Genomic DNA, 56,280 nt, shown 5'->3' with positions numbered 1-56,280 from the left:
GGGGCTTAGATGATAATAAATCAGAATTGTCATCACCTCACTAAGAGTGAGTTGACTGGGATGATTCTTCTTGTAAGCACCACAGTGGTGAAGAGCTTTAGCAATGATTGAGCGTTGTGCTTTGCAAAAGTCATCGACATCGCAGTAAATTTCGGTCAGCATGTGAGTTCGGGGCTGGTTAGTTTTGTTTGGTTAGCACCCAAAACTACCAATTTCGGCTCATATGCCCTTTAAACGCCGGTTTTAAGAATTTCACAATCCCATAGTTCGCGTTAAAATTAGTTGGTAGCTGACGACCATTGAGCAGAGCCTGATCGGGATCAATGGTTGACCGGGCCAGAGAGATCTGATTATTAATTAAACTAGCCCGCCCGGTGATGCGGATCGATAGCCCCTGAATAATACGCCAGGAAGCGTTCATGTTGACGCTCAGTCTGTTTTTGCTAAGATCATGCAGGTATTGATAGAGCGTTATGTGTGCACTGAGTGTACCCCACGGTTGCGTAACGCCAAAAACGCCCGTTAGCTGATGGTAGGGAAGTAACTCCTGCATCTTATCGTAGATGGTCGGTTCGATGTACCGTAGTGACCGTACGCCAACCTGATAAACAGCACGAAACTGATGGCGGGTAACCTGCGAAACCGGAAAAAAACTGTACTCCAGCGCGGGAGCAACACTCTGCGAAACATCCGTATTTCGATAAATGGAATGGTATGCCCGATAGAAACCTCCCACCGACCAATGCTGCGATATACTCTTGACGTACAACGACGATAGGCCGTAATCGACTGTTCGTACCCGAATGTTTTCACCATCGACGGTGTAGTTGCTCCGGTTATCGTTATAATACGTACGGAAACTGAATTTTGAGCGGGTAGTAATTCGATTGATCCGCAGATAGGTGGAGAAGGACAGGTACTTTTTATTACTTTCCCCCCGTGCTGAGCCGTCGCCACCAATGCGAAATACCCACAGCTTCCAGGGATCTTTTGGTTGCGTTGCCCGCTGAGCAACGGTTTGTCTGGCTGGCAGGCCAATGTTCACCTGGTGCATAAAATCGGTGTCGAGCAGATACCGAACCAACCCCTGCTTACAGGTTCTGACAAGCTGGGTTCGGATCTGGTCGTCAGGGTCCGATTGATTCGTAACAAATCGTAACGTATCGTTTAATCCGTCAAACCGGTTATGGCCGTAAAAAGACAGGGTATACTGCTGCCCACCCGTTCCGGTACGCAGGTTGGTAACCAGAATTTCAATGTCGGACACGTAATGATCCCGCACAAAATCGAAGAAGGCGAGTTGTGTGCGCAGATAATCGGTGTAGCAATTCGTGCGAACGCAGTTTATGAAAAGTTTGGGAGGGGTTCTGACTGGGCTGTTGATAGAGGCTATTGCGGCTGATTCTGTATCCTCTTCAATATCTTCATTCGCCGTTTGGGCCAGTACTGTTATGGGTGCTATCAATAAGAAAAAGAGCACAAACGTGTTTTTCATAACGAATCAGCCAGCAGGAATTTATTATAATTAATATATAAATAATATAACTGTATGCTGGCTGAATAGGTTTATAGCTTTACCGGCTGCCCGGTTCGGGTAGATTCGTAAATAGCCTGAAACAGGGCGACAACCTTACGGCCGTCTTCGCCCGTTACCATGGGGGGGCGCTTCTGGCGGATAGCATCCCGGAATTCAGCGATTTGCAGGCCAAAATAATACACCGTGGCGTCGATGGTGTTGAAGAAAGCGGTATCCTCTTCGATGAACTTAGCCAGTTGTTTTTCTTCACCGGGAATAGTCCAGAGGTCATTGACGGGGGGATCGGTAATGCTCGACCGGCCGGCAATGAACAGGGCACCACCATCCGTCTGCACCCCCACCGATGCGCCGTTCTGCCCATGCACGTGTACTTTACCGAAAATGCCGGGCTTCTGCGAGTTACTGACGATGATGTTTCCCAACCCGCCGTTTTTGAATTTGACAATGGCCAGGGCCGTATCGTCTACTTCAATATAGGGGTGGTTCAGGTTACCCCAGACCCCATAAACTTCGTCAATATCACCCATGTACCAGCATAGCAAATCCAACTGGTGTGGGGACTGGTTGACCAGAACGCCCCCACCCTCGTCGGCCCAGGTACCACGCCAGGCATCGCTTTTGTAGTATTCTTCATCGCGCCAGCCGAGCATTTGAATGGTGCCGAGTACAGGATTGCCAATTTTTCCGGCATCGATGGCTTCCCGAATGCGCATGGATGGGGCATAGAATCGACGCTGACTGATCACCCCCAGGTACCGGTTGCTGCGCTGGGCGGCATCAATCATGGCGTCGCAATCTTCCAGCGTGGAGGCCAATGGTTTTTCAACCAGCACGTGTGAACCAGCCTCCAAAGCGGCAATGGTTGGTTCCCGGTGGGCGGGGTGCGTGGTACAGACAAGGCAAAGGTCTACCTTTTCCCGTTCCACCATTTCGCGCACATCGCTATAGGCTTTGATACCATACTGCCGGGCGAAATCATCGGCTTTGTGGAAAGTGCGGCCATACACAGCCACTAACTGGGTGTTGGGTGTTTGCAAAGCGGCTTTGGCGTGCAAGTGGGCCACTTTGCCGGGGCCGATAACGGCAATTCGGAGGAGAGAGGGCATTAGTTTAGGATTGTTTCGTCAAAGAACTGGTTAAATCCGCGTAGACGGAGAGCCGTTTTTAAGGCTCCGTCCCGCGTCCATAGTTCGCCATTCAATTCAAGTGTCAGGGCAATGTAAGCGGTGTCGTTTTCGTCTACGTCTTTACAAAGATGATATGCAGTGAAGTAATTTTCCAGGCTGATGAGTTCTTCATTGAAGAAATGTACTTTGTGAATGACCTGATTTAGATAGCTCAATACCTCTTCTTCCGATGCTTTCGACTTTTCTACGATACGTTGTCTATGTTTGAATAATTCGACAATCAGGTAATTAGGCGTATAAAAAGTAAGGGGGCTTGTCAGCAGATTTCTCCGGGTATAAGAGGTGCTGGTATATATAGCCGAGAAAAGGATGTTGTGGTCAATAATGACTTTCTGCACAGCTATTCCTTAATAAAACGGTGCTTATTCTGCTGCCACCAATTGGCATTGATTTCGTTGCCAAGTGCCAGAATGGACTCGTCAAAATCAACCTTCTGCGCTAATTGCTCCAACTGCAAACGCTCCAGTAATTCCAGCATAAACTCCTGGCTGACTCCTTTTTTGTCGATACTGATGACGTAGCGGTCGGGTTGATTCTGGATGTCGATAGCGTTCATACGGCTGAAATTTTCACTCAATTTACACATAAAAAGCGTTGCTCACTTTGCCGGGGCCGATAACGGCAATTCGGAGGAGAGAGGGCATGATTAGTTTAATCGTATTCCAACTAAACGGACAGGAACGGGGTCATCTACTTAAAACGTGCTGATAAATGAAACAAATTTTGCTCTTTTTGCTGATAACTGCCCTCGTAGGGTGTCAAAAAAAGGACATTAATCCCTCGTTACCATCGAACGATGCGCTATACAAAACGTGGCGGCTGTCGCAGCTTGTGCGCGACAATCAGGCCATGGACTATTCACGAAACGAATTTCTGGTCACGTTCCCGCGTGACGGTAATCTACTCGGGAACCAGCCGCCAAATAGTATAGCTTCCTGCTGCTCACCCGTTGCCTTTGAGGGAACCAATACGACAATCCGGTTTATATGGGCTTCCCCGTCGGCTCCAATCTGCGCCCTGGTGCTTTGTGCACTGTCCCCGCTTTCCGGCGATGTGATATGGCGGATTGCTGCCCTGACCGATACATCGCTGGTGCTGACGGCCGGAAAAACAATACTAGTCTTTGACGCTCAACCTTAACTGATGCACTATGAAAAGCCATCTGATTTCTGCTATTCTCATTCTTTTGGTTAATGCCTGTCAAAGTGATAATTCGATAAGTCCGTCAGATGCCTTACTGTATCACCGCTGGCAACTGGTACAGGTACAACAACCCAATAATGCGCCACAACTCGTTTCAACCACGGTTTTTATTGCCTTCGGGGCTGATGGAACAATACAGTATGACGAATCAGGAAAAGACGGGGCCTGTTGCGTGCCTAAACGATTCGCCCGGCAGGTGCAAACGCTGGTGATGGATTATAGTACCGGTCAGCCTGCGTATTGCCAGTATGTCGATATACGCTGCACTAGTGCCTATTCGTTGGGGCCGGAATGGGTTGTTGAACAGGTGGATGACCAGCAACTTCAGCTGAAAATAGGCGAAAAACGCTTGATTCATAAGCGGGTCGACTAAATAGGCACTACCGAAAACTGACTAACTGGAAACGAACCGATTTCATGAAAAATAGCTTCATTTCTGCGCTTTTGCTGCTCCTTTTTGTGACTGCCTGCCAAAAAGATACAGCCATCGGCCCGTCTGATTTGTTATACCAGCGCTGGCACCTCGACCGGGTGAAACGCATTGGCGACAGTGCCTGGATCTCTTATGATACGGATGGTTATTACGACACCGAATATCGGCCGGATGGTACGCTGATACACCGAAAAGATGGGGTTATCAAACCGACATCCTGTTGTGAAGCTGGGCGTTATGAGCGAAGTGGTGTTACGATTGACTATGTTGATTTTCCATCCTGCCCCTCTGTTCGTTGCTCATCTGCCAGTACCAGCGTGGTTACTATTCTGGCTCCCGACCTGCTCGAATTAACCGATGGGCAGAGAATCGCGCAGTACAGGCCGGTGAAGTAGTAAAATGGCTAAAAGGCAAGCCCGGCCCGTACGTCGAACCCTTCCGCAACCTGCAACCTGGATTTTAGTCCCACGCCCAGCCGGACGCGGTCGCTGAGTGCGTAGAGTAACTGATAACGCTGGAAAACGCGGCCATCCGGAATAGTATCCGGCTGATAGGCGTTCCAGCCGAGGTGAGCCGCAAAAACATAGCGACCCAGCCATAGCTCATAACCGCCCAGCAACGCTACCTGCCAGCTATCGGGCGAGTGATTGACGCGTCGGCGTTGTTCCCGAATGTACCCGTCATGCACAAGTTCCGTTCCGCCAGACAGGGTGTGAAATCGGTTCAGCCGCCAGCCTGCGGTGGCCGTTATGCCCAGCAGCCAGGTCGCTTTCTCCGGAAATAAGTCCGTTTGAGGGAATGTTCTGATGGATGCAAACGGCATCAGGCGTACTACAAACCGCTTCGTTAGCTGTGGTTTGGACCAGCGACGGGGATCTGGAAAGGGAAAGGAGTTTGCGGTATAGATCATTCCGGCGGCTACCGTCGGGAAATTCATGCCTCGGTTTGGCTGGCGGCTACCGCCATTGGAAATATGGTTATAGTTGGCCGATAGGCTAATCCTAAGGTGGTTGCTTACACGAACGTGTGCCGCTGCCGATACCCCAAGCCAGCCGTTCAGCGTAGCCCCGAAAAAGGTATTTCGCGGATTGGTTTGCGGATCGAAAACGCGGGTCAGGTAGGCCAGCCCGGCCGTCGTTCTGATGGAAAACGACAGGGGCTTGCCGTACCGGATGAGGGGCTCGAAAAACGCGCCCGCGCCAACTGTCCGTCCCAGTTCAGCCGGATTGTTGAACGCCATGTAGTGGGCATAGGCCCCAATCCGGGCAAAACAATTGCAGCGGTCAAATGCACTGCGTCGCAGGTTGGTGCGGCTGTACTCAACTATAATACCAACGGGCGACGACTGAGAAATAGCTTTTAAATCGTCAGCATGAGGAATTATGAACCCGGTGTGAACCTGAACGCCGACTTCTTTCCGAACGGAGTCGGCTGGTGTGCTGCTTACCGCGGCTACCAGTCCGGTTATTGCCCAGGCGCTGCCCATCAGTTCTTACGGCTTCAATACCACTTTTATGAGTCCCTTTTCTTTGTTGTAGAGCCGTTTGAACCAGTCGGCTCCTTCCTCCAGCGGTACCTCGGCACTCAGGATGGCCTCGACGTTTATCCGGCCCGACGAAATCAGGCTCAGGGCGGCTTCGTACTCGCCGTTGATCGCGCAGGAACCCTGCAACCGCAACTGCCGGGTTACAATGGCCTGCAACGGTACCTCGACAGTAGGGGCCAGATTACCGACAAGCGTGACAGTAGCTCCTTTCCGAACGCAGTCGATGGCGGTTTTAACGGTGGGTCCGGCACCGACTACTTCAAACGATACATCGGCCCCGCGACCGTTCGTGAGGGCTTGTACCTGTTCGGTCATACTGCCCATTTTAGCGTTGAGGGTATGCGTGGCACCGAGGGTTTTTGCCAGGGCCAGTCGGTCATCATCCAGGTCGATGGCGATGATGGTACCGCAACCCGCCAGCTTCAGCACCTGAATCACGAACAGGCCAATCATACCCGCTCCCACCACAACGGCCGAATCGTTGACCTGAATGGTGGTCAGGCTAACAGCATGCAGCGCTACCGCAACCGGCTCAACCAAAGCAGCCTGGGTAAAACTGACGTTATCCGGAATGGCGTACAGGATGTGTTGCGGTACGGTGACAAACTCGGCAAAGGCGCCGTTTCGTTTGAAACCATCCTTGCCCGTCCCGGTCGAAACGCCCACTACTTCCCGGCCGTCGCTGAGGTTATATTGACCCCGGCGGCTATACCAGTCGTCCAGCTTATACACGGTGGAGTCGAAGGTAACGCGGTCGCCGGTGGCCCAGTGCCGGACATTACTGCCTACTTCGGCAATGATGCCGCTGGCTTCGTGGCCCATGACGATGGGCGGTACCCGTCGGCCACTGCTGCCGTCCATACCATGTATGTCGGAACCGCAAATGCCGACGGCCTGCACCCGTACCAGCACATCGTCGGGGCCGATACCTGGTTTGGGTAAATCCTGAATTTCCAGGTGATTGTAGTCAGTAAGAACGAGTGCTTTCATGCGTTTGTGGTTTACGGTTGTTCGGAGCAGTCCCATAGCTGACGTGCTAGTGGACTTAGACCACTCCGGGCAACTATGAACTGAAAACCATAAATTATACAATTTTTACTATCTACTATAAATTCTCACAAACGTTTCTGTCGGTATTTGATCGTACTCACTCCGCTGTAGATAGGGGTTGACTTCGTACGTTACCAGCTCATCCATTAAATCGGGTAACTCGCCAAAAAGTTTGCTGGCAGCATTGGCCGTGTATTTCTTCTTTACCCAAACAAGGCGTTGATCCGGCTCTTTCCCCCACGCCGGATTATCGCCCAGCACGAGTTGGATTTTGGCCCAGTCGTTAAAAAAATATTCCTGCAACAGAGGAATAATCCGGTCGCGGAAGGCTTCACAAAGGTCGGCATGCGTCTGTACGTTTGTCAGGTAAGCATGACCAATCTGATGGTCTCGGTCGAGCAGGCACTCCATCCGTTCGTTGATGATTCGCAGCAGTTGTGCCAGATCAACGCCATCAACGTCTCCCAATACAGACGGGTCGGGGGGCATCTCCCGGAAGGAGAACCGTCGGCGCAAGGCTACGTCCAGCAGCGCAATGGACCGATCCGTGGTGTTCATGGTCCCGATAACGAACAGGTTAATCGGTACGCCGAATCGTTCCTGCGAATAGGGGAGGGTTACCCAAAGTTCATGTTCGGCACCCAGTCGTTTATCCGATTCGAGCAAGGTAATTAAATCACCAAACACGCTGGCGACGTTAGCCCGGTTTACCTCGTCGATGAGCAGGTAATGGGCGGGTGCCCGCCGTAGTTTCTGGCTGCGATTCTCCGGGGAGTCATTCAGGCAGTCGGCCAGGGTTCCGTATCCCGCCTGCTGGATAGCCGTCAGGCAGGCCCGGTAGAAAATACCTTTACGGATTCGATACGTAATTTGCCCACTGACTACTTCGGGCCGGATACCCTCAATAAATTCTTCGTAGCTATACGACGGATGGAACGTAATGAGCGTCGAGTTTTTGTCGCGCAGGTAAGGCTGCAACGCGAAGGTTTTCCCCGTTCCGGGTGGGCCAAACAGAATCAGATTGTGGGGCTGATTGGGCAATTCAGGCACTGAATCGTATTCCCCTTCCGGTTCCCGGACCTGGTTATCGTTTACGAGTCGTTCGCCCAATGAGGGGTCGTCGGCCAGGCGGATGAGGTCGCTTAGAAACGCTTCATCTTCGGCCGCCTGATACACCTCCCCGTTGTGCCGGGCGGAGTGTGGGCCCCGTTTCGCCGTTTCGACCAGTTCGGCCAGGCAATCCTGCCAGCATTTCTGCACCGCGGGCTGATATAGCAGATGGGCATTGGACTGGCCAATAACGACCGCAACGTAATTCGATTTTTCGCTGATCCGGCCAAAGTCAATCTCGTCGAAATGCTCCAGTTGTTCCTGACAGGATTTCTTGATGGTGAGCCAGTACTCCGGTTCACCCCGGTGCGGTTTCACCAGACGCAATGCCCAGAAAAAGTTGATGTTGGCTGTTATCGCTTTCTGGTCTTTCCGGACGGTAAACGCCAGCCGCGCATCGCCATTGGGCAGGTTGACGATGTCGATCAATTCCTTCAATAACCCAAAGAACCGCCGGACCGCTTCGGGGTGGTCAATGTCGCGAATGCGGTCAATAAGGGGCTGTTGCTGGGTGTCGGTAAGCACAGAGAATGCGTCAGGTCTTTTGCGAAATTACGGTTTTTTTCCGGTTCCCGTTCAACAGTACAATCACCCGGTGTTCAACCTGACTGTGGCTCGTTTAAACCTTTTTCGGTTACTGAAATCCAAGTCCCGCCAACTACCTTTCCATACGTATGAGCTATAAGTGGTTGCTTCTTATCTGGATTTTTACACTAACTGCCTGTAAAAAAGACAATAGCAGTGAGTCGACTCTGATTAACCCGAATCTGTATTTTCCACCGGCTAACTCAGCTACCTGGGAAACCGTAACACCAGAGTCACTGGACTGGAACGTGGCCGGTATACCGGCGTTTTATGACTATCTGCGCTCCACACAAACCAGGGCGTTTCTCGTTACCCAAAACGGGCGCATTGTGCTGGAAACTTACTTTGGTAACAACCTGACCAATACCGCCCCCTTCGACCAGAGCAGCCAGTGGTATTGGGCTTCGGCGGGTAAAACGCTGACCGGATTTATGGTGGGCAAAGCGCAGGAAGAAAAGCTTCTGTCCATCGATCAGAAAACGGCAACCTATCTGGGCGAAGGCTGGACATCATTGCCGAGAGCCAAAGAGAATCTGATTACGATAAGGAATCAACTCACCATGACTACCGGGCTGGATGATGGCATACCCAACAACGACAACACCAGCCCGGCAAACCTAATCTACAAAGCGGATGCCGGTACCCGCTGGGCGTACCACAATGCTCCCTACACGCTACTCCAGAATGTAGTTGGCAAGGCGGTGAACCAACCGTTTGAGCGGTATTTTGCGGATAAACTGGCCAGCAAAATCGGTATGGATGGGCAGTGGCGGCAGATTGATGCCAACAACGTATTTTTTTCGACGGCCCGCAGCATGGCCCGTTTTGGATTGTTAATGGCCAATGGAGCCAACTGGAACGGGCAGCCCATTCTGACCGATGCCGCCTATTATACCGCCAGCATCAACACCTCACAAACGCTGAATAGCAGTTATGGCTATCTGTGGTGGCTGAACGGTAAAGCGTCGTACAGGCTTCCCACCACGCAGACCAGTTTTCCCGGCTCACTCTCGCCCGATGCCCCTGCCGACATGATAGCGGCAATGGGTAAAAACGGGCAGTTGCTGAACATTGTTCGTTCCAAAAATATCGTCATGGTCCGCATGGGCGACTCGCCCGATAATTCGGAAATAGCCCCCGTCTACCAGAACGAAATCTGGAAATGGCTGAACACTGTAGTAAAGTGAAGTGGATTCACGGCAGCAGGGTTTTCTACCGGCGTGATGTGGTGTCGGTTTCTAGTCATCAAATGGCCGACGTTCATACGCCCTAACAGCGCAGCTTTAATGTGTCACGCGTCCGTAGCCAGGACACCAAACCCGAACTGATTGTCCGCAAATTCCTCCATGCGCACGGGTTTCGGAACGCCGGTTCGATCCGGTACAAACTCCACGACAAAAAACTCCCCGGAACACCCAACATAGCGCTGCCCAAGTACAAAACCGTTATTTTCGTGCATGGCAAGAACAGACCTTTGGACTCGTGAGCAGACGATTTTAGCGTGTAATCTTTACTTCAAAACTCCTTATGGAAGGATGCATGGCGGAAATCTGGATATTCAGGAACTGGCAAAAATTGTAGATAGAAAACCCGGCGGGGTAGGCCGGAAACTACAGAATATTGCCAGCCTTGATCCTGTTCAACAAGCGCGTGGCATAAAAGGATTATCTCACGCTAGTAATCTTGATAGAGAAATTTTCAATGAGTTTGTTAATGATTGGGAATCTTTAGCGCTTGAAAGTGAACGCATATTAGCTGAAAAACAGCATGTTACACTTGAAGAAAAGATAGAATTTGAGGAGAGCGAGTGGCAGAGCAAAAATGGTAAAGACGTTATGCGTACAGTCAAAACCAGAATCGGCCAGGGATTTTTTAGAAGTGCAGTACTTACTAATTTTGACTCAAGATGTGCAATTAGCGGAATAAATATTCCTGAGATGCTACGGGCCAGCCATATCGTTCCCTGGGCAAAAGACGAAAAGGCTCGTGTGAACCCTGAAAATGGCCTTTGTTTATCAGCCCTTTATGACGCAGCTTTCGATAAAGGATTCATTGGAGTCAACACGAACTACAGAATCATATTGGCCGAAAAGATGAAGAAGAAAAAGAAGGAATTCTTCTATCACGAACACTTTGGAAAGCTTGACGGTATAGAAATTAGGCCACCAAGCAAATTCTTTCCTCGTAAGGATTTTCTGGAATATCACTTAGATGAAATTTTCGACAAATGAAATACGGCACCCTGACCAATCTCGTTTACGCAGAAGGCGGAACATCGGAACCTAAAATTGGGGACGGAGCTACGTTGCTTTGCTGGTCTGACCGCCATGCCTATACAATTGTTGAGATTAAGAAAAACTATGTTCTCGTAACGCGTGATATTGCCGAAAGAATTGATCGGAATTTTGAGAATGGGCCACAGGAATATAGCTACCAAAATGATCCAGATGCCAAGCCTGTTCGGGCTAACCTACGAAAAGACGGGAAGTACTACATTGGTAATCAAGTCCTGAAGATCGGTTATCGTAACGAGCATTATGACTATTCTTTTTAGGAGCATAGCATCTTCGAAAAAGGGGAAAACCGGTCAGTTCATGTGGGCGTAGTATTTCAGATTTTATTTAAGAACAGCTATGTCCCTTCCGAAGAATATCAATCCAGCTACTCCTCAACCAGCACCCAGCGTTTTTCCTTCTTAGCGGTTTCACGGCGATAGAACATGCGGTAGATAATGGGGAAAATGAGCAGGGTCAACACCGTAGCCGTAATCAGTCCGCCGATGACGACAATGGCCAGGGGCTTCTGGGTTTCGGAGCCAATACCGGTAGAGACAGCGGCTGGCAAGAGCCCAATGGCCGCCATGAGCGCTGTCATGACTACCGGCCTGATGCGGGATTGAACCCCTTCCCGAATAGCCTCATCGAGTGGCATTTTGGCCTGCCGGTTTTTGTTGAAAACGGTAATCAGGATAACGCCGTTCTGCACGCAGATACCAAACAGGGCGATGAACCCCACCCCCGCCGAAATACCGAAGTTCATGCCCGTGACGTGCAGGGCCAGGATACCCCCGATGAGCGCAAACGGTACGTTGAGCAACACCAGACCCGCATCTTTGACGTTGCCGAACAGGATAAACAGAATCACGAAAATAGCCGCCAGACTCATCGGCACCACCTGCCCCAGCCGTTTGGTGGCCCGAACCTGGTTCTCGAATTCGCCCGTCCAATTGACGGAATAGCCTTTGGGTAAGTTTTTTAACGCTGCGTTGACGCGTTGCTGGGCATCGGCAATGGTACTGCCCAGGTCGCGTTCCCGAACGGAGAACTTGACCCCAATAAAGCGTTTGTTATTATCGCGGTACACAAAAGCCGGCCCCGTTACTTCGCGGATAGAGGCTATCTCCCGCAGGGGTATTTTGCTGCCGCGCAGAGTGGGTACCATCAATCGCATAATGTCTTCTTCCGTACGTCGGTAGCTTTCGCCGTAGCGGACCCGGATGTCGAATTTACGCTCGCCTTCGTACAGAATCGAAGCCGTTTTGCCACCAATAGCCATTTCGATGACGGCCTGCACATCGGCGGTTGAAACACCGTAAAGGGCCATTTTGCGGTCGTCAAAGAGCACACTTATTTCGGGCTGACCAATGTTCCGCAGAATACCCACGTCTTTTATGCCCGGCACATCGCGGATGGAGGCCAGCACGGTGTTCGCCAGTTTATTGAGTGTGTTAAGGTCATCCCCATATATTTTTACGGCGTTGCTGGCATTCATACCCGCCACGGCTTCGGCTACGTTGTCGATGATGGGCTGCGAATAGTTGTAGTTGATGCCCTGAAATTGCTTCAATCGGCCATCCATTTCCTCGATGAGCTGGTCGGTGGTGATGTTCCGTTTCCATTCGTCTTTCGGTTTCAGGTTCACCTGCATCTGAACGTAATAGAATCCTGATGGGTCGGTGCCATCGTTGGAGCGACCCGTTTGCGATAAGACGCCGTTCACCTCAGGGAAGTCCATTAGCTTTTGCCGAAGCACCCGCACCATACTTACCGTCTGGTTCAGGGAGGAACTCATGGGTAGTTTGGCCTCAACCCACAGCGCCCCTTCGTTGAGTGTTGGCAGAAACTCCGTTCCCAGCAGGGAAGCCGACAGGAAGGTGCCAGCCATGAACGCTACCGAAGCCAGCAGGCTAAGCCGCCGGTTGTTGAAGCAGGCGGTGAAACCGGCCATCACAATCCGGTTGAAGAAATTGACCAGCGGGTTGTTTCGTTCCCGAACGTTTTTCCGGAGCAGGATAGAACACAACAGGGGAACCAGCGTCAGGGTAAACAGTAAGGCACCCAGGAGGGCAAAGCCCAGCGTCCAGGCCAGTGGAGAGAACATTTTTCCCTCCACTTTCTGAAAGGAGAAAATGGGCAGCAGGGCCGTGATGATAATGAGTTTGGAAAAGAAAACCGCCTTCCCCAATTCACCGCCGGTCTTCTTGATTAGCCCCAGCTTCGACATTTTATTGAAGCGGGGCATACCCACCTTGTGGGACAGATGGTCGAGCGACACGAAAATTCCCTCGACCATGACGACGGCCCCGTCGATGATGATGCCAAAATCAACCGCCCCCATCGACAGTAAGTTGGCCGACATACCCCGCAGCCGCAGACACATGAATGCAAACAGTAGGGCCAGTGGAATGATGATGGAAACGATGACCGTTGTTCGCCAGTCGGCCATAAAGAGGAAGACGATGACGGTAACCAGAATAATGCCCTCGGTGAGGTTGTGCAGTACGGTTCGGGTGCAGAAGCTAATCAGGTTATCCCGGTCATAGAACGTCACCATCTTCACATCGGATGGAAGAATACGCGTGTTCAATTCCTCAATTTTGTCTTTTACGCGGGCCAGGATTTCGCTGGGGTTTTCATTTTTCCGCATCACCACGATGCCTTCCACTACATCGTCGTCGTCGTTAAGGCCCACCTGACCCACGCGGGGCAGGTTCGATTCGGCTACTTCGGCTACGTTTTTTACCAGCACCGGGTTGCCATCCAAATCTTCCACAATCAGGTTTTCAATGTCCTGAACGGAGGTGAGCAGGCCAATGCCCCGCACTACATACGCTTGCCCATTCCGCTCGATAACATCACCCCCCACGTTGATATTACTGCGCGTAACGGCCTGATAAACCTCCAGCGGAGTAATGTCGTACTTGGCTAACTGCGTGGGGTTGACGCGGATTTCGTAACTCTTTTCACGCCCACCAAAAGCCACCACATCGGCCACGCCCGATACGGAACGAAGCTGCCGGTCAATAACCCAGTTATGGAGCGTGAGTAGTTCACGGCTGTCGCGGGAGGGGGATTTGAGGGTAAACCGGAAAATTTCGCCCGTTGGGCCGTAGGGAGGCTGTACATCGGGGTCGACGCCCTCGGGCAGGGACACCGTTCGGAGCTGGTTGTTTACCTGCTGCCGGGCAAAGAAGTCATCAACATCATCTTCAAAAATGATTTTGATAATGCTCAACCCGAACATCGTAATGGAGCGGACGTTGGTTTTACGCTGTACCGAACTCATCGATATCTCAATCGGCACGGTCACGAATCGCTCAATTTCCTCTGCCGAACGGCCATTCCATTCGGTTACGACAATGATTTGGGTGTTGGTAACGTCGGGGAATGCTTCGAGGGGCGTATTGAGGTAACTCACGATACCGGCCACGATCAGCCCGAGGGTCATGAATACAATAAAGAAGCGGTTCTTAAGGGAAAAACCGACAATATCACGGATGAATTTGTTCATGAGGTTAAAGAGCGAAAGAGTGAATGAGCGAAAGATGCGAACACGTCAGCCTTTCGCTCATTCACTCTTTCACTCTTTGTAATTAGTCGTTTATAGCGTCGTATACCAGGAGTTGATTTTTAGAAATAACGCGTTCGCCGGGTTTCAGACCGGATTTGATGTAAGCCACATCGCCCACGGTTTTAAGGACGTTAACCTCGCGGGTTTCGATGTCGGAGCGGCCCCGAAATACCATGACGTAGTGTTTGGACTGGTCGAAAATGACAGCCCCTCCCGGTATGGTGGTCATTGTGCCACCGTCTTCGTAACGAAGCGTAACGGTAGCGTGCATTTCGGGCCGGAGTTTCATGGCCTTGTTATTCAGCCGGATACGAACCGTCATAGCTTTGGTGCCGGGGTCCAGTACCGTATAAATCTTGTCGACTTTCCCTTTAAATAGATCGTCCTGGTAACTCAGCGTCTGAATACTGGCATCCATCCCCAGGCGTACCCGCTCAATGTCGCTCTCATTGACGTTGGCTAGTACCCACACTTCACTTATCTGGCCGATGGTGAACAGATTACCGGCATTATCAGAACGAAGCTGCATGCCCCGATTCACATTCTTTTCGATCACGTATCCATCAATCGGGGCTTTAACGGTGTACATAGATGTTTTGCCTAAGCCGTATATTTTGGACACCTCCTGCACCCTGTTGGCTTCGGCCTGGGCTTTTTCTACTTCTTTCTGAGCGGCCACCACTTCACGCTGCGACGTAAGTTTGGTTTCGAACATATCCTGGGCGACACGCAGGTTTTTTTCGGCCAGCAACAGGTCAGACCGGGCCTGGATGCCCTGTCGTTCGATGTCTGCCACTTCTCCCGACCGGATAGAAGCCAGCATTTGGCCTTTATGGACATAGTCGCCCAGTTCTACCTTCACCTCTTCTACGCTGCCGCCAACCAGCGGAAATACCTTGATGACCCGGTTCTCGTCGGCCATCACTTTACCCACCAGAATCAGTTCGCTACGAACGGGCTGCATCACCACGCTATCGAGTTGAATCCGGTGCATCATCGTATCCGACAACATAAACGCCTGTTCCTCCTCCGGTGCTGGTTTGGGGCTACAGGAAAAAAGAAGGGTTAAGCTGCTGATTACAAAAAGTATATATTTCATGTGTTGCTGTGCCGGACAGACCGCCCGGCTGGATACAGGTCTGGTTATTTCTGTTGTTTTTGCTTTGTGCAGGAAACGGAAAGCTATCTAAACAAGTCGGTGCCAACGAGGTAATTGAGTTCTTCATACGCCCCAATCCGGTCGGCTTTCAGGCGGTTTAACAGGCGAATACTGTCGTTGTAGGCTTCAATCAAATCGACAAACTCGATGAGGGTAAGATTACCTTTCTGAAAACTGATGATGACGCCCTTGTTTAACTCTTCGAACTGGGCCGTAAAGGAGCCCTCGACAGCTTGTACCTGTCGTTCCACCTCCCGTACCTTTTGCAGAGAGGTCGTTACGTCATTACTGATTTGAATAGCTTTCTGACGCTGCAGATGACTCTGGTAGTTAATCTGGCTTCGGGCCGCCCGAATGGCTCCCTGATTCCGGTTGAAAATTGGAATGTCGCCCGAAACAGAGAGGCCAACATAATTCTGAATGTAACTCCCTGCCTGGTCATAAGTACCACCTACGCGTAAATCCGGTGTGGCCAGTGCCCGTTGCAGAGTATAGTTTAGTTCGGCCTGCCGGGTCAGCGATGCCGATGCCTGCAGGTCAGGGCGGTTGCGGAGGGCCATCTGCCGAAGTGTATCGTCGGGTTGAGTAGGCAGGTGATAACGGGGCAGGGTTTCGTCGGCAACGCGCGGGCGAATGGGCTGGTCGACAGATAGCAGGGTTCGTAAGGCCCGCTGGTCGTCGGCTAACTGGAAAATGATTTCGGTACGGTCGTTATTGACCTGAAACAGTAACGCTTTCAGCCGGAGTAATTCCCGGAGCGAGACGTTACTTTTTTCGTACTGTTTTTCATAGGCTGCCACGGTCGTCTGGAGGGTGGCAATCTGCTGATCGAACCGGGTCAGGGTTTGCTGCTGGAAATAGATAGAGTAAAACCGGCTGCGCAGGTCAAAGCGTAAACCGCGCAGCAAATCCAGCAATTCGAGTTCTGTTAAACGAGCGGCTTCTGATGCGAGGGCAACGCGTTTATTGCGTTTGCCGGCGGTGTACAGGAGTTGCTGCACCGAGAGGATCTTTTCGCCCTGTCGCCCAACATCCAACACCCTTCTGGTTTCATTATTGTAGGTACTAAGCTCCAGCGATACCGTTGGGTTCTCGTACAAACTGGCTTGCAGAATCTGCGCCTGACTGGCATCAATCCGAAATCGTTCAGCCAGCAGGAACAGATTATTTTTTAGAAACAGGCTATCGGCCTGTCTGAGTGTAAATTGAAGAGAATCCTGCGCCGGGGAAACATGGGTAAATAGAAAAATAAAAAAGATAGTGATTAATAGCCGCATGAGTGGGGAAACAATGGGCTACAAAGGTCACTGATTTACGGTTGATAGTAGATTAAGGGAGGTTTAGAAAAAGATTAGAAAAAAATTAGAAGGGGTTACACATGAGGCAGCGAAATAGTAAACGTGCTGCCCTCACCAAGTGTACTATCAACAGTCAGGGTACCCTGATGCAGTTCAATCAGTTTGGCCGAGATGGATAAACCAATCCCAAACCCATCGTAGCCCAGCGCGTTTTGAGCGCGGTAGAAAGGTTCAAAAACACGCTGACGATCTGCGTCGGCCATGCCAATTCCCTGATCGCGAATGATGATCTGGCATTGTTTGGTATCTGTACTGATTTTCACCTGAGCCGTATGATCATCCGAATATTTACAGGCATTGTCAAACAGATTCAGCAGTACCTGTTTCAGCAGCTCTTCGTTGCCCTTCACAACGGTTTCCGTTTCGGAGTCGGGAATGTTTTTGTAGTCTATGTCAATCCGGTAATTCGGTTTAGCATCCATCAATTCATCTTTTGCCATAAAAACGATATCGTCGATACGAACGGGTAAAAAAGGCATCTGATTGCTCGTTTCCAGGGTGCGGGCCAGAAAAAGCAGGCTATTGGTCAGGTCGATAAGCCGGTCGGTGTCCGACATCAGGTTTTGGAGAACGGCCTCGTGTTCGGTAACCGTTAACGGTCGGCGAAGACCCAGTTGAATTTCAGATTTCAGGGCGGCCAGGGGTGTTCGGAGTTCGTGCGAGGCATGGGATACGAAACTTCGCTGCTGCTCGAAAGCCTGATGCAGTCGTTCCAGTACATCGTTGAAATTCATAGCCAGCCGGGCAATTTCATCCTGCCGGTTGCCCTCGTCCAGCCGTTGCTGGAGGTTGCGGGCCGTGATAGTCGATACCTGCTGATTGATCTGGCTGATAGGCTGTAATGACTGCCCGGCAAAGAAAATACCCAGACCAATGGTAATGCCAATTCCCACCAGCAATCCCCAGCCCAGCGTTAGCCGGAGGTTGGCCAGTTTACTGCGGCCAAACTGGTCATAGGCGGAGGCAAGTACCACAAAGTCATGGTCATTCTGGCGGTACAGTAAGCCTATCAGTTCATTTTGACCACTATAGGTTTCTACATCCTTCTGATTCCGGACATCATTGAGCAACGCAATCCGGTAATGAATGACCTGATCGTCGACGCTGGAATAAATGAGTCGGTTCTGGGCATCAAAAACCAGCACCTTCTCCTCGAACAAGGCGGTCAAGGTGTTATGGTCAATAATTTTGAGCAGCTCCCTGTCTACTTCTTTTACCTCGATCAGGAAGCGAACGGTTGTTCGGGCTTTGTTTTTTAGCCGATCGTAAAACTCTTCACGCCGGTACGTAGCGGACACAAAGTAGATCAGAACCGAAAAAATGATTAGAATAGAGGCCACAATCAGCGAGAACTGAAGCGCAATTCGGTTACGAATAGTCATTCTTTGACGGGTTGGAAGCGAGGAGTTGAGAAAGTTGGCGGAGCAGTCGTTCGTTACTTTCGATGGGTCAATATACTAAAAACACCCCCTTCCAGCTGATCGGTTTTGGGAATACCGTACCTGGTGCCAGTTGCCCTATCCCTAAAAACAACTCACTTAATCAAAAATGCCCGCTTACAAGGTTGTAAGCGGGCATTTTTGATTAAGTGAACGTACGCTTATGCGTGCTGGCGTTCGTGTTTGCCTTCCCGGATTTCTTCAATCATTTTCTTGTTGAAGGCTGGAATATCGTCGGGCTTACGGCTGGTTACCAGTCCCTGATCGGTTACTACTTCTTCGTCGACCCAGTTGGCACCGGCGTTTTTCAAGTCCGTCTGGATGGATGGATAAGAGGTCAGTTTACGGCCTTTCACCACGTCCGCTTCAATAAGCATGATGGGGGCGTGGCAGATAGCGGCTACCGGTTTTTTAGCTTCGAAGAAGTGCTTTACAAATTGCACCGCTTTGGGTTCGGTTCTGAGTTTGTCGGGGTTCATTACACCACCCGGCAATAGTAATGCGTCATATTGAGCAGGGTCTGCACCAGCCAGAGGAAGGTCGACCGGAAACGAGTCGCCCCATTCTGTTGAATCCCACCCCTTCACATCACCCCCTTTGGGAGCAATCAGGTGCGTAGTGGCACCGGCATCCTGTAATGCTTTGCGTGGCTCGGTCATTTCAACCTGCTCAAAGCCATCCGTTAGTAGAATAGCGACTTTTTTACCCTGTAATTGCTTTTCCGTGTTCATGGTCTCGTTGAGTTATATATCAAATTACTTACTCTACTACAACCATCGGGAATTGGAGATTGTTATCAGTTTAGGGCAAAAGCGACGTATTTGCCCCCCGATTTGGTTTGGAGTGTCTTTGGTGGCAGCAATGAAAATCAGTCCCGTTCCGGTCATCAGCGGGCCGCCATAATTGTCGGTTCCGGTTGGGGGATGCCTTTAGCGGTTAGTTCAGGGTATTCGCCTAATGGCACCAGCGGTGTTCGCCTGTGTTCAGATCAATGGCGGTGAAGGTGCCCCAGGGCGGTGCGCTGACCGGATAACCAGTGCGGTCGTCCCAGCGGTTATAGCCTGTGTGCTGACACGGAATTATTCCCTTTCGAACACTGACCGTTGTTGACGCTCCATTTTTATTGAACAGGAAATCAACGATGGCTTCGCGTTCTGCATTGGGCAGGTGCGAAAACGAGGGCGAACGTTTTCGGCGCTGACCTGGTCGAGTGGGGAGTAGTGGCTTCGGTTTCCGTCGCCATTATATTCGGCCCAATTTGTATCGGGTAGAGGAGGCCATAAAGCGGGTAGCCATACTGACTACCGTTGCCAGACCAATCAGATACTTCATCGCTCAGGGCTTTCTTGTCACAAAATAGTTGTGGTGGCAGATTCCTAATCTGCCACCACAAAAGGAAAACAACCTAAGCCTTTCTACTGCTTCAGACTTTTGATGTACGCAATGCTTTTGGGCATTTGCTCGTACTCTTTATTACTTTCATCCTCAATGTAATAATGCTTGACACCGGCTTTTTTCGCCAGGCGTATAATTTCTGGAATATTGACCTGACCATCACCAAGGGTTACGTCGTTTTCGGGTGGTGTTCCACCGGTCAAATCGCCTTTTACGCCTTTTCTGAGGTCTTTCAGGTGAAGTAGTTTGAAGCGGCTACCGTACTTTTTCAGCAAGGCAACCGGGTCACCCCCGCCGTGTTGCGTCCACAAAATGTCCATCTCGAAGGAAACATATTCCGGGTTGGTATTTTTGACGATATAATCGAACAAGGTACCGTCTTCGTAGGGATGAAATTCATAGCCGTGGTCGTGGTAGCAAAACGTAAGGCCGTTTTCCTTCAGCACTTTGCCCACCTGGTTGAAATCGGCAACAGCTTTTTTCGCGTTTTCCAGGTTGAAGTTCGCTTTCTGATGCGGAATCCAGGCGACCATCACAAAGGAAGAGCCTAATGCTTTTGCCTTGTTGACAACGGCCATCGGGTCTTTCACAATCTGCTCATAACCAGCACCCGTCGACGAAATGGTGATACCCCGCTCATCGCACAGTTTTTTAAATTCGGCTTCTGTCATTCCTTTGGGCGCACCCGCTTCCATGTCGGTAATGCCAAGGGCTTTGATCGTATCCAGCGTGGCAATCACATCTTTGGGGAAACTGGCCCGGTAGGTGTATGATTCAACGCCAACCGGGAAAGTGTAGAGCGGCTTACCTTTCTGGGCAACGCTGTCGGTCAGGCTAAGTCCGGCGGCAAGGGCCAGACAGACTGGAAAAAAGATTTTTTTCATGATTATCGGTTTTTCTTTTTTAATTCGTCAACGGCATAGCTGGCGGCCCGGGCGGTGAGTGCCATGTACGTTAGCGAAGGGTTTTGGGTCCCCGTCGAGGTCATGCACGCACCATCCGTAACAAACACGTTCTTACACTGATGCACCTGGTTCCACTGGTTAAGGATGGATGTTTTGGGGTCTTTTCCCATGCGTACACCACCCATTTCGTGAATATCGGCTCCCGGATTTGAATGACTGTCGGAGGCTTTGACGTTCTGGAAGCCCGCCAGGGTAAACATCTCAGTGAACTGCTCCATATAATCCTTCACCATTTTATCATCGTTCTCCGTCCAGTCTGCCGAGGTAACCAGCAGCGGAATCCCGTAAGGGTCTTTTTGGGTAGTATCCAGCCGAACGTGGTTTTTCTCGGTAGGAACGGTTTCGCCCATCATCCACGAACTGACGTGCCAGGGGCCAATCTGTGGGTTTAGTAGACTGGCTTTCAGGTCGGCACCCAGGCCATCGCGGTTTTGGGAGCTTCCCCGGCCCGCCCCAATCCCGGCGGCATAGCCGCGCAGGAAGTCTGTTTCCTGCCGGTGGAGGTTTCGGAAGCGGGGCATGTAGCCGTTACTGGGGTTTCGGCCATCGGTGGTTTTATCGGAGAAGCCGTCGTACTGCGCCGATACGTGCCCCCGGTAGTTGTGCCAGGCAATAAATTTACCCAGCAGGCCATTATCATTGCCCAGTCCATTCGGAAAACGGCTGGAAATGGAGTTCAGCAGAATCAGGTTGCTGTTGAGGGCGGAGCCGTTCACAAAGATGGTGTTGGCGTAAAACTCCATCATCTGTTTGGTGTTGGTATCCACCACCCGAACGCCGGAAGCCTTCCCTTTCTGTTCGTCGTAGATAATCGAATGCACCACCGAATGGGGGCGCAGGGTCATCTTGCCGGTCTTTTCGGCCCAGGGAAGCGTGGACGCGTTGCTGCTGAAATACCCACCCAACGGACACCCGCGCACACAAAGGGTACGGTTCATACACTGCGCCCGGCCCTGCTGGTAGTGAATAGGCTGCGGCTTGGTCAGGTGGGCGCACCGCCCCTGTACTACGTGCCGGTCTTGGTAGTTTTTCGCCAGTACGCCTTTCAGATGGTCTTCTACGCAGTTCAACTCAAAGGGGGGCAGGAATTCTCCATCCGGTAGTTGCGGCAAGCCATCTTTATTCCCCGAAATACCCGCAAATTTTTCTACGTAACTGTACCAGGGGGCAATGTCGGCGTAGCGGATGGGCCAGTCGACAGCAAAGCCGTCTCGGGCGGGTCCATCGAAATCAAAATCGCTCCACCGCTGGGTTTGCCGCGCCCACAGGAGTGACTTGCCGCCAACGTGGTACCCACGGGTCCAGGTAAAGGGCTTCTCCTGAACGAAGGGTTGTTCGCCTTCTTTTATAGCCCATTGCAGGGTTTCTTCCCGCATAAATGAACGGCTTTTGCCATACTCCGCCCGAAGGGCCAGCGGCACCTGCCCCCGGTGCGGAAAATCCCACGGGTTCAGGTTGGCAGTAGGGTAATCCGTTACGTGTTTAACATCCCGCCCGCGCTCCAGCACCAGCGTCTTCAGCCCTTTTTCACACAGTTCTTTCGCAGCCCATCCACCACTTATGCCCGACCCGATAACGATGGCATCGTAGGTCATTGCCTTTACAGCGTCTATGTTCAGGTTAGCCATTTTTTTTATAGGATAAAATAAGACGTTTTCGCCATCAGACTATCGTTTATTGTTCATTTCCTTCGCTGATGATACCGCCGACGGCACCGGTACACACCCGTAATAATGACCGGGTGCCATAACGTAGTGGTAAAAAGTAGTCATCACATACTCCGAGGTGGTGTACCCTTGAATGGTGAGATTTTTCACCAACGCCAGAAATTCCTTTTCATCGGTGTCGGTGCTGCTGGCAAGCCGGGTCAACAGGGCCAGTCGCTGGGTTGCGTCGGCCCGGGCAAAGGGTTTTCCGTAGCTCTCCGTTGCCAGGGCATCTACCCTTTCCAGCCCGTTTTTGACCTTGTCCTGCACCTCTTTTTCGTAGCAGTCGGTCAGCATCCGCTGCACAAAACCTGGAACACCCAGTTCTTTGGCCCCCGGCGTATCCGTTACCGGAATAATCGTGTCGACCACATCGGCCAGCAGGTCGCCCGCAGCAGCTGACAGGTACGCGGTTTTAGCCCCGACCGACGCTTTGGTCCAGGCGGTAGCCCAGGCCGGCGCCACAAAGAGAGTGCCCGCGGTCAGGGTCAGGTATTTAATGGCTCCCCGTCTTTGCATAATTTTAGCTGAAGCAGTAGTTCGTGTCATAAGACAGAATCAGGGGCTTTTTACTTAGGGATAACCCTAAGGTGTTTATATTCAGGGTTATCCCTACTTTTCGGCGAGATGCCTTGACTCAGAAGTAGATTGCTACCTTTTAACACTCTTTTGGGTATGCAACGAAGGACGTTTATTCAGAACACCAGCCTACTCACCGCGGCCTTGAGTACAACCGGACCGGAGCTTTTAGCCACTGCAAAACCAACTGTGTTGACTAAAAATAAGCTGCCGAAATGGAAGGGATTCAACATGCTGGATTTCTTCTCGCCCGACCCGGCCAATAGCCGTCCGGCTACGCAGGAGGATTACTTCAAATGGATGCAGGACTGGGGCTTCGATTTTGTCCGGCTCCCGATGGCCTACCCTGCCTATCTGACATTCGACCGTAGCCGTCACATCACCCCCGAAGAAATATACCAGATTGACCCGCAGGCCGTTGACCGGATCGACGCACTGGTGGCGATGGCACACAAGTACAACCTGCACGTTAGCCTTAATCTGCACCGGGCACCGGGCTACTGTGTCAACGCGGGCTTTCATGAACCCTACAACCTCTGGACCGATCAGGCTGCGCTGGACGCATTCTGTTTTCACTGGGCTATGTGGGCCAAACGCTACAGGAACGTATCGCCCCGGAAAATCAGCTTCGATCTGTTGAATGAGCCCAGTATGCGGGCCGACATGAACGACCAGCATTCGGCACGGAGTACGGTGCCGGGAGAGATATATCGGAAAGTGGCAAAAGCGGCTTTCGAGGCCATTCGCAAAGAAAACCCGAACCACCTGATTATAGCCGACGGCAATAATACCGGCAGCTCGGTCATTCCCGAAATCACCGACCTCGATATTGGGCAGAGTTGCCGGGGTTATACGCCGGGCATCATATCCCATTACAAGGCACCCTGGGCTAACAAAGACCCGGAACACTTACCCGAACCCAAATGGCCGGGGCAGGTGGGGGACAAATACCTGAGTCGCGCCATGCTTGATACCTTCTATCAACCCTGGATTGACCTGGTCAACAAAGGCGTTGGCGTGCATTGTGGCGAATGTGGTTGCTGGAACAAAACACCCCACGATGTTTTCCTGGCCTGGTTTGGCGATGTTCTCGACATTCTGTCAAGCAACGGGATTGGCTTTGCCCTCTGGGAGTTTGTCGGCTCGTTTGGTATCCTGGATTCCGGTCGTACCGATGTAGCGTACGAAGACTGGTACGGCCATAAACTGGACCGTAAACTGCTGGATTTACTCCGGAAAGTGTGACATTAAGCCCATTCCTCTGCAAAGTGGTCGGTGTGGTTGGTGTGGCGGTTCGTACGCCGGGCATACAAGTCGCTATCTGTGAGGCCTGCGGTATCAAGTTCGAGTGCCATAGCCCAATCGCCCAGCGTTGACGCCTGTGTTTCAAAAGCCATTTCCTGCCGCAGGTAATCGGTAGTTTGTTTGTACCGAGCCGTTTCTTCCACTAATTCTATCGTAAGTTGCCGGGCATAGGCTTCATCACCCGAAGCATTCAGCAACCGGGCAAACTGAGTAGAGAATTCACTGTAGGGGTAATTTTGCAGGCCCTTATCAACGGAAAGCTGAACCTGACGGTACGACTGCGATACGAAATAAAGAAGTTGATTGATATTGTTCATAACTATAAATGTATTTAGTCTTTTCTAACAAGAATCTTATTCAAATATTACAAAAAATAATCATTTGTATCTATAACTATTTATATAGTAGGTTTTTTCTACTTTAAACTAAAAAATTACAAAGAAATGAAATTTGGATTTCGTCTTGTTCCGGAAGTAAAAATTGGTAATAACTGCCCCATCCCAACTTAATCATGACTTAAAAAGGCTAACTACACTCGTATAGGCACTTCGTTACAAATGCGGAAAATCGCTAAAAAATAATGTGAGATTAGTCGCTCCTCCAGCCGTCCCCTTGTCTGCAATCAATTATTATTCAATAGATTGCTCCCGTATTTTCGCAGCTACAAACTACCCTTCACAATGCGCTATTTTTTTCTTTTTCTTTTGCTGGTTACGGCAAAGCTTTCCCTTGGGCAGACAAATCCAGGCTTTAGCAGGATGCTGGATTCTTATTACGAGAAGTTTCTGGCGCTGAACCCTACCGTTGCCTCCAGTAAGGGTGATTATCGCTACAACGACCAACTCGAAAATCCAGTTAGTCAGCCTTATCGGGATGCCATGAAACAACTGTACACGCAATACCTGGATTCACTAAAGCGATATCCGGAAAACCAGCTTTCAGCACGGGATAAGCTCAGCTATCAGATTTTCCGGTATGACCTGCAGAAGAATCTGGAAGGGTTCAACTTCCCGACGTACCTCACGCCCGTTAGCCAGATGAGCGACTTTCGGATTCAGTTTTCGCAGATGGGGGCGGGCAGCAGCGTGCACCCCTTCAGGACGGTAAAGGATTACGACGATTTTCTGAAGCGAATGGATGGATTTAAGGCCTGGGCGGATACGGCCATCACGAATATGCAGAAAGGCATGGCGCTAAATTATGTGCAACCGGTAGTGGTTATGGAAAAGGTGTTGCCCCAGATTAAGGTAATGCTGGTGGATGATGTGACGAAAAGCCTGTTTTATACCCCAATCAAAAATCTGCCCGCCAGTTTTTCGCCGGCCGAAAAACAACGCCTGACGGCGGCTTATACGGCGGCTATTCAGCAAAAAATTATCCCGACTTACAAAAAACTGCATACGTTTATTCAGAACGACTACCTGCCGAACTGCCGTAAAACGGTGGCGATTTCGGCCGTACCCAATGGGAAAGAACAATACGCATACCTGGTTAAAACCTGGACCACTACCAACCTCACGCCCGATGAAATACATGCCCTGGGATTGAGCGAAGTGAAACGTATCCGGCAGGAAATGGACGCGATTAAACAACAGGTTGGTTTTACCGGCGATCTGAACGCCTTCTTCAAGTACGTCGCCACTGACCCCAAGTTTCTGCCTTTTCAGACCGAAGAGGATGTAGTAGCCCGCTATCAGACGGTTTATGCTACCATGAAGCCTAACCTGCCGAAGTTATTCAATAGGGTACCCAAAACGGCCTTCGAGATACGGCCGATTGAAAAATACCGGGCGGCTACCTCGGCAGCGCATTACATGGGTGGCACGCCCGATGGCTCACGACCCGGCGTTTTTTACTTCCCCGTGCTCGATGCAACGAAATACAGCTACTGGCGCATGGAAGACCTCTTTCTGCACGAAGCCATTCCCGGGCACCACTACCAGATTTCGTTGCAAACCGAAAACGAAGCCGTTCCCGGTCTTCAAAAGATTGGCCGCTACGGTGCCTATGTAGAAGGCTGGGGTTTGTATGCCGAGCGGTTAGGGAAGGAACTCGGTCTTTATAACGACCCATTTGAGATGTTGGGTTTTTATCAGGGTGAAATGCACCGGGCCATCCGGCTGGTAGTCGATACGGGAATGCACCACAAAGGATGGACCCGCGAACAGGCCATTGCCTACAGCCTGGATAATGAACCAACAACCGAAGCAGCTGCGATTCAGGAAATAGAACGGTACATTGCCATGCCCGGTCAGGCGGTTTCCTATAAAATTGGTCAATTGAAAATCTCGGAAATTCGCCGGAAAGCGGAGAAAAAACTGGGTAAGCAGTTCGACATTCGGGCTTTTCATGATGAAGTGTTGAAAGATGGTGCTATGCCGTTACAAATCTTCGATGCTAAACTGGATGCCTGGATAAGCAGCCAACTGGCAACTGGTAAAAAAAGTTAACGTCCCGAATCGACACCTCATTTTCATGCCTTTAACCATTACACTTCTTGGAATTCTGGCCCTGATTTTACTGATTTCGGTGGTGCGCCTGCACGCGTTCCTGGCGTTCATGGCCGTTTCACTCGGTGTTGGTCTGGCCCTGGGATTAAAGCCGCTGGTTATTGTTGATGCTATTCAGAAAGGCATTGGCAGTACGCTGGGGTCTATTACGGCCATTATTGCGCTGGGCGCTATGCTGGGGAAACTGGTTGCCCAGAGTGGCGCTGCCCAGCGCATTGCGGTTAACATGATGGAACTGGTGGGTACCCCCCGCGCCCGCTGGGCGTTCATGATAACGGGATTCATTGTGGGTTTGCCCCTTTTCTACTCGGTGGGGTTTATGCTACTGTCTCCACTGGTCATTACGGTGGCGCACCGGTACAAATTACCGGCGTTGTATATTGCGTTACCCATGCTGGCCTCGCTGTCGGTTACGCAGGGATATTTGCCCCCGCATCCCGCTCCGCTGGCTATTTTGAAGCAGTTTGACGCTAACATGGGACTGACGCTTTTTTACGGCATCATCGTTTCCATACCAGCCATTCTGGTTTCGGGTGCCCTGTTCGGGTCTACGCTGAAGCGCTATACCACTCTGCCCAACCCGGCTTTCATCTCCCCCGATCTGAAAGCCGAAGAAATGCCTTCCAGCAGTGTTAGTTTCCTGACTGTTCTGCTGCCTATTCTGCTCATTGGTCTCAGCACGCTAATCAGCCCCTTTTTGCCCAATGGCTCCGCGGGTCAGCAACTCATCCTGTTTTTGGGTGAACCCATCGTTAGTATGTTCATCGCGGTGCTGGTGGCTATCTACACCTTAGGCCTGCGTCAGCGGAAAACAATGACCGAGGTTACAGCCCTCCTGGCCGATTCCGTAAAAGATGTAGCGATGCTATTCCTGATTTTTGGTGGTGCCGGAGCCTTAAAACAGGTGCTAACCGATGGGGGTGTTAACCAGTCCATTGCCGATATGATGAATGACTCGTCGGTGCACCCGTATATACTGGCCTGGGGCATGGCCGCGCTCATCCGGGTATGTGTGGGGTCGTCGACGGTATCGGGCATTACAACCGCGGGGTTCGTAGCACCCCTGTTGGCTTCGTCTGGGGTGGAGCCTAACCTGATGGTGTTGAGTATCGGGGCCGGCAGCATGATGTTCTCCCATGTTAATGACACGGGTTTTTGGCTATTCCGCGAGTATTTTCAACTCTCGATGGTTGATACCCTGAAAACCTGGTCTATTATGGAAACGCTGGTGTCTGTGTCCGGTTTAGTGGGCGTGATGGCGGTAAACTGGGTAATTACGTAAATCAAGGCAACTGAATACGGTATGAATCATCTTTACACGCGCTATTTTTTTGGTCTGTTTTGGCTAGCCGCTTCCCATCTGTATGGTCAGTCAACCGGTAAAGGTGACCGGATTACGGGGGCTACTTTCGCCACGCGAAGTCCGGTACTGGGGCAGCATGGCATGGTGGCAACCAGTCATCCCCTGGCTACTCAAATTGGGCTTGATGTCCTGAAACAGGGTGGTACGGCGGTGGATGCCGCCATTGCGGCCAATGCCGCCCTCGGTGTTGTAGAACCGAATAACGGCGGGATTGGGGGTGATCTGTTCGCCCTTGTCTGGTCAGCGAAAGAGAAGAAACTGTACGGGCTGAACGCCAGTGGTCGCTCACCCCAAGGGCTGACCTACGATCGCTTGAAAAAGACGTTGGGGAGTCAAACACTACTTCCGCTCTACGGACCACTGTCGGTTTCGGTACCCGGCGCGGTAGATGGCTGGTTTCAGTTACACCGGCGTTTTGGTAAACTACCGATGCGTAATCTGCTGGCTACCAGTATCCGCTATGCCCGCGAAGGTGTTCCGGTTCCGCAGGTGATCGCCTATTCCTGGCAGGTAGCCGCGAACAGGCTGGCGGCCAGTGAAGCTGTTGTGAAGGAGTTCGATAACTTCCGGAAAACGTTTCTGATTAGCGGTAAAGCCCCCGTTGAAGGACAGGTATTTCGCAATCCTGATCTGGCAAATACCTACTCGATCATCGCCAGTGGGGGGCGTGATACTTTTTACAAAGGTGTACTGGCCGATGCCATTGACCGGTATGCCCAACGGACCGGTTTGTATCTTCGTAAAGCAGATCTGGCAGCGCACACGAGTAACTGGATTGAGCCGATATCGGTTAATTACCGGGGTTACGATGTGTTTGAGTTGCCGCCCAATGGACAGGGCCTGGCCGTTTTGCAAATGCTGAACATTGTAGAAGGGTTTGACCTGAAAAGCCTGGGCCACAACAGTGCCGATTATCTGCATCTATTGGTCGAAGCCAAAAAGCTGGCGTTTGAAGACCGCGCCCGGTATTATGCCGACCCGGATTTTGCCAAAATTCCCCTGACTGAGCTGTTATCCAAAGAGTATGCAGCCAAACGCCGGCAACTAATTGATCTCAAAAAAGCGCAGGAACGCATTGATGCCAGTGAGCCTGCCCTTCGTGCCGGCGATACCGTCTATCTGACCGTAGCCGACGATCAGGGAAATATCGTTTCGCTTATTCAAAGCAACATGCTGGAGTTTGGTAGTGGGATGGTGCCCGATGGACTGGGGTTTGTGCTGCACAACCGGGGTACCAGTTTTAGTATGCAATCCAGCCACGCCAACGTATATGCCCCCGGTAAGCGTCCGTTTACCACCATTATTCCCGGTTTTGTGACGAAGGATGGGACTCCTTTCCTGAGTTTCGGCGTGATGGGTGGTGCTATGCAGCCGCAGGGCCATTTGCAGGTACTTTGCAACATGATCGACTTTGGAATGAACGTGCAGGAGGCCGGTGATGCCGCCCGATTCAGTCACTCTGGCAGCAGTGAACCGACGGGAACAAGTATGATCGATGGCGGGAAGGTGGCACTGGAAACTGGAATAGGTAATGATGTACGAACGGAATTAGAAAAGCGGGGGCATCGGATGGCTTTGACCGACTTTTTCGGTGGTTACCAGGCCATTCAGTGGGACCCCATAAACCGGGTTTACCGGGGTGCTTCTGAGATGCGTAAAGACGGGCAAGCGGCTGGCTATTAGGTAAAACGGTAGCGTGTGGATGGCTTTGATAAGCAAACAAGATTGGTTCGGAGAAACACAAATTCTATTTACAGACCACATACTCTGCTTTCAAAGTGATAATACTCCACAGAACTTGTGGAGAAACATAAACACATTGATTTGTAAAAACGCGTAAGTAGTTAAGGGTCAGTAGTTGGCACAGATTTGGCAGGTAAACCGTAAATAAACCGTTTATAGTAGATTATTCAACGTTATGGCAACCTTACTAGAGCAGATAGAAAACTTCTTCGGTGGTAATGATACAAATACAGACGAGGGATTACGCGATTTGTTCATCAGTGAACTGAAAAGCGTTTATTATACAGAAAAACAGATAACAAAGGCATTAGGCGAACAGGCGGAAGCTAGTACGACCGACGAAGTGAGGCAGGCGTTCCTGCAACATCAGGAAGAAAGTCATCTGCAACAGGAGCGGCTCGATGATATTTTCAGAATCATAGGTGTAAAAACGGAAGAGCGATCGGCTGATGCCATTGATGGACTCATTGAAGATGCCAAACGGATGATCTCTGATACAGAAACGGGGTCGCTGACACGGGATGCGGGACTTATTATATCGGCTCAGAAAGTAGAACACTACGAAATTGCCATTTACGGATCACTGCTGACGCTGGCTCACGTACTGGATTTCACACAGTCGGCAGAATTGCTGGCCCTATCGCTGGAAGAAGAAAAAGAAACCGACCGTAAATTAACCATACTGGCCGAATCGTTCATCAACAATCGCTCAAAAGCCGAAGAAGAAGCGCACCCCGGGAGTCACCACGAGGGTAGGCATCCTGCTCACACACCCGACGTCACGCTTGGCGGTACACTGGGTGTGTAGGGTATCCGGATTGAAGAGAACATCCCTAAACGCAGAAAAATAATTTTTACTCACGAAGGTGAAATGACAAACAAAAAACCTCCATATCACAAGGACATGGAGGTTTTTTGTGGGCCAGGCAGGGCTCGAACCTGCGACTTACTGATTATGAGTCAGGCACTCTAACCAACTGAGTTACAAGCCCGTTGCTGATTGATTGCTCAAATTCAGCGATGCAAATTTACGGTTTTTTTCGATAGAAGCGTGGAATTCATAGAATTCTACACGGAAAAACAACCGATTACCATCAACCGGCCGCAGTCACAACCCGGCTGTAGGTTATCTTTGCCTGATGGCAACGCCGAACAAGAAAAAAATTCTGAACGACCCCGTCTATGGGTTTATCACGATCCCTACGGAACGGCTCTACGATCTGGTCGAGCATCCGTATTTTCAGCGGCTTCGGCGCATTAAACAACTAGGGTTGTCGGAATACGTGTATCCGGGCGCGTTACACACCCGCTTTCACCACGCGCTGGGGGCTATGCACCTGATGGGGCAGGCCATGAATACGCTGCAAAGTAAGGGCCATTGCATCAGCGAGGCCGAATGTGAAGCGGCACAAATCGCTATTTTATTGCACGACATTGGCCATGGGCCGTTCTCCCACGTGCTGGAATACACTTTGATGGACAACGTATCGCATGAACAGATTTCGCTCATGCTTATGCACGACCTCAACCGGCAATTTGATGGGGCGCTGGCACTGGCTATCCGCATGTTTGAGGGAACATACGAACGGCCCTTTTTTCATCAGCTCATTTCGAGTCAGCTGGACATGGACCGGATGGATTACCTCAACCGCGACGGGTATTATACGGGTGTAGCAGAGGGAGCTATCGGTGCCGAACGTATCATTAAAATGCTGGATCTGGCCGATGACCACTTAGTCGTAGAAGAAAAAGGAGTGCTGAGCGTAGAAAATTTCCTGAATGCCCGTCGGCTGATGTATTGGCAGGTGTACCTGCATAAAACATCGTTATGCTGCGAGTCGATGCTGGTTCAGATTCTGCGCCGGGCGCGATTTCTGATTCGGCAGTCGGGAGGGGACCCCATTGTTGTGTCGGATGTGTTTCGGTTGTTTCTGCGCGAACACGTAACACTGGCCGATTTTCAGACAGACCGCCGGTATCTGGACTCGTTTATGAAACTGGATGATTTCGATGTCTGGGCGTGTATCAAAGAGGGAGCAACCCATTCCGACCCGGTTTTGTCGATGCTTTGTCAGATGCTGCTCGACCGGAAGTTGTTTAAAATTATGCTCTCCACGGAGCCTTTCTCGGGGGAGTTACTAACACAAATTGAAGGGCAATTCCGTGAAAGTGGTATGCCCGATGATTGGATTACCTACTTTCTGGTAGAGGGGCAGGCAACCAATGCCGCCTATCTACCCTCTGGCGACCGGATTGCCATCAAGCTGAAATCGGGTAAAGTGATCGATATTGCCGATGCTTCTGACTTATCGAATATTCAGGTGCTGACCAATATTGTTCGCCGATATTACGTTTGCTGGGCAAGAAATCTGGCTATCGGTGAAGAGCATACCTAGGGGCACTAGTCATGTCACTTCCCTCGTCAGTTGTAGAAAAGTGCAATTTGTTAGCTACCTTAGCGGCTATATTTCCCGCTGATAACAGGTATTTTGTGACGGCAATTATACGCATATGAAGTTTACAGTCAAGCAGATTGCCACACTGCTCGGGGGCGAAATCGCCGGAAATGAGATGCTGGCAATCACTGGATTAGCAAAAATTGAAGAAGGGAAATCAGGCGATATTTCGTTTCTGTCGAACCTCAAGTATGAACCACACCTGTATACTACACAGGTGTCGGCTGTAATTGTTGACCGCTCCTTCGAGCCTAAAAAGCCAGTGTCGCCCACACTGATTTTTGTAGAAAACTCCTACTCCGCCTTCACTCAATTGCTGGAAGAGTACCACAAGCAACTAATTTTTTCCAGGGTTGGCGTAGAACAGCCGTGCTACATGGGCGATGGCTGCCAGACGGGCGAACAGATTTACCGGGGTGCCTTCTCGTATATCGGCCGTAACTGCCAGATTGGGGAAAACGTAAAAATATTTCCTCATGCTTATATCGGTAACAATGTTCATATTGGCGATAATACCATTATTCATCCCGGAGCGCGGGTATTGGATAATTGTGTAATTGGGCGGTACTGCGTGGTTCATCCTAATGCCGTTATTGGCAGTGAGGGGTTTGGCTTTGCTCCCCAACCCGATGGAACCTACAAAACCATTCCTCAACTGGGCAATGTCATTCTGGAAGACAACGTAAATATTGGCTCCGGAACCACGATTGACTGTGCTACATTGGGATCGACTATTATTCGGAAGGGCGCGAAACTGGATAACCTTATTCAGATTGGTCACAACGTCGAAATTGGTCGAAACACGGTAATTGCTGCTCAAACGGGCATATCGGGGTCAACGAAACTTGGCGATAACTGCGTTATTGCCGGTCAGGTTGGCTTTGCCGGCCACCTCTCGATTGCCAATGGTACCAAAGTAGGTGCCCAGTCGGGGGTAGGGAAGAATATTTACGAAGAAGGTACCGCTATTAACAGTTCGCCCGCTTTCGGTTTAAAAGAAAGCATGCGCTCACTGGCCGTTTTTCGTCGGCTTCCCGAACTGGATCAGCGATTGACTAAACTGGAAAAGAAAAATGAAAAATAAGTTCACAGTTTATAGTTTACGGTTTACGGTTGCGCGAAGCGGTATTGTTAATTCTACAATGGAATAATAAGGCCGCTTCGCGCAACCGTAAACCCCAAACCATAAACTGTGAACCGACACTAATGAATACCAAACAACAGACGATTCTAAAATCCGTATCAGTATCGGGAGTGGGCCTACACACGGGTGTTCGGGCTACGATGACTTTTTTACCTGCTCCTACGAATCACGGCTATAAATTCCAGCGCATCGACCTGCCAGGTCAGCCTATTGTGGATGCCGACGTGGATAACGTAGTGGATTTGTCGCGTGGTACAACCATTGAGCAGAGTGGTGCCCGGATTCATACGGTTGAGCATACACTGGCTGCCCTCGTAGGGTTGCAGCTGGATAACATACTGATTCAGCTGGATGGGCCGGAACCACCCATTATGGACGGCTCTTCAATCCAATTCATCGATGCACTGCGCGATGCCGGTATTGAGGAACAAAACGCGACCCGTAATTACTTCGAGGTGAGCGAATACGTTCATTACAAAAATTCAGAAAAGGACATTGAACTGGCAGCGTTGCCCCTGAACGATTACCGCCTGACGGTGATGGTTGATTATAACTCGCGGGTTATCAGTAGTCAGCACGCCTACCTGAACGATATCAGTCAGTTTCCGGAGCAGATTGCCAACTGCCGGACCTTTGTTTTTTTGCACGAACTGGAGACGCTGTATAAGCAGGACCTCATAAAAGGGGGGGATTTGACGAACGCTATTGTTATTGTAGACCGGGACGTGAAAGATGGCGAACTGGATTACCTGGCCGACCTGCTCAAAAAACCCAAGGTTAGCGTAAACGAGCAGGAGGGAATCTTAAACAACATTAAACTACACTATCCGAATGAAATGGCCCGCCATAAACTGCTCGACGTGGTGGGGGATTTGGCCCTGATTGGCCGACCCATTAAGGCGCAGATTCTGGCGGCCCGGCCCGGCCACGCAGCTAACGTAGCCTTTGCCAAAAAGATAAAGAAGCTCATTCAGAAAAATGCGGCCAATCAGGTACCCCAGTATGACCCAACACAGCCGCCTGTACTGGATATTAATCGTATTTCGCAGTTGCTGCCCCACCGCTACCCGTTCCAGATGATTGATAAAATCATTGCCCTGGATGAGAATAGCGTAGTTGGTATCAAAAATGTGACGATGAATGAGCCCTTTTTTCCGGGCCATTTTCCCGGTAATCCGGTAATGCCGGGCGTTATGCAACTGGAATCCATGGCACAAACGGGCGGTATTCTGGTATTAAGCACCGTACCGGACCCCGAAAATTACTGGCCTTTTTTGGTAGGAATCGAGAACTGTCGGTTTAGACGCAACGTTTTACCCGGCGACACGGTCATTTTTAGGTGTGAATTCACATCGCCCATGAAACGGGGTATCGTAAAAATGCAGGGTCGTGGCTATGTTGCCAACCAGTTAGTGTGCGAAGCCGATATGATTGCCAGCCTCGTGAAGAAAAAATAGTCATTAATTGTCATTGATTGTCATTCGTGGTCATCTGTTGCCGCAAAAAATGACTAGGAATGACAATCAATGACAATTAATGACCAAAAAAATAATGATTCAACCATTAGCCTACATTTCACCCGAAGCGAAAATTGCACAAAACGTGGTGATTGAGCCGTTTGCCATTATTCATAAAGACGTTGAAATTGCCGAAGGGACCTGGATTGGTTCGCACGCGGTTATCAACGAAGGCGCACGTATTGGTCGAAACTGCAAGATTTATCCGGGTGCCGTTATTTCATCGACTCCGCAGGATTTGAAATTTAATAATGAATATACCCGAACCTTTATCGGTGACAATACAACCATCCGCGAGTACGCAACCATCAGTCGGGGTACGGAAGAGCACTGGAAAACCGAAATTGGTGCCGACTGTCTGGTTATGGCCTACGCGCACGTAGCGCATGATTGCCGCATCGGAAATCATTGCATCATCATCAATAATGTGCAGATGGCGGGCCACGTTCACATGGGCGACTGGTCAATTATAGGCGGGTCCAGCTCCGTACACCAGTGGGTGAAGATAGGTGCGCACGCCATGATTTCGGGCGGTTCGCTGGTGCGTAAGGATGTACCCCCTTTCACAAAAGCGGCCCGCGAACCACTGGCCTATACGGGTATCAACTCCATCGGACTGCGTCGGCGGGGGTTCGAGAATGATAAAATCAACCAGATTCAGGAAATCTACCGCTACATCTATATGCGGGGGTTGAACAATGCCGACGCGCTGACAAACATCGAACTCGAATTACCGCCCTCCGATGAACGCGATGAAATCGTGAACTTTATCCGCAGTTCTGAACGGGGTATTATGCGGGGGCCATCGTCTAACGGGGAAAAAGAATAAGCACCATCGGGTATTCTCTCCGTACGTTACTCACGCTGTAATACCGTTTCTGGTGTTTCCACAGCCTACAGGGATAGCACGTCATGATAACCATTGAAGCCGGACAGGTAGGGAAAAAGTATCGGAAAGAATGGATTTTTCGGCGAGTAGACCTGACCCTCTCCAGTGGAAGTAGCTATACCTTTGTTGGCCCCAATGGGAGCGGAAAATCGACCTTACTGCAACTCCTTGCCGGGAGTTTACCAAGTACTGAAGGCAAATTGGTCTATCGGCTTAACGAGGCTGTACTGGATCCTGACCACTGGTTCCGGCAGGTGAGTATAGCCGCTCCCTATCTGGAACTGGTGGAGGAATTGACCCTGATCGAATTGTTGACGTTTCATCAGACCTTCAAGCCCTATAAGATAGGCCTGACGCCCGATAGTATTGCCGAACGCCTGTTGCTGACTCACGCCCGCCATAAAGAGATCAAGTACTTCTCGTCCGGTATGAAGCAGCGCGTGAAGCTTGGGCTGGCTTTCTTTTCCCGTTCACCTGTTGTTATTCTGGACGAACCAACCGCTAACCTCGACCGGCAGGGGGCCGCCTGGTATCGCGAGCAGGTGCGGGAACTACTGAATCCCGCCGATGAGGAAGCCCCTCTTTTGTTAATCGGCTCTAACCAGCCCGATGAATACGACTTTTGCCCGAATGTGCTGGACGTCATGCAGTGGAAATGAGATGATTCCCTGTAAGTTTACGGGCGAATCAGTCATATCAGCACCATGAAACAACATTACCTTATTGTCCTGTTTCTGTGGACTATCTATTTGAGCGGGGAAACCATGGCTACGGCTCAGCGTACGCCATCCGGTTCGGATTCACTCGCAGATAAACGTGCAACTGCTGATAAGGCCACTATTCTCTTTGAAAGTGACGCTGCCCTGGCGTTTACGCTGACGGCTAATCTGCGGGCACTCTCCAAAGACAGAGGAGACCAGCCGGTTGAGCATGCGGCTGTCCTGATACACAACGAGGCAAAAGGGGTAGATACGCTTCCGCTGACGTTGAAAGTAAGGGGTAATTTCCGGCGTAGTAAAGCCAACTGCGCGTTTCCGCCCCTGCTGATGGACTTCCCCAAAAAGAAGACCCGAAACAGCCTGTTTGCCCATCAAAACAAACTGAAACTGGTCACACACTGCCAGGTCGACGAATGGGTGGTGCGTGAATATCTGGTGTATAAACTGTATAATTTGCTTACCGACCTGAGTTTTCGTGCCCGGCTGGTTCGCGTCACCTACGCCGACTCGCTGGGGAAACGTACGCCCGAAACGCATTGGGGCTTTCTGCTGGAAGACGACAGTGAGGTAGCCAAACGAAACGGGGTAAAAGTCAGTAACCTGAAACAATCCAGCATGTATTATGCTGACTCGCTCAGTATGGCTACGGTTGCGGTATTCGAATATATGATTGGTAACACCGATTGGTCGGTCCCTTACCTGCACAACATCCGTCTGTTCGCTAATGGGCAGGCCGGTTCGCTGCCCGTACCTTACGATTTTGATTATTCTGGTATTGTTGAGGCTAGTTATGCCATTCCACCAGAGCAGTTGGGTATTCAGTCGGTTCGGGAACGGCTATATCGGGGACCTGTTTATTCCGTTGCGCTGTTTCAGCGGGTGTTTAACAAATTCAATGACATAAAACCGCAATTTTATGCCCTGTACCAGAACGATAATCGCCTGGATAAAGGCTATGTGAAACGGACTCTGAGGTACCTCGATGAGTTTTACGCGCTTATCAACAAACCGGAAACGGCACGCCTTGCGTTTAATGAGGATGCTAAAAATGGCGTGGTTGTTAAGGGTTTAAAATGACTTAGTGGTTGATTATCAGGATTGTAGCTGCCATAACGACAACTGCCGAAAAGCCAATCATGAAAAAATGGTAGGCGAATTTCAGTAAGCGATATTTCCGATCCAGTACTAGTCCCTGCGCATAGATACTATCAATCAGGCTGGTGTAAATGGACTCCTCGTTGCTGAGCAACTGACGTAAACGTTGGCGATACTCGTCGGCAGTGAGCTGATTGTAATAACCAAAAAATAGTAAATCGACGGGCGGTGCGCTGGGTTTACTAAATCGTTTCTTTTTGGGCGAAATCGTTGGATTTGTAGCAATCAATGAAACGACGATGGTGGTTAAGCACACCACCAGTAACAAGACGCTGGGAATAATCAGATGAGCAGGTGTGTCCACTTTACGGACGTAGGCGGAAAGTATGACCGAGATAACAATGGTATTGACGGAGATCATCAGGTTTGCCTTACGGTCGGCCATCTCGCTGAGTTTTATGTGATTTGACATCGTTGTCCGAAACAATGTTTCGACACCTTTACTAGCTTTCTTTTTCTTCTCTTTTTTCTCCTTCTTGGGTCGGGGCGCTTCTGGTTCAGGTCCACTTGCAGGAATGCCTTCTCCTGAGTTGATTCGGGTTTCTGGTTGTATTGGAGTCATTGATAGCGACTGATTTACCAGTAAGTTTACGAATCTATCCAGACATTTTCTATTCCACTGAGCAGAAAGGTAGACGTGCCGGAATAGTCTCTGAATAATGCACAGCCTTCCATCGTCAGAAGAAATAAAAATCGCCTGTATGCAGCGAGAGATTACCTTAGTGCGTTGATGCCTAAGGCAAATTTTCTATCTTTGATTTGTGCCTTTCCCCTACTATGAAGAAAATATTAGTTGTCGATGATGAAACGGACGTAAAAGACTTGTTTCTCCAGCGGTTTCGTCGCGAAATACGTAATGCCGAATTTCAGCTACACTTCGCTAACTCCGGCGAAGAGGCTCTCGCTTATCTTGCTGACCATACGTCGGAGGTGATACTGATTCTATCCGATATCAATATGCCGGGTATGAGCGGTTTTGAGTTACTGCGCCATATTCGGGATGATTTTCAGACCCCTCCGCCACCCGTAGTTATGATGATAACGGCCTACGGTGACCCCGATTCACAGCAACAGGCCGTTCAACTGGGAGCCAACGATTTTCTGACCAAGCCGCTCGACTTTGCGGTTTTAAAACAAAAACTTCACGATTTACCATGAATGCCAAAATACTGGTAGTTGATGACGAAACGGACCTTGAATTGCTGATTAAACAAAAGTTTCGACGGCAGATTCGAGAGAAAAAATACGAATTTTCGTTTGCCCACGATGGTGCCGAAGCGCTGGAAGTACTATCTCAGCAACCCGATACGGATATGGTGCTAACCGATATCAACATGCCCGGCATGGATGGCCTTACGCTGTTGATTAAGTTGCACGAAAGTAATCCAATGCTCAAAGCCGTAATCGTGTCGGCCTACGGCGATATGGATAATATTCGCACGGCAATGAACCGGGGAGCATTCGATTTCGTAACCAAGCCCGTCAACTTCGAGGACCTGGAATTGACGATGCAGAAAACGATGGATTACGTCATGCAACTCCGTCGAACCCTACAGGCTATCAAAGAGAATGATATCCTGCGGATGTACGTGGATGAATCGGTGCTGACATTCATGAATAAGCCCGAATTTGAAAAATCCCTCTCGGCTAGTGAAACCGTAGTGGCTACCGTTTTATTTATTGACATCTGCGGATTTACAACTATTTCCGAGCGCGAATCGCCCGATACGGTCGTTCGGTTGGTGAATCGTTATTTCGATGTAATGGTTAAGGAAATCATTGGACAGGGGGGGTACGTGGATAAATTTATGGGTGACGCCGTGATGGCCGTTTTCCGGGGCGACTATCATTTTGACCGGGCCGTTGAAGCCGCCCTGGCGGTGCGGGCGCAAATCTCCGCCCTGGAAGATAATTTGCACAACAACCCGAATTATCATCCACAAGTCTCCATCGGTATTAATACGGGCGAAATGGTATCGGGTAATATCGGCTCGGCCACGCTTCGGCGGCTGGATTATACCGTAATCGGTGATGCAGTCAACACGGCCCAGCGACTACAGTCGGTAGCGAAACCCGGCCAGATAGTTATTCTTGAATCAGCCCAGCAGAAAATTGCCGAATCCTTCACCTGCGAACGCATCGGAGAGGTAACACTGAAGAACAAAGCCGAACCGGCGGTTGTCTACAATGTCGTAAAATGAGGAGAAGATGCTTAGTAGCCTAATCTCTTACGCTGACTTAATAATTGTTGCATTGTGAAGACAAGGCTGACCACTAGCATAATGGTCGTAAAAAGATAACCCAACACCAGAAATGACGATGCTCCCGTAACGCATCCTGGCCCATTTGTCATTTCTCCGATACCCATAGATGCGGCACAAGTCCAAAAAGCAAGCGAAGGGGTGACCAGACCAGTAAGAATTGAGTAAACTGCCGACAACCCAACAAGACCAGCCGATTGCTTAATTGACTTATGCTGGCTCAGGTACAGGAACAGGGCCAGGGGAGTAATTGCAATTAAAAGAGGAATGACTAATACCAGTACAAATCGCCCCGCTAACAAGACTGTGTTCATATAGTAGTAGATGAATGGCTGATGTCCTTTATTCAGAAAACGCCTGAACGTAACCCACTTTTCGAGAAAACTTGTTTAGGTAAAAGAGAAATTAGTCCTCTGCCAGGGTTTGAGAAATGTTCATTCGGTAAACGCCCAGTGCGGGTAGGGCAGCGGCCAGCAGGCCAATCAGCAGGGCAACACCGAGTAGTGCCCATTCTTCGGGTAATATGCCAAATGCAGCCAGATTGTAGTGATAATCCTCCGAAACGCTGCCGGAGAACAACCAGAGTCCAACGCGGCTGAACAGGATACCCAGACCAAAACCAATTAGGGCCAGCACCAATCCTTCGAGCAGTAGCATACCAAATAGCTGGACTCGGGTGGCACCCATAGAAAGCATCAGGGCCATTTCGTACCGCCGTTCCTTCAATGAGTTGTAGAGCGAGACAAATACGCTGATGCCTGAAATGAGCATAATCACGATGGCCAGTCCGCGTAATGTTTCAACCCCGACACCCAGCAGGGAGAACAACCGGTTGATTTCGATATTGGGCAACGCTGCCTGTAGTTTGGAGTTGCTGTTGATGCCCCGCGCCAGCATCATCCCCATCGGGTTCCGAAACTTGATGAGCATGCTGGTGATTTCACGGGGGGCTTCTTCATTACCCGCTTCAGTAGGCTCATCCACCGCTGCGGGCATTGCTTCGTGCGCTTGTTCATGAATGGCCCATACGCTGGAAAGGGGAGTGAGAATCAGCTGATCGGCAACGGTGTTGGTTGACGTAAGAATGCCTACCACTTTATAAAGCGAGTTGGCATGGGCTTCACCGTCCTTATCCAGTCCGTGAGACCCGGCAAAGGTATCCCCGATTTTTAGGCCCGTAACGGCGGCTACGCGGGGACCTATGACGGTTTCCAGATTCTGCTGAAATAGTTTTCCCTGTGCAATGGTAGCCCCGAAGTGATCGAGGTATTTTTTGTTTGTTCCCACAATGCGAAACGACCGGTAATTATCGCCCATGGACAGCGGAATGGCCGTCTTGATCATTGGGTTGCGTGTGAGTCGCTCGGCTTCATCGAGCGGAATGTTGCCCGTTGGGGAATCGATCTGGTAAATACTGGACAAAATCAGTTGCAACGGGCTTCCTTTTGCCCCCAGCACCATATCGATGCCCTTGATGTTTTTGCGAAACTGATCGTCTAATTGCTTGTTGAGCAACAGCAGCAGAGAAATAATGGTGATGCCAAAGGTCATGAGCAGTCCACTCAAAAAACTGGTCAGGGGCTTATCTCGCAGGTTACTCCAACTAATTTGAAACAGATTCATTCCGGGGTTAATTATTGGCTGATGAAAAGCGATCAATCAGGGAAAGCGGCATAAAATTAGCAGAAACGACTTCTGTTGATACCCAGACGGCGTATTGTTGTTTGCCAAATGGTCAACTTGTCGGCAGGAATCTCTTTTTTTGATGGCACATCCGTTATAACTTGCCTGAATCATTTAACAAAGCAGAGTACTTAACCTGGATGTCCTCTGTCAACTCTCCATGATTTGTATGAAAAAAATTAGTTTACTGGTTGCCTTTTTCTGCTTCGCGCTTGCCGGAGCCAATGCCCAAACCTTCCGGGGTCTTGATAAATCGCCGATGGACATGGCTTATTACCCCGACGATTATGCCCACGACCGTAAATTTGCTCCCGCCAAAATTGGTACGGATAAAGCGATGGTTCGGGTAACCTACACCCGTCCGGCTAAAAATGACCGGGAAGTGTTCGGGAAATTAGTGCCTTATGGTAAGGTGTGGCGGGCCGGTGCCAACGAAGCACCAGAGATTAAATTCTACCAGGATGTTACGTTTGGTGGTAAAAAGATTCCTGCCGGTACGTATGCCCTGCTGACTATTCCGAACGAAAAGGAATGGACAGTCATCCTCAGTTCCGACATTGACCAGTGGGGTGCTTACAGCTACAACGAAGCACTGGATGTGGCCCGCGTAAACGTACCGGTAGAGAAAACCAGTGCTCCTCTGGATAATTTTTCGATTCAGTTTGCCAAAAAAGATCCTAAAACGGCTACGATGTATATGGGTTGGGATAACACGATGGTTGCCGTTCCAATCGGTTTGTAAGGTTTGCTCCCTTTCGTCCGTGTCTGTGCAGACGTAAAAAGGAAGAGAAAAGGGGGAATAGCCATCTGACTATTCCCCCTTTTCTCTTCCTTCTACTGTCTTCCAATCAATTATTCTCCGGGGTGATACGTACGTTCTACGTGTTGCTGCACATCTTCCGGGTAGAACAGAACGTCTTTAAATTTTCCTTCGCAGTACAGCGGGGCCTGATCCGTGAAGTGCTTCGTGCCGGGTTGGCTGCTCTGACCGCCCGTTACAACCGAGCGTGCTTTTACCCGCTTCCCGAACTCCACTACGGCCACAAAACTATTCCCGACATAACCGTAGCGTTTTTTGGTGTTGGGATGGGTACGAGCCCCGAATGCGGCCAGGGAACCCCAGTTGGAGGAGGTAAAGCCCACCGGAATGCTCGGTTTCTGGTCATCGTAGGTTTCCTGAATTTTGCCCGTCAGGCGCTGATAGCGGTTAATATCGCCCCAGGGTGTTTTCCAGGTCCCGAAGTCACGGTTGAGATTGGCTAACGCGTCGGTGAGGGCCGCTACTTTTTCCTGCGGGGAGGTACTGCTGATGGTGAAAGCTGTAAAACTCAGGTTATCGAGTGGCTGGCCGGGCTGAACGCGGCTGCGGGCCAGTTTCTGAATGGTTTCTCCCCATACAATGCCCAGCGTCATCCCGACGGATTGGGTGCCGTATTCCCGCTTCCAGTCGTTTAATAGGCGCATGGCTTCCTGTAAATCGCCGGCCTGGTTGACAGACTCACCGGAAACCATTTGCCAGGCTTTCAGTAACGAAGGTATCAGGTCGTCGAAGGCGGCTAAGTGCGGGTCGTTGGCCGCAGCGATGAGCGTATCGAGCGTAAACACCGATTTCTGGCTCAGGACGCGGGCCGCATTGATACCCCGGTAGTTTTCGGCATCGGGAGCCATGTAGGCTGGATACTTGCTTTTGTCGGGGCTACTGCTGCCCGATACCGTGAACGGTGTGGAGTTACAATTCTGAATCCAGCCGCTAGCCGGGTTTTTGACCTGTACAATCTCATCGGCAGTATGCAATCCTTTCCAGTCGGTTTCGGTATCGCTGCCATCTATTGGCTGATTCCAGTCAAACTTCGGGTTTCGTTTCGGCATGAAATTGCCGTGCCAGTAAGCAATCGTTCCATCGGCATCGGCGTACACGGTGTTGTTCGACGCATTGCCGTTGAGCTTCATTACTTCTTTGAAACTGGCGTAGTTGGTCGCTTTCGTACGCAGGTACGACTGCTCCAGTGCGTTCAGGGGCGTGTTCATCATCGCAACGGCAATCCATTTGCCGTTTTTCTCGCCCACAATCGGCCCATGCTGCGTCCAGTACATGGTAAATTCTTTGCGCTGAATACCACTGTCGGTTTTATACGGCAGACTGACCTTCTGGCTCCGAACGGGCTTTAGCTGGTCGCCATGTCGATAAAAGAGTGCCCCGTTTTTCTTTTCAATCGTTTCCAGATACTCATCCATCGAGTCGGCATAGCTGGAGGTATGCATCCAGCCGCAATGCTCGTTGAAGCCCTGATACACAAAAAACTGCCCCCATGTAACGGCTCCGTACGCATTGAGGCCCTCCTGACTTACCATCTGCACCTCCGACCGAAAGTAAAATGACGTATGCGGGTTGATGAGAAGTAATGCATTCTTCGTGGCACTTTTGGCGGGGGCAATCGCAAATCCGTTTGACCCGACCGATTCGCGTTCGTAGAGATCTGTGTTGTCGTGCCGTTGAATCATGGACGTTTTCCGCTGCTCGTAAAAATCCTGTAGTCGGCCAGTGGGGACCACGCTGATATTACCGCCAATACTACCTTCACTAAACATAAGCGGCATCCAGGGCCGAAACCGGGTCAGGAGACGGGGTTTTACCGTCGGGTGCGTATGCAGGTAGTAGTTGGTGCCATCGGCAAAGGCATCGAGCAGGCTCTTCATCCAGACCGGGCTTTTTTTATAGAGCGCAACTGCCTGGGTCGTGTCCATGAACAATCGTGCCCGTAAATCATGGTAGAGAGCCGATTCTCCTTCTACCTCGGCCAGCCGGCCAATGGCATCCAGGTAATTCATCTCGACGCGGTCGAAATCGTCTTCGCACTGCGTAAATAATAGACCAAACACCACATCGGCATCGGTTTTCCCATAAATGTGCGGCACACCCCAGATATCGCGGGTTATAGTGACCTGTTTCGCCCGTTGCTGCCAGCGGGCTATCTCTGCTTTACTAGCCGGTTGCGCGTTTACAGCAAACGAACCAATAAAGGCGACAAAAAAAATGAACAGACGAACGGTTGATGAAGTATAAGCCATTGGCGATAGAATGAGGGGTTACTGACTGGTTCGAAAAGCAAGTTGACAAGTTGTCAAGTTATACGTAGCTTTAGTGTAAAAATAGGAAAAGATGCAAACAATAACGGTTGGCGATTTGAAATCCCGTTTTTCGGAAGTTCTGAAGCAAGTGCAGGAGGGCGAAGAAATTGCCGTGGCTTTTGGCCGAAAAAAAGAAATTGTAGCGTACTTGATACCCCGATCAGCCCGGAAGCCAGCAAAGCGTACCCTTGGTTTACTCCAGGAAAAAGGCACGGCTTCATTCGCCGATGATTTTTCAATGACAGAAGAGGAGTTCCTGGCTTTATGACCTACCTGCTCGATACACATACGCTGATTTGGGCCGTTACGGATACTCAAAATCTGTCTGGTACAGTCAGGGAAATCCTGGAAAACACCGACAATGAAATTCTGGTTAGTGCTGTTAGTTTCTGGGAAATATCCCTCAAGTATAGTCTTCAAAAACTGACCCTGGACGGTTTGACACCGGAAGATTTTCACCAGGCCGCTTTTGATACCGGCTTTCAATTGTTTGACCTGACCGGTGAAACAACCAGTTCATACCACCAGTTAAAGGCTACCCATCATCGCGACCCATTTGACCGGATGTTGATTTGGCTGGCCATTTCCCACAACTTCAGTCTGATTAGTAAAGACCCGCAGGTAATGAAGTACAGCAGTGAGGGCTTGACGGTTGTCTGGTAAAGGAGTCTATTGTTTACTGACCGATAGCCAAAAACTGTTTGGGCGCTACACGGCGGTGCGTTTTCTGCTCATAGCCGTAAACCAGTCGAATCAACGTTGGCTCATCGAACATACGACCCAGAAACTGAATACCGGCGGGAAGGTTGCCCGTTGTAAATCCCATTGGAATGGTAAAGGCGGGCTGGCCAGTGGCAGGAGCTATCAACTGGCTATTGTCGCCCTTGTAGCCTTTTGCGTCACCCACCAGAGCGGGTGGATAATTCCAGCTTGGATACACCAGAACATCAACATGCAGTCGGTCCATTTCGGCTTCTATTGCTTTCCGGTACTTGATGCGGAGCGGGTCGGTAAAGGCATCCCCGCAGGGAATTTCGGGGTGACTTGCCCGGCCCGTGTGGGTTTGCTGGTACGTAAGGCGGTCCCGCACGATGTCCGAATAACCGCCTACCCGAATAATGTCTTCCAGCGTTTTCAGGGTATCCCGTTTCACAAAGGTTCGGAGATAATCTTCTACGTCGGTTCTAAATTCGGCACACCACTGATTGGCCCGCAGTGAATCGAAATCAGTGATGGTTACATCAACGGTTTTTGCACCTGCCTGCGTCATGTCCAGCAGCGCCTGCTCGAAAAGCTGTTTAATTTCGGGGTGGATATTTTTATCGGTAATCTGACGTAATACCCCAATCCGGGCACCTTTCAGCCCATCTTTCCGTAAAAACTGGGTGTAACTTTTTGGGACTTTCCCCTGGCTGTTTTTGGTAATCGGATCGCTAGGGTCATAGCCCGCCGTAACCTCCAGCAGCCGTACGGCATCTTCCACCGTGCGGCACATGGGGCCACCCACATCGTTGCGGGTATAGAGCGGAATAATGCCGTATCGACTCACCAGGCCCAGCGATGTTCTAAAACCCACCAGCGCGTTGTGCGATGATGGACCGCGAATGGAGTTACCTGTATCGGAGCCAAGCCCCACTGTGCCCAGGTTAGCAGCCACGGCTGCGGCCGTTCCTCCGCTCGACCCGGCGGGTACATAAGCTAAGTTATAAGGGTTCAGCGTTTCGCCCGCCATCGAACTTTGCGAGTGCATGGGCGTAAAGGCCCACTCGGCCATGTTCGATTTGGCCAGAATAATGGCCCCGGCCTCCCGAAGTTTTCGAACCTGCCAGGAATCTTCTGCCGGCTCGAATCCTTTCAGGGCAATGGAGCCGCCCGTTGTTTGTAGTCCCTTCGTATTGAAATTATCTTTTACGATAACCGGAATACCATGCAAGGGGCGGAGTTTGCCGGTTTTTCGGAACTCGGTATCCAGTGCTCTGGCTGTTACTACGGCCTCTGGGTTGACCAGGATAATGGAATTAAGTTTGGTGGGCTGGTCGTAAGCCTGGATACGTTTAAGGTACTCATTGACCAACTGTTCACTCGTTAATGAACCAGCCCGGAAGGCCTGGTGGATATCGCTAATGGTTGTTTCGACCAGTTGAAAAGTAGGGGCAGGAGGGGACTTTAGTCGTGGCTGAGCCTGAACGGATACCAGCCAGTAAGAATTTAGCAGTAGCAAAAAAGCATACCTGTATACCTGATGAATAATGCGAATACGTTGCTGCATATAATATGTCTGGAAGTGTAATTATTTGGTAAAAATACAATTTCCAAGCTGTTGTGAGCTAATGAATAGAAATTTGGTATATGTTTCTACGGCATACTTTTTAATTGGTAAAATTTATCCTGTCTGCCTGACTGGAAAGGACAAGCTATTTATATAGAAAAATGCAGGGTCTAAAGCACGTTTCTTCTTACTGTATATACGCTGCCTGCAAGGGCTATTCGGCTTCTGATTATGTTTGTGTTATCTCTTTGAAATCAGGGAGTTATTTCGTATATTTATCTCCCCAATTTTCGACAGACAACTATACTAACAAGCCGGGTTTTTACCTGAATGACACTGCCCGGCATACGATTCGCATGAAAAAAGCACGCTCGAATCCAAACCAGCTCCAGATTGATTTTCTGGCGGCTTTCCGCCAGATGCTTGTTAGCCTGGGGAACCCCGAAAACCTACCCGTCAATGAAAGCCTGTTCATGCGCATGACGGATCAGTGGGAAAACACCCGCGCTATTCCGGCTAACCTGATTTTTCAGAAAAGCCCCATCGAAGCCGTTGTTTTCCGGTTGCAGAAACTGGAGCAGGAAAAAAGGCAGGAGCGGTTGCGGTTTCCCAGTGAGTTTATTGCTGGCGAAATTAGAGGAGAACAGGGCCTGACTGGCTTTTCGGCCCGGTTCCGGGAACAGGGATGGGTTATTCTGCCCGCCGAACTATCCGTTATGTACAAAAATCTGTTTCTGAACATACTGGCGGCTTCTGTAGGTCTTGAGCATTTGTATCCTGCCAAAAAAGAATTGCTGGCCGAAGCCGAGCGCATAGCCCTGGAAGCTATGTTGCCCGAAGCAGAAGTACGTAAGTTTTTTGGTTTACGCCTGACCCGTTTCCCCGACAGCTTCCGTAGTGAGGTGGTCAATTATTACAACCTCCCGTTCGACTATGTCCTGAAACGGGCTAATCACCTTGGGATGGTATCGGAACAAGTACTGGAAGAGGCCCGCAATAGTCAGCCCGTACGCTCACCCATCCTGCGCCGTCCGCAGAGTAGCCGGGCCGCCTGAAGAGGATAGAATAATCCGCATTACAAAAGATTAATATAGCCATTCAAACCTAATTAATAACGAGCCGGTTAGATACGTAAACGTACTTAACCGGCTTCTTTATGCGTACTGTCTGGCGGATTTTACTGGGATTCGTATTATTTGTAATCCTGGTTCTTGTTGGTATGCATTTTTGGGCAGGAAGCGGACGGAATCAGGAGGAGCAAAAGCTCGTGGCACTCAATAAATATATACATGTTTCGAGCCGTTCCTTTCCGCCCGCTGGCGACATGCCCATCAGTTGCAGTTGCAAGGGGGAAGAGCGCTCGCCCGAAATTTCCTGGGATAATGTTCCTATTACGGCTACATCGTTCGTTATTCTGGCCACAGATTATGATGTACCAACGCCAGCTTTTTCGATTTTTAACCTGTCGCACTGGGTTGTTTATAATCTACCCACAGCGGTGCGAAGCCTGCCCGATGGCGTTACGCCAGCCCAAATGAATGCATTAGGAGGTAAAGTTGGTAAAAACTCGCTGGGGAATTCAACCTTTATTGGCCCATGCCCCCCGCTGGGCCGTCATGCGTATGTGTTCCGGGTGTATGCGCTCGATGAAATGCTTTCATTCCCTACTGTACCTGATAAGCAGGCAGTACTCAATGCAATGGAAGGACATATTCTTGGATACGGCGAATTAACGGGCTACTTCCAGTAAACGCCACTTATTTTTTGCCAGACACATCCCGTCGATGGTATTTTCCTGGTGCTACTGTCGGCTCCCTGCTATCTTATCTTCGTTAGCGCCCACCTTTGCTTTTTATTGATGTTACTCGTTTATGACTTATTCTGAGGGGAATTTGTCTATAAACAGGAATAACGGAGGAATTAGACCTATTCGTTGATTCGGATTTGGAAATAATAATCGAATGCATCTGTTTTGTATAATCTATTTAATCAATAGATTATAACTACTAAAAGTCTACCGACAACCGGGAGTATAGGGAGTAATCCATTTGAAACCGTATTTAAGCCATGAAACAGCGATTTTTTGCACTACCATTCATTCTTTTGAGCCTGCTTAGTTCACTACTACCTGTAGTAGCCCAGGACGATCTGGTTTTACTATCCGGCCGGGTGGATGATAGCGAAACACATCAACCCATTCCAGGGGCGGGGGTGTTAATCAGGAATACAGTAGCCGGAACCATTACGAATGAGCAGGGTGAATTTACCCTTAGAACAAAAGTGAAATTCCCGTTTACTCTGGTCTTTCAGGTAATAGGCTATGCGCCCAAAGAATTGACCGTAGAACGGCCGGGTGATAAAATAGCCATATCACTCAACACGCAGGCTATTCTGGGAAAAGAGGTGGTTGTGACGGCATCCCGAATGGAGGAAGACATTCTCAAGTCGCCGGTCGCTATCGAAAAACTGAATCTGAGGGTGCTGAAAGAAAGCCCGGCTCCCAGTTTCTACGATGCACTCGAAAACGTGAAGGGGGTGCAGATGACTACATCCAGCCTAACGTTCAAGGTGCCCAACACGCGGGGCTTCAACATTCCCAATAACTTCCGGTTTATGCAACTGGTTGATGGAGTCGACATGCAGGCTGCTACATTGGGTGTACCGCTGGGCAACGCTATTGGCCCGACCGAACTCGATATCGAAAGTATTGAAATTACGCCCGGAGCGGCTTCGGCTCTCTACGGCATGAATGCTATCAACGGGCTGGCCAACCTCCAGACGAAAAGTGCATTTCAGTACCAGGGTGTGAGCCTATATCAAAAAACGGGCATTAATCACGTCGATGGCATTGATAGAAATCCATCTTTATTGACCGAATCCGCCGTTCGAATAGCAAAAGCTTTTGGTAGTAAATTCGCCTTTAAGCTGAATTTTAGCTACTTACAGGGAGTAGATTGGCTCGCTAATACACAAATAGACCAAAATCCGCAGAATCTGACCGCGGCTAACCCCCGTTTCCCGGAGTTATCGGGCGCTAACAATCCGGCGGCTGATTTATGGAACCGCTACGGTGATGATGGTAGTTCGCGGTCGACCATTGCCGTACAGTACAAGGGTAAAACAGAAACTTTCAACGTTAGCCGAACGGGCTACTACGAAAAGGACCTTGTCAACCCAACGGTTCGGAATGTGAAAGTTGATGGTGGGTTGTTTTACAAGATCAACGATAAGGTTGAACTATCCTATGGGTATCGTTACGGGTTGATGGATGGCATTTTTCAGCGGGGAAATAAAATTCAGTTGAAGGACGTAACGGTGCAGAATCACAAACTGGAACTACGTGGAACGGATTTTACCCTTCGTGGCTATACCCTGATTGAAAATACGGGAAACTCATATAACCTGAATCCGCTGGCTTACAACCTTGACTTGAACAATGGGTCTAACCCTGTTTGGGCGGGTAAATTCCAGAAAGAACTTCAGAATCAGCTAAATGCCGGAACGGATCTGCCAACGGCCATGAACCTGGCCCGGGCTGTTGCCGACCAGGGACGCGCACAACCGGGTACAGCGGCCTTTAATGACCTAAAGAGTACTATTATTGGTATCAACAACTGGGATATAGCGGTAAATATCCCCGGCGCTCCTGCCACTGGTGGAGCGGCACTCTGGCAGCGTAGCAACACGTATCATGCCGATGGACAATTGAATCTACGTCGCTATATCTCGTTTGCCGATGTACTGGTAGGCGCTGATTACCGGCGGTACGAAGTAATTCCCGATGGTAACAATTTCGTCGATTTTTCAAAACCTATCGAGCAGCGCACCATACCGGGTGGAAGGAAACAGGTTTATACCAAGTACGGAGCGTTCGTGTCAGTCACTAAAACATTCTTAAGTGATAAACTCAAAACGTCCGCTTCCCTACGCGTTGACAACAACCCGGAGTTTTCACCCAAAATAAATCCGCGACTGGCACTGGTTTACACGGCTGCGGAAAAACACAACATTCGGTTTACTTACCAAAACGGCTTCCGATTCCCATCGCTGTTCGAAGCCCTGTCGTATGTCAATAATGCCGGGGTTCGGCGTGTTGGGGGACTGGCTCGGGTGAACGAGGGGTTAGGCTACCTGGAAAATTCATACACGCTGGCTTCGATCAACAATTTTGTTTCTGCTGTTAACACGGATGTAGCTGGTGGTTTATCACGAAATGATGCCGCCCTGAACAATAGGGCGCAACTGATCGTTGCCAATCTGCCCGTCGAACAGCCAGAACATATCAACTCCCTGGAGGTGGGCTACAAGAGTGTACTGGCTAATAACAAACTGGCTATTGATGCGGATGCATACTACAACAGTTACAGGAATTTTCTGGGTCAGGTTGAGGTAGCCGTACCCACAAGCGGTAATGTGGTTTCGGACGCTGCCGTTCGGGATATGCTGACCCGTACAAAGCAGGTTCGTTACCGGGTATATACCAATGCCCGGCAAGTGTATCATAGTTACGGAGCTTCGGTGGGACTAACATACAACTTCTTTCAGAAGTACGTTTTATCGGGAAACTTTAATTACAATAATCTAATCGCCAATGATAATCCTGATGTGTTTGTAACAGGCTTTAATACGCCCAGGTACGTAACAAATATTAGTTTCGGTAATCGTGAAATTGTTAAGAATCTGGGGTTTAACGTTGTCTGGCGCTGGCAGGACAGCTTTCTCTGGCAAAGTCCGCTGGCCGACGGAGTTATTCTTGCTTATCAGACAGTTGATGCCCAGGCCACGTATCGGGTACCTCAGCCAAAACTGACCTTTAAACTTGGCGGGTCCAATATCTTTAATAGCCGTTATGTTCAGTATGCGGCCGGACCTACTATCGGCGGGTTATACTACCTCGCCATAACCTGGGATGTGACCCATTTATGAGTTGCCTGACGCTGACTAAACAGGGGTAATTAACAGGAATACCAGCCCTGGCAACGAAAATATAATGGAAGAGTCAAAGAGTAGACGAAAGTTTTTTGAATTTGTAGAAACTGTCTGCGTTATGAGATGGTACGCAAACAGTTTCTCCGTTTTTACGGTAGTTAGCTTAACACTACATAGGGCATTACCGACTCAATTATGTATTTATGCGCAAACGCATCCCTCTATTGCTCTTCTTTGTGTGGTTGGGTGTATTGAAAACCCAGGCACAGATAAACCTTGCTGGTATTGTCACTGACGAAAAAGAGCAACCTCTGGCAGGTGTAACCATCGTTATCAGAAATACAAATACCGGTACAATAACACAGGATGACGGGCAATTTACTTTACGGGCTACGGGTGAACTTCCACTAACTATCAGCGTGTCGTTCATTGGGTATCAGCAAAAAAATGTGCAGGTGAGGGGAAATAACTTTCGCCACATTGTTGTAGAACTCAGCCGGAAAATTGTTCATGCCTCTGCGAATGATGGGGTGGTGGTTGCCAGCCGGGTAGAAGAGGCTATTCAGAAAGCTCCCCTGACTGTAGAAAAACTCAATACTACCCAGTTTCAGCAAGTACCGGCAGTTAGCCCGTTCGGCGCGCTCCATTACGTCAAGGGTGTTGACTTGATGACCCAGAGTCTAACATTTCAATCCGTGAACCTGCGGGGGTTTGGGTCTACTGCTAACAGTCGTTTTCTGCAACTGAATGATGGCATGGATAACCGTTCGCCGGGTTTGGGGTTTGGGTTTGGCACTGTGGCGGGTATTCCTGATTTGGATGTCGAACATATCGAACTTGTTGCGGGGGCAGCATCGGCCCTTTACGGACCCGATGCTGAGCAGGGGGTAATGCTTACCTCAAGTAAAAACCCGTTTACGTATCAGGGGCTAAGTGTGCGGGCAATAGGTGGGGTAAATAATGTTGGGAAAGCGGGTTCCGGCCCCAAACCGTACCGGGACTTCTCCATTCGGTATGCGCGTGAATTAAACGAACGGCTGGCATTCAAAGTAAATTTTCAGCGGCTGGATGCCACGGATTTTATTGCTGACAATTACGATGATAGGCAAACTCGTGACCGAACTGCTGGCTATCAGCCTAATAATAATCCTAATGTGAATTTCCAGTATGACGGAGTCAATCGCTATGGCGACGAGTTCATCGGTGCGGGTAGCGCATACACTTTTCCCGCTAATTATGCCAATGTGCTTCTACAAAACAAGCTGGTAACCAGGACGGGTTATACCGAAGTTGATTTGATTGGACAGCATGGGAAGACCTTCAACAACCGGGCTGACGCGTTGCTGAATTACCGGTTGCCGGGTAATATTGAGGCATCGGTAGGCTGGTATTACGGTAACGGAAACTTTATTCGCACGGCAAATTTTCGGGAATATATTCCTGATTATCAACGACATCAGGTTAAGGCCGAAATACGCGGTGATAATTTTTTTCTGCGTGCCTACACGACCCAGCAAAAAGCAGAAGGCTGGAATATAGGCCTTACGGCTGTCGACATTAATAATAGCTGGAAATCGCTGGGACAGTGGGCGGCTGAGTTTGGTCAGGTTTACGTAGAGAATAAGGTGACCGTAGGTGAATCCCGTGCTACCGCCGACCGGAATCGCTATATACCGGGTTCGGGACAATTCAATTTTGTTCGCGATCTATTTTCAACTACCTATAATACCGATTCCGTTCCGGGTTACGGAGGTATTCGAGGAACCCGTTTTCGCGATAATTCGGCTCTTTGGCATTACGAGGGTATGTATAATTTAACCGGTATTGTTCAGGTCGCAGATGTTGTAGTAGGCGGTAGTATGCGTCAATACGCGCTCAACACGGGTGGAACACTTTTCGCCCTGAAGCCCGATGGAACGGAATATAGTATCAACGAATATGGTGGCTACATACAGGCTTCGAGGGAAATTGCTGTGGGGTCTTCTTTAACGGTGAAGCCTACGGTGGTTGTGCGATACGATAAAAATCAGTACCTGAAAGGTGTCTTTTCACCCAGAGCGTCGGCAGTAGTCAGTCTAAAACAGCATCACTTTCGGGCATCCTGGCAATCGGCCTTTCATAACCCCGTGCCGGGGCAGCTTTTCGCTTCGCCGGCAATGAGTAGGTCGGGTGAAGTGGGCGGTTTGCCCGTTGCTTCACAGGCGGCTATGCTGTTTTTAAACCCTGCCTATCTGGAGAGCGATGTAAAAGCTTTCAGGGAAGGGCGTATTTCGGCAGAGCAGCTTCAAAATAGCAGTTACACCCCGTCACCTATCCAGACGGAGCAGCTTAAAACTTGGGAAGTAGGGTATAAGGCACTGCTTTGGAATAAGCTATCGGTAGATGCGCTCTATTTCCATAGCTACTACTCCGGTTTCATATCGACTCAAACGGTGTACCAGCCCACTAACGGACAGCTAACCGATTTCACAACGAATGCCTACCGCACGCTGCAAATCAGCACTAATAGCTCGAACGATATTTTCGTTGATGGCTGGGCGATAGGAGGGACGTACAACATAAGTCGTGGGTTTACGCTGAGTGGTAATTATGCCCATCAGGTTGGTACGGTCACGCTTCGTAATACACAGGGGGCCATCATCAATGATAACGCAGGTAATTCCATCGTTAAACGTAAAATGAGCGATAGTGAGGTACTGAAAAAAGGGCGTAACTACTTTAACTCACCCGAAAACAGGTATACCGTTTCACTTGAGAATCCGCAACTGACTACCCGACTTGGGGCTTTTGTCTCCTTCCGGTGGACAGACAGAATGTGGTACGAGCAGGAAATCACGGCGGGGGATGTCTGGCTGCCTTCCTGGAGCAGCCTGGATGCGCAGGTATCTTACAAAATGCCCCTTCTGAAATCAGTGATAAAATTGGGCGGGACAAATATTCTCAACAAATACTACGCTCAGGGATACGGATTAGCCCAGATCGGTGGTCTTTACTACCTGAGTGTTACGTTTGATGACTTGTTCAAGTGAGTTTAGAGACTACTTAGTTCCCAATAAAAAACGCCCCGGTCATCACTGACCGGGGCGTTTTTTGTACGCTTGATTCGACGCTTAGACCGTCGCCCGTTTCTTACTGCGGGCAAATGACTCACGCGATTCAGTTACTATTTCCAGTTCTTCCTTCGAACCGACGATTGCATTCTGATAGTGGCGGATACCCGTACCAGCCGGAATCAGATGACCAACGATCACGTTCTCTTTCAGGCCGTCGAGCGTATCGCGCTTACCCCGAATCGAAGCTTCGCTCAATACTTTCGTTGTTTCCTGGAAAGAAGCAGCCGAGATGAAACTGTCCGTACCTAACGATGACTGAGTGATACCCATCAACGTTGGTTGCGAAACGGCTGCCATGGCGTCACGAACGGTCACCAGTGCCATGTCACGGCGTTTCAGACCCGAATTCTCATCCCGAAGCTGACGGCTCGTAACGATCATACCTGGTTTGAAATTGGGTGACTCACCAGCTTCCATAACGACTTTAGCATCGAGTACTTTGTCGTTTTCTTCCCGGAATGCCCACTTATCTACCACTTGTCCTTCCAGGAAGTTGGTGTCACCAGAGTCGATGATCTCAACTTTCTGCATCATTTGCCGCACGATGGCTTCAATGTGCTTATCGTTGATTTTAACGCCCTGTAGACGGTATACTTCCTGAATTTCATTCACCAGATACTCCTGAACGGCAGTTGGGCCTTTGATAGCCAGAATGTCGCTTGGTGTAATGGCGCCGTCAGACAGCGGTGCACCGGCCCGTACAAAGTCATTGTCCTGTACCAGGATAAACTTCGACAGAGGCACCAGATATTTCTTCTTCGTGCCGTCTCTCGACTCGATAAAGATTTCGCGGTTACCACGCTTAATGGCACCATAGGTTACCACACCATCAATTTCGCTTACCACGGCTGGATTGGATGGGTTCCGGGCTTCGAACAATTCCGTTACCCGTGGCAGACCACCCGTAATATCACGGGTTTTACCTACGTTACGTGGAATCTTTGCCAGCGGTTGACCAGCCTTGATTTTCTGTCCTTCCTTCACCACCAGGCG

Annotated in this window: 49 protein-coding genes, 1 tRNA gene and 2 pseudogenes (1 of these 52 running past the window's edge); 27 read left to right on the top strand and 25 right to left on the bottom strand. The window is 50.0% G+C overall.

Annotated elements, in window-relative coordinates; genetic code table 11:
* The 5 genes and pseudogenes from B157_RS40605 to B157_RS0126865 all read right to left on the bottom strand — a co-directional run.
* A pseudogene (locus tag B157_RS40605) lies at positions 1 to 162 on the bottom strand (IS982 family transposase); the annotation flags it as partial.
* Between the two features lie 43 nt (positions 163 to 205).
* A complete protein-coding gene (locus tag B157_RS0126880) occupies positions 206 to 1,495 on the bottom strand; it encodes a hypothetical protein (RefSeq protein ID WP_020606412.1) in 1,290 nt (429 codons plus the stop codon).
* A 71-nt stretch (positions 1,496 to 1,566) separates the two neighbouring features.
* Positions 1,567 to 2,643, bottom strand: coding sequence for a Gfo/Idh/MocA family protein (locus B157_RS0126875; protein ID WP_020606411.1), 1,077 nt, complete (start codon positions 2,641 to 2,643; stop codon positions 1,567 to 1,569).
* The gene (locus B157_RS0126870) at positions 2,643 to 3,062 is read right to left on the bottom strand and encodes a PIN domain-containing protein (protein WP_020606410.1); all 420 of its coding nucleotides are present in this window, start codon (positions 3,060 to 3,062) and stop codon (positions 2,643 to 2,645) included. The genes B157_RS0126875 and B157_RS0126870 overlap by 1 nt, the downstream gene beginning before the upstream one ends.
* Positions 3,063 to 3,064: 2 nt before the next feature.
* A complete protein-coding gene (locus B157_RS0126865) occupies positions 3,065 to 3,280 on the bottom strand; it encodes a hypothetical protein (protein WP_020606409.1) in 216 nt (71 codons plus the stop codon).
* A gap of 155 nt (positions 3,281 to 3,435) precedes the next feature.
* Between B157_RS0126865 and B157_RS0126860 the strand changes: the two genes are divergently transcribed.
* The 3 genes from B157_RS0126860 to B157_RS0126850 are packed head-to-tail and all read left to right on the top strand — an operon-like array spanning position 3,436 to position 4,755.
* Complete coding sequence (locus B157_RS0126860; protein WP_020606408.1) at positions 3,436 to 3,864, top strand: hypothetical protein; 429 nt, start codon at positions 3,436 to 3,438, stop codon at positions 3,862 to 3,864.
* Positions 3,865 to 3,874: 10 nt separating this feature from the next.
* Entirely contained in the window at positions 3,875 to 4,300 is a 426-nt protein-coding gene (locus B157_RS0126855; protein ID WP_020606407.1) for a hypothetical protein, read from the top strand.
* A gap of 44 nt (positions 4,301 to 4,344) precedes the next feature.
* Positions 4,345 to 4,755: a hypothetical protein gene (locus B157_RS0126850; RefSeq protein ID WP_020606406.1), complete on the top strand. Its 411-nt coding sequence runs from the start codon at positions 4,345 to 4,347 to the stop codon at positions 4,753 to 4,755.
* 8 nt (positions 4,756 to 4,763) lie between these two features.
* Here B157_RS0126850 and B157_RS0126845 read toward each other — a convergent pair whose 3' ends face one another.
* The 3 genes from B157_RS0126845 to B157_RS0126835 form a co-directional block, all read right to left on the bottom strand.
* Positions 4,764 to 5,846, bottom strand: a complete 1,083-nt coding sequence (locus B157_RS0126845; RefSeq protein WP_020606405.1) for an acyloxyacyl hydrolase — start codon at positions 5,844 to 5,846, stop codon at positions 4,764 to 4,766.
* 6 nt (positions 5,847 to 5,852) lie between these two features.
* The gene (locus B157_RS0126840) at positions 5,853 to 6,896 is read right to left on the bottom strand and encodes a galactitol-1-phosphate 5-dehydrogenase (RefSeq protein WP_020606404.1); all 1,044 of its coding nucleotides are present in this window, start codon (positions 6,894 to 6,896) and stop codon (positions 5,853 to 5,855) included.
* 108 nt (positions 6,897 to 7,004) lie between these two features.
* Positions 7,005 to 8,591, bottom strand: a complete 1,587-nt coding sequence (locus B157_RS0126835) for an McrB family protein (protein WP_020606403.1) — start codon at positions 8,589 to 8,591, stop codon at positions 7,005 to 7,007.
* A 149-nt stretch (positions 8,592 to 8,740) separates the two neighbouring features.
* Here B157_RS0126835 and B157_RS0126830 point away from each other — a divergent pair, with 149 nt between their 5' ends.
* The 4 genes from B157_RS0126830 (at position 8,741) to B157_RS0126815 (ending at position 11,205) form a co-directional block, all read left to right on the top strand.
* Positions 8,741 to 9,838: a serine hydrolase domain-containing protein gene (locus B157_RS0126830; RefSeq protein WP_020606402.1), complete on the top strand. Its 1,098-nt coding sequence runs from the start codon at positions 8,741 to 8,743 to the stop codon at positions 9,836 to 9,838.
* Positions 9,839 to 9,939: 101 nt separating this feature from the next.
* The gene (locus B157_RS37730) at positions 9,940 to 10,137 is read left to right on the top strand and encodes a PDDEXK family nuclease (RefSeq protein ID WP_245565279.1); all 198 of its coding nucleotides are present in this window, start codon (positions 9,940 to 9,942) and stop codon (positions 10,135 to 10,137) included.
* On the top strand, positions 10,109 to 10,882 hold the full coding sequence (locus B157_RS0126820; RefSeq protein ID WP_020606400.1) for an HNH endonuclease: 774 nt from the start codon (positions 10,109 to 10,111) through the stop codon (positions 10,880 to 10,882). The genes B157_RS37730 and B157_RS0126820 overlap by 29 nt, the downstream gene beginning before the upstream one ends.
* Positions 10,879 to 11,205, top strand: a complete 327-nt coding sequence (locus tag B157_RS0126815; protein ID WP_020606399.1) for a hypothetical protein — start codon at positions 10,879 to 10,881, stop codon at positions 11,203 to 11,205. Before B157_RS0126820 ends, B157_RS0126815 begins: the two co-directional genes overlap by 4 nt.
* 107 nt (positions 11,206 to 11,312) lie before the next feature.
* Here B157_RS0126815 and B157_RS0126810 read toward each other — a convergent pair whose 3' ends face one another.
* The 9 genes and pseudogenes from B157_RS0126810 to B157_RS0126775 all read right to left on the bottom strand — a co-directional run bounded on the left by B157_RS0126810 (position 11,313) and on the right by B157_RS0126775 (position 23,042).
* The gene (locus tag B157_RS0126810; RefSeq protein ID WP_020606398.1) at positions 11,313 to 14,441 is read right to left on the bottom strand and encodes an efflux RND transporter permease subunit; all 3,129 of its coding nucleotides are present in this window, start codon (positions 14,439 to 14,441) and stop codon (positions 11,313 to 11,315) included.
* An 82-nt stretch (positions 14,442 to 14,523) separates the two neighbouring features.
* On the bottom strand, positions 14,524 to 15,600 hold the full coding sequence (locus B157_RS0126805; protein WP_020606397.1) for an efflux RND transporter periplasmic adaptor subunit: 1,077 nt from the start codon (positions 15,598 to 15,600) through the stop codon (positions 14,524 to 14,526).
* Between the two features lie 83 nt (positions 15,601 to 15,683).
* On the bottom strand, positions 15,684 to 16,937 hold the full coding sequence (locus B157_RS0126800; RefSeq protein WP_020606396.1) for a TolC family protein: 1,254 nt from the start codon (positions 16,935 to 16,937) through the stop codon (positions 15,684 to 15,686).
* A gap of 95 nt (positions 16,938 to 17,032) precedes the next feature.
* Positions 17,033 to 18,400, bottom strand: coding sequence for a sensor histidine kinase (locus tag B157_RS0126795; RefSeq protein WP_020606395.1), 1,368 nt, complete (start codon positions 18,398 to 18,400; stop codon positions 17,033 to 17,035).
* A 218-nt stretch (positions 18,401 to 18,618) separates the two neighbouring features.
* Positions 18,619 to 19,188, bottom strand: a complete 570-nt coding sequence (locus B157_RS0126790; RefSeq protein ID WP_020606394.1) for a type 1 glutamine amidotransferase domain-containing protein — start codon at positions 19,186 to 19,188, stop codon at positions 18,619 to 18,621.
* 114 nt (positions 19,189 to 19,302) lie between these two features.
* Positions 19,303 to 19,639, bottom strand: a pseudogene (locus tag B157_RS39895) (pyrroloquinoline quinone-dependent dehydrogenase); the annotation flags it as partial.
* 233 nt (positions 19,640 to 19,872) lie between these two features.
* A complete protein-coding gene (locus B157_RS0126785; protein WP_020606393.1) occupies positions 19,873 to 20,736 on the bottom strand; it encodes a sugar phosphate isomerase/epimerase family protein in 864 nt (287 codons plus the stop codon).
* 2 nt (positions 20,737 to 20,738) lie between these two features.
* Positions 20,739 to 22,445: a GMC oxidoreductase gene (locus B157_RS0126780; protein WP_020606392.1), complete on the bottom strand. Its 1,707-nt coding sequence runs from the start codon at positions 22,443 to 22,445 to the stop codon at positions 20,739 to 20,741.
* 39 nt (positions 22,446 to 22,484) lie between these two features.
* Positions 22,485 to 23,042: a gluconate 2-dehydrogenase subunit 3 family protein gene (locus B157_RS0126775; protein ID WP_041952292.1), complete on the bottom strand. Its 558-nt coding sequence runs from the start codon at positions 23,040 to 23,042 to the stop codon at positions 22,485 to 22,487.
* 156 nt (positions 23,043 to 23,198) lie between these two features.
* On the opposite strand from B157_RS0126775, the gene B157_RS0126770 reads away from it, so the two are divergent.
* Positions 23,199 to 24,347, top strand: a complete 1,149-nt coding sequence (locus tag B157_RS0126770) for a glycoside hydrolase family 5 protein (RefSeq protein WP_020606390.1) — start codon at positions 23,199 to 23,201, stop codon at positions 24,345 to 24,347.
* A gap of 2 nt (positions 24,348 to 24,349) precedes the next feature.
* On the opposite strand, the gene B157_RS0126765 is transcribed toward B157_RS0126770, so the two are convergent.
* The gene (locus B157_RS0126765) at positions 24,350 to 24,724 is read right to left on the bottom strand and encodes a hypothetical protein (protein ID WP_020606389.1); all 375 of its coding nucleotides are present in this window, start codon (positions 24,722 to 24,724) and stop codon (positions 24,350 to 24,352) included.
* 363 nt (positions 24,725 to 25,087) lie between these two features.
* On the opposite strand from B157_RS0126765, the gene B157_RS0126760 reads away from it, so the two are divergent.
* The 4 genes from B157_RS0126760 to B157_RS0126745 all read left to right on the top strand — a co-directional run bounded on the left by B157_RS0126760 (position 25,088) and on the right by B157_RS0126745 (position 30,831).
* Positions 25,088 to 26,857 carry a DUF885 domain-containing protein gene (locus tag B157_RS0126760; protein ID WP_245565277.1) on the top strand — a complete coding sequence of 590 codons (1,770 nt, stop codon included), beginning with the start codon at positions 25,088 to 25,090 and terminating at the stop codon, positions 26,855 to 26,857.
* Positions 26,858 to 26,882: 25 nt separating this feature from the next.
* A complete protein-coding gene (locus B157_RS0126755) occupies positions 26,883 to 28,199 on the top strand; it encodes a gluconate:H+ symporter (protein WP_020606387.1) in 1,317 nt (438 codons plus the stop codon).
* 21 nt (positions 28,200 to 28,220) lie between these two features.
* The gene (gene ggt / locus B157_RS0126750; RefSeq protein ID WP_020606386.1) at positions 28,221 to 29,963 is read left to right on the top strand and encodes a gamma-glutamyltransferase; all 1,743 of its coding nucleotides are present in this window, start codon (positions 28,221 to 28,223) and stop codon (positions 29,961 to 29,963) included.
* Positions 29,964 to 30,198: 235 nt separating this feature from the next.
* A complete protein-coding gene (locus B157_RS0126745) occupies positions 30,199 to 30,831 on the top strand; it encodes a YciE/YciF ferroxidase family protein (protein WP_020606385.1) in 633 nt (210 codons plus the stop codon).
* Between the two features lie 110 nt (positions 30,832 to 30,941).
* Here the strand turns inward: B157_RS0126745 and B157_RS0126740 are convergent.
* Positions 30,942 to 31,015 (bottom strand) — tRNA-Ile (locus tag B157_RS0126740).
* A 147-nt stretch (positions 31,016 to 31,162) separates the two neighbouring features.
* Between B157_RS0126740 and B157_RS0126735 the strand changes: the two genes are divergently transcribed.
* From B157_RS0126735 to B157_RS0126710, 6 genes are all read left to right on the top strand, one after another.
* Entirely contained in the window at positions 31,163 to 32,419 is a 1,257-nt protein-coding gene (locus tag B157_RS0126735) for an HD domain-containing protein (protein ID WP_020606384.1), read from the top strand.
* A 115-nt stretch (positions 32,420 to 32,534) separates the two neighbouring features.
* Entirely contained in the window at positions 32,535 to 33,563 is a 1,029-nt protein-coding gene (gene lpxD, locus B157_RS0126730; RefSeq protein WP_020606383.1) for a UDP-3-O-(3-hydroxymyristoyl)glucosamine N-acyltransferase, read from the top strand.
* Between the two features lie 122 nt (positions 33,564 to 33,685).
* Positions 33,686 to 35,080: a bifunctional UDP-3-O-[3-hydroxymyristoyl] N-acetylglucosamine deacetylase/3-hydroxyacyl-ACP dehydratase gene (locus tag B157_RS0126725; protein WP_020606382.1), complete on the top strand. Its 1,395-nt coding sequence runs from the start codon at positions 33,686 to 33,688 to the stop codon at positions 35,078 to 35,080.
* Between the two features lie 94 nt (positions 35,081 to 35,174).
* The gene (gene lpxA, locus B157_RS0126720) at positions 35,175 to 35,969 is read left to right on the top strand and encodes an acyl-ACP--UDP-N-acetylglucosamine O-acyltransferase (RefSeq protein ID WP_026308986.1); all 795 of its coding nucleotides are present in this window, start codon (positions 35,175 to 35,177) and stop codon (positions 35,967 to 35,969) included.
* Between the two features lie 83 nt (positions 35,970 to 36,052).
* Positions 36,053 to 36,688, top strand: a complete 636-nt coding sequence (locus B157_RS0126715) for an ABC transporter ATP-binding protein (protein ID WP_020606380.1) — start codon at positions 36,053 to 36,055, stop codon at positions 36,686 to 36,688.
* Between the two features lie 45 nt (positions 36,689 to 36,733).
* A complete protein-coding gene (locus tag B157_RS0126710) occupies positions 36,734 to 37,825 on the top strand; it encodes a hypothetical protein (protein ID WP_020606379.1) in 1,092 nt (363 codons plus the stop codon).
* Between the two features lies 1 nt (position 37,826).
* Here the strand turns inward: B157_RS0126710 and B157_RS0126705 are convergent, their stop codons facing one another.
* Positions 37,827 to 38,465, bottom strand: a complete 639-nt coding sequence (locus B157_RS0126705) for a Pycsar system effector family protein (RefSeq protein ID WP_020606378.1) — start codon at positions 38,463 to 38,465, stop codon at positions 37,827 to 37,829.
* A gap of 215 nt (positions 38,466 to 38,680) precedes the next feature.
* Here B157_RS0126705 and B157_RS0126700 point away from each other — a divergent pair, with 215 nt between their 5' ends.
* Positions 38,681 to 39,061, top strand: a complete 381-nt coding sequence (locus B157_RS0126700; RefSeq protein WP_020606377.1) for a response regulator — start codon at positions 38,681 to 38,683, stop codon at positions 39,059 to 39,061.
* Positions 39,058 to 40,104, top strand: a complete 1,047-nt coding sequence (locus B157_RS0126695; protein WP_020606376.1) for an adenylate/guanylate cyclase domain-containing protein — start codon at positions 39,058 to 39,060, stop codon at positions 40,102 to 40,104. Before B157_RS0126700 ends, B157_RS0126695 begins: the two co-directional genes overlap by 4 nt.
* An 11-nt stretch (positions 40,105 to 40,115) precedes the next feature.
* Here the strand turns inward: B157_RS0126695 and B157_RS0126690 are convergent, their stop codons facing one another.
* Together B157_RS0126690 and B157_RS0126685 are read right to left on the bottom strand one after the other, a co-directional pair.
* On the bottom strand, positions 40,116 to 40,478 hold the full coding sequence (locus B157_RS0126690; RefSeq protein ID WP_020606375.1) for a hypothetical protein: 363 nt from the start codon (positions 40,476 to 40,478) through the stop codon (positions 40,116 to 40,118).
* A 91-nt stretch (positions 40,479 to 40,569) separates the two neighbouring features.
* Entirely contained in the window at positions 40,570 to 41,787 is a 1,218-nt protein-coding gene (locus B157_RS0126685; RefSeq protein WP_020606374.1) for an ABC transporter permease, read from the bottom strand.
* 229 nt (positions 41,788 to 42,016) lie between these two features.
* Between B157_RS0126685 and B157_RS0126680 the strand changes: the two genes are divergently transcribed.
* Positions 42,017 to 42,589, top strand: a complete 573-nt coding sequence (locus B157_RS0126680; RefSeq protein WP_020606373.1) for a DUF2911 domain-containing protein — start codon at positions 42,017 to 42,019, stop codon at positions 42,587 to 42,589.
* Positions 42,590 to 42,699: 110 nt separating this feature from the next.
* On the opposite strand, the gene B157_RS0126675 is transcribed toward B157_RS0126680, so the two are convergent.
* Positions 42,700 to 44,916 carry a penicillin acylase family protein gene (locus B157_RS0126675; RefSeq protein ID WP_020606372.1) on the bottom strand — a complete coding sequence of 739 codons (2,217 nt, stop codon included), beginning with the start codon at positions 44,914 to 44,916 and terminating at the stop codon, positions 42,700 to 42,702.
* A gap of 91 nt (positions 44,917 to 45,007) precedes the next feature.
* On the opposite strand from B157_RS0126675, the gene B157_RS0126670 reads away from it, so the two are divergent.
* Both B157_RS0126670 and B157_RS0126665 read left to right on the top strand, forming a co-directional pair.
* On the top strand, positions 45,008 to 45,244 hold the full coding sequence (locus tag B157_RS0126670; protein ID WP_020606371.1) for a type II toxin-antitoxin system Phd/YefM family antitoxin: 237 nt from the start codon (positions 45,008 to 45,010) through the stop codon (positions 45,242 to 45,244).
* Positions 45,241 to 45,639 carry a type II toxin-antitoxin system VapC family toxin gene (locus tag B157_RS0126665; protein ID WP_020606370.1) on the top strand — a complete coding sequence of 133 codons (399 nt, stop codon included), beginning with the start codon at positions 45,241 to 45,243 and terminating at the stop codon, positions 45,637 to 45,639. The genes B157_RS0126670 and B157_RS0126665 overlap by 4 nt, the downstream gene beginning before the upstream one ends.
* A gap of 13 nt (positions 45,640 to 45,652) precedes the next feature.
* Here B157_RS0126665 and B157_RS0126660 read toward each other — a convergent pair whose 3' ends face one another.
* Positions 45,653 to 47,245: an amidase gene (locus B157_RS0126660; protein ID WP_020606369.1), complete on the bottom strand. Its 1,593-nt coding sequence runs from the start codon at positions 47,243 to 47,245 to the stop codon at positions 45,653 to 45,655.
* A 356-nt stretch (positions 47,246 to 47,601) separates the two neighbouring features.
* On the opposite strand from B157_RS0126660, the gene B157_RS0126655 reads away from it, so the two are divergent.
* From B157_RS0126655 to B157_RS0126640, 4 genes are all read left to right on the top strand, one after another.
* On the top strand, positions 47,602 to 48,300 hold the full coding sequence (locus tag B157_RS0126655; RefSeq protein ID WP_026308985.1) for a hypothetical protein: 699 nt from the start codon (positions 47,602 to 47,604) through the stop codon (positions 48,298 to 48,300).
* 101 nt (positions 48,301 to 48,401) lie between these two features.
* A complete protein-coding gene (locus tag B157_RS0126650; RefSeq protein WP_020606367.1) occupies positions 48,402 to 48,995 on the top strand; it encodes a YbhB/YbcL family Raf kinase inhibitor-like protein in 594 nt (197 codons plus the stop codon).
* A 317-nt stretch (positions 48,996 to 49,312) separates the two neighbouring features.
* Positions 49,313 to 52,171, top strand: a complete 2,859-nt coding sequence (locus B157_RS0126645) for a TonB-dependent receptor (RefSeq protein WP_020606366.1) — start codon at positions 49,313 to 49,315, stop codon at positions 52,169 to 52,171.
* Between the two features lie 206 nt (positions 52,172 to 52,377).
* Complete coding sequence (locus B157_RS0126640; RefSeq protein WP_020606365.1) at positions 52,378 to 55,203, top strand: carboxypeptidase-like regulatory domain-containing protein; 2,826 nt, start codon at positions 52,378 to 52,380, stop codon at positions 55,201 to 55,203.
* A gap of 81 nt (positions 55,204 to 55,284) precedes the next feature.
* Here B157_RS0126640 and rpoC read toward each other — a convergent pair whose 3' ends face one another.
* On the bottom strand, positions 55,285 to 56,280 hold the end of the coding sequence (gene rpoC / locus B157_RS0126635; RefSeq protein WP_020606364.1) for a DNA-directed RNA polymerase subunit beta'. 3,354 nt of this gene lie beyond the right edge of the window; the window shows 996 of its 4,350 coding nt (coding positions 3,355-4,350); the start codon falls outside the window, past its right edge; the stop codon is at positions 55,285 to 55,287.

It is taken from the genome of Spirosoma spitsbergense DSM 19989, from assembly GCF_000374085.1.
Taxonomy (GTDB): Bacteria; Bacteroidota; Bacteroidia; order Cytophagales; family Spirosomataceae; genus Spirosoma; species Spirosoma spitsbergense.
Note: the sequence above shows the minus strand (reverse complement) of the source record. Positions and strands in the feature narration are given on the sequence as shown.

What these genes read in the sequence shown, in the direction of transcription:
- B157_RS0126645 (WP_020606366.1), top strand. Translation starts at nt 49,313, where the DNA reads ATGAAACAGCGATTTTTTGCACTACCATTCATTCTTTTGAGCCTGCTT.
- B157_RS0126775 (WP_041952292.1), bottom strand. Translation starts at nt 23,042, where the DNA reads ATGCAAAGACGGGGAGCCATTAAATACCTGACCCTGACCGCGGGCACT.
- B157_RS0126880 (WP_020606412.1), bottom strand. Translation starts at nt 1,495, where the DNA reads ATGAAAAACACGTTTGTGCTCTTTTTCTTATTGATAGCACCCATAACA.
- B157_RS0126755 (WP_020606387.1), top strand. Translation starts at nt 26,883, where the DNA reads ATGCCTTTAACCATTACACTTCTTGGAATTCTGGCCCTGATTTTACTG.
- B157_RS0126820 (WP_020606400.1), top strand. Translation starts at nt 10,109, where the DNA reads ATGGCAAGAACAGACCTTTGGACTCGTGAGCAGACGATTTTAGCGTGT.
- B157_RS0126680 (WP_020606373.1), top strand. Translation starts at nt 42,017, where the DNA reads ATGAAAAAAATTAGTTTACTGGTTGCCTTTTTCTGCTTCGCGCTTGCC.
- B157_RS0126860 (WP_020606408.1), top strand. Translation starts at nt 3,436, where the DNA reads ATGAAACAAATTTTGCTCTTTTTGCTGATAACTGCCCTCGTAGGGTGT.
- B157_RS0126705 (WP_020606378.1), bottom strand. Translation starts at nt 38,465, where the DNA reads ATGACTCCAATACAACCAGAAACCCGAATCAACTCAGGAGAAGGCATT.
- B157_RS0126765 (WP_020606389.1), bottom strand. Translation starts at nt 24,724, where the DNA reads ATGAACAATATCAATCAACTTCTTTATTTCGTATCGCAGTCGTACCGT.
- B157_RS0126700 (WP_020606377.1), top strand. Translation starts at nt 38,681, where the DNA reads ATGAAGAAAATATTAGTTGTCGATGATGAAACGGACGTAAAAGACTTG.
- ggt (WP_020606386.1), top strand. Translation starts at nt 28,221, where the DNA reads ATGAATCATCTTTACACGCGCTATTTTTTTGGTCTGTTTTGGCTAGCC.
- B157_RS0126840 (WP_020606404.1), bottom strand. Translation starts at nt 6,896, where the DNA reads ATGAAAGCACTCGTTCTTACTGACTACAATCACCTGGAAATTCAGGAT.
- B157_RS0126685 (WP_020606374.1), bottom strand. Translation starts at nt 41,787, where the DNA reads ATGAATCTGTTTCAAATTAGTTGGAGTAACCTGCGAGATAAGCCCCTG.
- B157_RS0126815 (WP_020606399.1), top strand. Translation starts at nt 10,879, where the DNA reads ATGAAATACGGCACCCTGACCAATCTCGTTTACGCAGAAGGCGGAACA.
- B157_RS0126785 (WP_020606393.1), bottom strand. Translation starts at nt 20,736, where the DNA reads ATGAAAAAAATCTTTTTTCCAGTCTGTCTGGCCCTTGCCGCCGGACTT.
- B157_RS0126695 (WP_020606376.1), top strand. Translation starts at nt 39,058, where the DNA reads ATGAATGCCAAAATACTGGTAGTTGATGACGAAACGGACCTTGAATTG.
- lpxA (WP_026308986.1), top strand. Translation starts at nt 35,175, where the DNA reads ATGATTCAACCATTAGCCTACATTTCACCCGAAGCGAAAATTGCACAA.
- B157_RS0126640 (WP_020606365.1), top strand. Translation starts at nt 52,378, where the DNA reads ATGCGCAAACGCATCCCTCTATTGCTCTTCTTTGTGTGGTTGGGTGTA.
- B157_RS0126675 (WP_020606372.1), bottom strand. Translation starts at nt 44,916, where the DNA reads ATGGCTTATACTTCATCAACCGTTCGTCTGTTCATTTTTTTTGTCGCC.
- B157_RS0126805 (WP_020606397.1), bottom strand. Translation starts at nt 15,600, where the DNA reads ATGAAATATATACTTTTTGTAATCAGCAGCTTAACCCTTCTTTTTTCC.
- B157_RS0126670 (WP_020606371.1), top strand. Translation starts at nt 45,008, where the DNA reads ATGCAAACAATAACGGTTGGCGATTTGAAATCCCGTTTTTCGGAAGTT.
- lpxD (WP_020606383.1), top strand. Translation starts at nt 32,535, where the DNA reads ATGAAGTTTACAGTCAAGCAGATTGCCACACTGCTCGGGGGCGAAATC.
- B157_RS0126760 (WP_245565277.1), top strand. Translation starts at nt 25,088, where the DNA reads ATGCGCTATTTTTTTCTTTTTCTTTTGCTGGTTACGGCAAAGCTTTCC.
- B157_RS0126845 (WP_020606405.1), bottom strand. Translation starts at nt 5,846, where the DNA reads ATGGGCAGCGCCTGGGCAATAACCGGACTGGTAGCCGCGGTAAGCAGC.
- B157_RS0126810 (WP_020606398.1), bottom strand. Translation starts at nt 14,441, where the DNA reads ATGAACAAATTCATCCGTGATATTGTCGGTTTTTCCCTTAAGAACCGC.
- B157_RS0126875 (WP_020606411.1), bottom strand. Translation starts at nt 2,643, where the DNA reads ATGCCCTCTCTCCTCCGAATTGCCGTTATCGGCCCCGGCAAAGTGGCC.
- B157_RS0126850 (WP_020606406.1), top strand. Translation starts at nt 4,345, where the DNA reads ATGAAAAATAGCTTCATTTCTGCGCTTTTGCTGCTCCTTTTTGTGACT.
- B157_RS0126655 (WP_026308985.1), top strand. Translation starts at nt 47,602, where the DNA reads ATGAAAAAAGCACGCTCGAATCCAAACCAGCTCCAGATTGATTTTCTG.
- B157_RS0126790 (WP_020606394.1), bottom strand. Translation starts at nt 19,188, where the DNA reads ATGAACACGGAAAAGCAATTACAGGGTAAAAAAGTCGCTATTCTACTA.
- B157_RS0126665 (WP_020606370.1), top strand. Translation starts at nt 45,241, where the DNA reads ATGACCTACCTGCTCGATACACATACGCTGATTTGGGCCGTTACGGAT.
- B157_RS0126745 (WP_020606385.1), top strand. Translation starts at nt 30,199, where the DNA reads ATGGCAACCTTACTAGAGCAGATAGAAAACTTCTTCGGTGGTAATGAT.
- B157_RS0126690 (WP_020606375.1), bottom strand. Translation starts at nt 40,478, where the DNA reads ATGAACACAGTCTTGTTAGCGGGGCGATTTGTACTGGTATTAGTCATT.
- B157_RS0126650 (WP_020606367.1), top strand. Translation starts at nt 48,402, where the DNA reads ATGCGTACTGTCTGGCGGATTTTACTGGGATTCGTATTATTTGTAATC.
- B157_RS0126710 (WP_020606379.1), top strand. Translation starts at nt 36,734, where the DNA reads ATGAAACAACATTACCTTATTGTCCTGTTTCTGTGGACTATCTATTTG.
- B157_RS0126865 (WP_020606409.1), bottom strand. Translation starts at nt 3,280, where the DNA reads ATGAACGCTATCGACATCCAGAATCAACCCGACCGCTACGTCATCAGT.
- B157_RS0126735 (WP_020606384.1), top strand. Translation starts at nt 31,163, where the DNA reads ATGGCAACGCCGAACAAGAAAAAAATTCTGAACGACCCCGTCTATGGG.
- B157_RS0126795 (WP_020606395.1), bottom strand. Translation starts at nt 18,400, where the DNA reads ATGACTATTCGTAACCGAATTGCGCTTCAGTTCTCGCTGATTGTGGCC.
- B157_RS0126855 (WP_020606407.1), top strand. Translation starts at nt 3,875, where the DNA reads ATGAAAAGCCATCTGATTTCTGCTATTCTCATTCTTTTGGTTAATGCC.
- B157_RS0126770 (WP_020606390.1), top strand. Translation starts at nt 23,199, where the DNA reads ATGCAACGAAGGACGTTTATTCAGAACACCAGCCTACTCACCGCGGCC.
- B157_RS0126800 (WP_020606396.1), bottom strand. Translation starts at nt 16,937, where the DNA reads ATGCGGCTATTAATCACTATCTTTTTTATTTTTCTATTTACCCATGTT.
- B157_RS0126780 (WP_020606392.1), bottom strand. Translation starts at nt 22,445, where the DNA reads ATGGCTAACCTGAACATAGACGCTGTAAAGGCAATGACCTACGATGCC.
- B157_RS0126715 (WP_020606380.1), top strand. Translation starts at nt 36,053, where the DNA reads ATGATAACCATTGAAGCCGGACAGGTAGGGAAAAAGTATCGGAAAGAA.
- B157_RS0126660 (WP_020606369.1), bottom strand. Translation starts at nt 47,245, where the DNA reads ATGCAGCAACGTATTCGCATTATTCATCAGGTATACAGGTATGCTTTT.
- B157_RS0126725 (WP_020606382.1), top strand. Translation starts at nt 33,686, where the DNA reads ATGAATACCAAACAACAGACGATTCTAAAATCCGTATCAGTATCGGGA.
- B157_RS0126830 (WP_020606402.1), top strand. Translation starts at nt 8,741, where the DNA reads ATGAGCTATAAGTGGTTGCTTCTTATCTGGATTTTTACACTAACTGCC.